Raw genomic sequence first — 48,696 nt, forward strand, 5'->3', positions numbered from 1 at the left:
CCGAATTCCGCAGGCATCGCGTCGGTTTCGTGTTCCAGTTCTTCAATCTGCTACCCACGCTGTCGGCTTGGGAAAACGTCGCCATCCCGAAGTTGCTCGACGGCACCGGCCTACGCAAGGCCAAGCCGCGCGCCCTGGAGCTGCTGGAGCGGGTCGGTCTGGCCGAGCGGGCCGAGCACCGGCCCGCGGAATTGTCCGGCGGCCAGATGCAGCGCGTTGCGGTGGCCAGGTCGCTGATCATGGATCCGCCGCTGATCCTGGCCGACGAGCCCACCGGCAACCTCGATTCCAAGACCGGCGCCTCGATCCTCGAATTGCTCGGTGAGGTGGCCGGATCCGGCAACTCGGTGGTGATGGTGACCCACGATATGGGCGCGGTCCGTTACTGCGACCGGGTGATCACCCTGCGCGACGGCAAGATCGGCTCCGACGAACGCGCCGAGCGGACGGTCAACGCATGATCCGCGCCGCCTGGGACCGGCTACGGCTGTTCAACATCGGCGAACTACTCGCCCACCGTGAGCGCACCATGATGTCGCTGACGGTGATGGGTGTCTCGGCCGGGCTGCTGGTGTCGGTGCTCAGCATCTCCGGCTCGGTCACCGGATCGGTCGACCGGCTCACCCGCGGGCTCGGCGGCGACGCGGTCCTCGAGATCACCGGCGTCACCGACGCCGGCTTCGAGCAGGCGCTGCTGGCGCCGATCGCCACCACACCCGGCGTAGATCGAGCGGTGCCGATGTTGCGTGCCCAGGTCGGGGCAGGCGAGGATCGTGCGCTGCTGATCGGCGCCGATGCCTCCGTCGCCGCCCTCGGCAGTGATCTGGCCGGGCCGATGAGCGCGCAGGCCGGGAAACTGCTGTCGGTGCCCCATGGGGTTCTGGTCGGCGACGGGCTCGGCCGCGCCGAAGGTGAGCAGTTCCAGCTGGGATCGGCCACCGTCACCGTCGCCGGGGTGCTCGACCCCGAGACCTCCGGCAAGCTCAACTCCGGCCATATCGTGGCCGCGCCGTTGCCGCTGGCACAGAAGATCACCGATCGGGCAGGGCGGCTGGATTCGGTGCAGATCCTCGCCGCGCCCGGCACCGATCTCGACACGCTGCGCGCCGCGCTGACCGACGCGGTCGACGGGCGGGCCGTGGTCGCCGATCCGGGATTGCGCACCGCGCAGGCCGGCGGCGCGATCATGATCGTGCGGTATTCGACGCTGATGGCCTCGGCGGCCGCGCTGATCGTGTCGGCCTTCCTGATCTACAACGCGATGAGCATGGCGGTAGCCCAGCGCAGGCCCACCCTGTCGCTGCTGCGCGCGATCGGCGGCAAACGCGGGCCGATGGTCCGGGATCTGCTGGTCGAGGCCGCCCTGCTCGGCTTGTTCGGCGGTGCGGTTGGCGCCGTGGTCGGCATGGTCATGGGCCGGGTCTCGATCGAACAGTTGCCCGCCGCGATCGTGCAATCGGTCGAGGCGCGCACCGAATACATGGTGCCCGGCTACGCGGTGCCGCTGGCGATCGCGGCATGTGTGCTGGCCAGTGTCGCCGCCGCGAGTATCGCCGCACGCCAGGTGTACAAGGTGCAGCCGATCGAGGCACTGGTGCCGATCGGTGTCGGGCGCAGCGACACCGCGAGCCCGGTGCTGCGCTGGGCCGCAGCCGTTCTCGGTATCGGGCTGGCCGCCGCGGCGGTCGTCATCGCACGCACCGACCTCGGGCGCTACTCGCTGGCCGCGATCTCGTTGTCGTTCGCCGCGGCGGTGGCACTGTGTTTCGCGGCGACCGGACCGATCGTGCGGGCGTCGGCTGTGGTGGCGCGCTGGTTCGGCGCACCGGGAGCATTGGGCGCGACCACGCTCGAACGGGCACCGCGGCGGGTGTGGGCGACGATGATGACGGTGATGATCGGCGTCGCGGCCACCGTCGCGATGGGTGGGGCGTCGAGCAATATGGTCGACTCGGCGACGGCCTCGTTCGAGGATCTCGGCGATACCGATCTCTACGTGAGCCCGGTGTCGATGGAGCAGTTCCCCACCGGACCGCTGCTACCGGACGGTCTGGTGGACAAGATCGCCGCGCTCCCCGAGGTGGAGCAGGCGCGCGCGGGACAGATGGCATTCGCGACCCTCGGCACCGGGCGAGTGATGTTGCAGGGGTACCCCTCCGACGTCGTCACCCATGTGCAGGGCTCGATCACCCCGGCCAGTGCCGAGCAGATGGGCACCGGCGCGGGTGTGGTGCTGTCCCGCGATGTGTCGCGCTCGCTCGGCGCCGAGGTGGGCGACGAGTTGACGCTGCCGACCCCGACCGGCGACCACACGGTCCGCGTGGTGCAGGTGATCCCCTACTTCTCGGTGATCTCCGGCATTGTCGTGATGGATATTTCGCGGTTGCACGAGTGGTATCAGCGGCCGGGCGAAACGATCATCGGCATCGACTTGAAACCGGGCGTGGACGTCGCGGCGGCGAAAGCCACGATCCGGGAACTGGCCGGCCCGGAACTGAGCATTCAGACCGGAACCGAAGCGGTGGACGCGATCTCGGCCAGCCTTCGGCAGGGCACGTCGATCAGCAATGCCATTCTGTGGATCGTGGTGCTGGTGGCGACCGTGGCGCTGCTGAACACATTGATGCTGTCGGTGCTGGACCGGCGCCGCGAACTCGGTGTGCTGCGGGCCATGGGTACCGGACGCAAGTTCCTGCTGCGTTCGGTGCTGGCCGAGGCGGCGGGCATCGGCATCACCGGCGCGGCCATCGGTCTGGTGGTGGGCGTGGTGGTGCAGTATCTGTCCACCACCGCCATCGGACATGCCATGACCATCGACATCGCGTGGGAGCCGAGCCCACTGCTGCTGGTCTACGGCACGATCGCCCTGCTGCTGGCCCTGCTCGGCTCGATCCCGCCCGCCTTGCGCGCGGCGCGGATGCCGATCGTGGAGGCACTGGCCGTCGACTGATCCGAACACCGAACGGCCCGGCGCGCGATCACCGCGCACCGGGGCCGTTCGCTGTCGGTAGTGCAGGCCGTCCGCGGACTACAGCGGCGCGTCCGCCCACCACCGCATGACGGCGTTCTCCGAGGACAGGCGGCCGAATTCGTCCGCGATCGGCCCCGAATAGCGCACGGAGATCAAGGCATTCGCGCGGATCGGGTCACTGCCGCCGAAGCCGACCACCAGCTGCGTGGTGGTGAGCGGACCGGGCGGGTCGGGCTCGATCCAGTGATAGGCGGTGTAGGGTGCGCCGCTCTTGACGCCGGTGCTGCGGGAGTTGGGCGGCAGTTCCCCGAGCACGGCACGGGCGTCGTCGGCGTCCTCGTACACCACGATGGTGTAGTCCATATGCGTATCGGATTCGACGCGGCGGCGACACTCCCACACGGTCAGCCATGGGCGCGACGACAGCGCTCGGTCCTCGATGCGCACCTGATCGTCGGGCTCGTAGGCCGTGCACATCGCGCCTTGATACCCCTGGCCGCTGTCCTCGGTCCCCTGCGGCAGCAAGCTGGGAAAGAGGCGGCGGCTGCGATCGACCGGATCTTCCTGCGGCGTGATGTCTTTCGCCGGTGTGAACGTCGACGTCGGCCGCTGCGTAGCGGCGGCTTCGTCGCCGTCGTCGCCGCCCACCACGATCACGACGACCGCGAGCACCAGCAGCACCACGAGCAGCCCGACGATCGTCAGCACCGCGATGAGCGCCGGACTGCTGCCTCGCTTCACCGGAACACGCTGCCCCGGACCGGGACTCGGCACGTACGAAGGCACCGCGCCGAAACCGGGGCCACCGTTGGGCGCGGGTTGCTGATGACCTTGCGGAGCCGCCGATGTGGGTGCGCCGGACGGTCCGGCAGCGCCGTCCGGCGAAGCCGGCTGCGCGGGTTCACCTTTGAGCAGCAGCGAGGACGCGCCCTGAGCCCCGGAGTATGCGGTCACCGTCGTCGGATGGTTGCTGTTGTCGTCGGTGCCGGTGTCAGCGCCGTCGCCGGCACCTTCGGTCTCCCCCGGATGATCGGCATCGCTGCTCGAATCGCTCACGACCGCACCGCCGGAATCCGCCGCCGGGTTACCGGAGCCGGCTCCGGAGGTCGACACACCAGGTGCCTCCTGCCCGTTCGGCCCCGCCTGCTGGGCACCGGGTCCCGGTCCAGGATGAGGCTGCCCGCCCGAGCCCGGACCGGATACCGAACCCGCCTGTGGTGTCACGCTTTCCACAGCCGGACCCATACCGCCCTGGTGCACCGGAGCACCTGTCGGCGCGTACGAACCTCCGCCGTGCTGTCCGGCGGGAGCGGGGAGTCCCGGCGGACCACCCGCCTGAGCTGTCTGATCGACGGCCACACTCTGCTGAGCCGCATAGGAGGGCTGCGCGACAGGCGCACCCGGCGGGGCCGGTGCAGCCGCCGAGCCCGCGCGAGCAACCTGATCGGGCATGGCCTGCTGGGCCGGATACGGGGGCGGCGCACCGGGCGTCACCGGCGCAACCTGCGGGTACTGCGGCATCGGCGCACCGGCCGGTGCATGGGCCATCGGCGGCGCGGCCGGATACCCCGCGACCGGCGGCGGTGGGTAAGCGGCCGCCGGCGCACTGCGCGCCGGCACCGGCTGATACCCCGGATTACTCAACGCGTGCCGGGCGGCCGCGGCGAATTCCACGCAGGTGCCGAAACGCTGGCTCGGATGCTTGGCCATCGCGACCCCGAGCACCGCATCGAGCGACAGCGGCAGCCCGCGCCGTTTGACCGCCAGCGGCGGGGCGGCCAGCTGCAGGTTGCCGTGGATGATGTCGGCCGGGTTCGGCGAATCGAACGGCGCCATGCCCGTGAGCAGCCAATACAGCGTGCACGCCAGCGAATACTGATCCGAGCGGCCGTCGAGTTCGGAGCCGGTCATCTGCTCCGGCGAGGCGAAGGCCAGCGTCGCGGTGAACATGCCCTGCTGGGTGAGCTGGGTGGTCTGCGCGCGCAACCGGGCCAGGCCGAAGTCGGTGAGGAACACCCGCTCGCCGTGACCGGCGCTGGAGCGGGCCAGCAAGATGTTGCCCGGCTTCACATCCCGGTGCAGCACGCCGATGCCGTGCGCGTAATCGAGGGCGTCGGCGACCCCTTCGATGATCTGCACCGCACGCTCCGGGGGCAGCGTCAGCGCGGTCACCGACGACGCGTCGGCGCCGTCGATGTACTGCATGCTGATCCACTGCTGGTCGGCTTCGGTGCCGCGGTCGTAGACCGCGACGATGCTCGGATGGTCGAGCTGAGCGGCCAGGTCGGCCTCACGTTCGAAACGCGCGCGCACCGAGGCGTCGGCGAACAGATCGCGGTTCAGCAATTTGAGCGCGGTCTGCTTGTCCAGCCGGGGATGACGGGCCAGGTACACCGATCCCATGCCCCCTTGGCCGAGCAGTCGCTCGATGGTGAACCCGGCGAAAACGTCACCGCTGTTGAGCAACGCGACCCCCTTCCGGTGACAGACGGCCCCGTGAGCCTACCGGGCCGCGGCGCGTTTGCGGTCAACGCATCAACCAGGGGTGACGAGCCCGGATTCGTAGGCGAGCACCACCGCCTGGGCGCGGTCGCGCAGGTCCAGTTTGGCGAACACTTTCGACACGTGGGTCTTGACGGTCTGCTCGGCCACGAACAGCGCCTCGGCGATCTCGGTATTGGACATGCCCTTGGCGATCAGTTCGAGCACTTCCCGTTCGCGTGGGGTCAGCGCCGCCAAGGCGGGAGCGGGTTTGGCGCGGGCTGCGGCTCGGCGGCTGGTGACGTCGGCGATGAGGCGCCGGGTGACGGTCGGCGCGAGTAGCGCCTGGCCGTCGGCGACCACTCGGACCGCGCGCACCAATTCCTCGGCGGGAGCGTCTTTGAGCAGGAACCCGCTGGCACCGATGCTCAGCGCCTCGTAGACGTAGTCATCGATGTCGAAGGTGGTGAGCATGAGCACCCGGACCGGCGGGTCGAAGCCGGCCGCGAGGATGGCGCGGGCGGCATCGAGACCGTTCATCTCGGGCATGCGCACATCCATCAGCACCACGTCGGGTCGCAGCCGTTTGGCCTCTGCCACCGCGACCTTCCCGTCGGGTGCGTCGCCGATCACGCTGATATCGGGTTGCGCGGCGAGCAGGGCGCCGAAGCCTTGGCGCACCATCGCCTGGTCGTCGGCGATCAGAACCGTTATAGCCACGCGCCCACCCTAATTGCCTCCAGCCGACGGAATCGCCGCGTGTCACCCCCGGGGCCGAGTGATGCACTCCGGCCGAGCCGATTCGCCGGGGAGCGACTACGCGCTGACCGAGCCGGTAACGATCGGCGTTCAGCCCACCGACTCGACGCCGGTGCCATCCAGCACGCCCACCGCCGGGCCGGGGCCGATCGGCAGCCGGGCGTGCACCTCGAAGCCGCCGTCCTCGCGCGGGCTCGCGGTCAATTCACCGCCCGCGGCCAGCGCCCTGGCCCGCATACCGGTGATGCCGTGCCCGCCGTTGCCGACCGGGCGGGCCGCGGTGGCGCCGGGGTCGTTGCTGACCACGATCTCCACATCGGCGGATACGGTGATCCGGACGTGGACGGCGGCCCCCGGCGCGTGCCGGGAGGCGTTCGACAGCGATTCCTGCACGATCCGGTACAGCGCGAGGCCGGTCGTGTCCGACACCGCCGCCAGCGGCCCGTCCACGGTCCAGTCGATCGCCACCCCTGCGCGGCTGGCGCCGAGGAACAGCGTCTCGACGTCGGCGGCGGTGGGCTGCGGCGCGTGTTCGGGCAGCTGGCCGTCGCTGCGCAGCACGCCGAGCATGCCGCGGATCTCGTTGAGCGCTTCGCGAGCCGTGGACCCGATGGATTCGAATTCGGCGCGGGCAGCCGGGGTGACGCCTTCCACTCGATAGGGCGCGGTCTGGGCCTGCACCACCACCAGTGACATGTGGTGGGCCACCACATCGTGCAGATCGCGGGCGATGCGCGCCTTCTCCTCCAGAATCGCGCGCCGCGCCCGTTCCAGCTCGTTGGCCTCCTCCTGCTGGGTGAGCAGCTGGCGCGACTGCACCAGCCACCGGATCAGCAGCGCGAACAACACGATGGCGCCGAAGGACACCGGCCACGCCCACACCGACTCGGAGAACGCGCTGTCACCGGCCATGGTGGTGCCGAGCAGCAGCGATGTCGCGCCCCACACCACCGCGATCATCGGCATCGGTGCGCGCAGTGCCACCGCGAACAGCAGCACATGCAGGGTGATGATGTGCACGACCTGGAACGGGATGTCGTTGCCCGGTGTGCGGGGAATCGCCAATGCGATCACCAGCGCCGACCCCGCCGAGATGGCCCAGCCCAGCGACGGGTTGAGCCGGACCAGCAGGACCGGGAAGGCGGCGAGCGCGGCCAGGAACGGCTGCACGGCGGCGGGCACGTCATGGGTGAGGTGCAGCGTCGGCCAGGCCACGGTGAACAGCACCACCGCGGCCAGCACGGTGAACAGGTCGAACCACATCCTGGCGTTCAGCTGCCGCAGCCGGGCGCGGCGCCGGGCGGCGGGGGTGCTGAGGTCGGTGGTCGCGACAGTCGGGTCCGTCATGACTACGACAGTAGGAACTCCGGCCTGTCCCGGCCTCATACCGGCGGGTGAATTCCGACCCCCTACCCAGGTCCTAGCCCTGGTGGCCGCTCCCCCGCAGGCACGGCCCGTGAACCGCTCCGCGGCGGGACGTCCCGGTAGACCGCCCATTCCTAGCGTCGATGATCATGAGCACACCGACCAGCGCCCGTCGCGGTGTCCGCCCGTCGACGCCGGCCGAGCAAGCCCAACCGGGCCACCCACGCCCGCGCCTCGGCCGCGTCGCCGCCCTGACCGCCGCCACGCTGACGACCATGGCGGCCACGGTCATGCTTGCCCCCGCGGCGCAGGCCGCGAGCACCGCCCCCACCCCGCAGAGCGTCTCGGCCGCCGCCGCGGTCACCGACGTCACCTCCGGTGGCGCCGGTTCGCCCGCCGCTGTCCCCGCTGATTTCGCCGACGTCATGGGCTACCGCCCCGCGCTGGTCGACGGGCTGCTGGTCGCCCCACACGGCGACTGTTCGTCACCGGTGCCGCTGCCCGCCGAGTTCGACACCGCCTGCAAGGCCCACGATCTCGGCTACGACCTGTTGCGCTATGCCGACCGGCAGGGCGCGCCGCTGGGTCCGTGGGCACGCCAGGCGATCGACCGGACGCTGGGCCAGCGGATGGGCCTGGCCTGCGACACCAGGGGTGACGCGCTCGCGCGGGGACGCTGCCAGGTCATGGCGGCGGTCGCGGACACCTTCGTCGATCTGAACTCGCGGCGCCAGGGCTATGGCGTTCCGGTCGCCGAATCGTTCCTCGGCGCCGCGGCCGCGGATACACCCGCGCGGCCCTGGTTGTTCGGCGCGGCTGCGATCGGCGCCACCGCGGTCACCGGTGCCGTGGTCCTCACCCGCGCACGTCGCGGCACCATGCGCACCCGGTCGATCGGTCGGCCGTCGTGGACGGCAGCGCCCGTTCCGGCGGCATGACGAGGACAGCGCCCGTACCGGCACCGTGACGCGGCCGACCACGCAGACCCCCGCACCGAACTACCCCTTCCGCCACCGACGTCATTCCTTTCAGCAAGCAGAGGTTGCCCGATGAGCGATTCCACGCCCCTGATCACCCGAGACTCCAGGACGGCCGCACCCGCGGGGCCCGCGTCCCGCCACATGCCTGCCGCCGCGCGCATGTCGGACAGCGACCCGGACACCGACGCCCGCAGCTGCATGGCGAACCCCGACAGGCAACCGTCGGCGCGAACGGGACAGGTCGACATCCCGACAGTCCGCCCGCTCGGGGAGGTGGTGACCACCGTAGAGAGAACAGCCACCGACCGACACGGCCATGACCCGGCGGTACGGAAAACTCCTACCGGCCTGCATGATTCACGCGACCGCACCGACGCGGTACCGCGACCGCGGCACGAACGGACAGCCGCGCACGCGCCCCACCGCGAACGCCGAGCACGGCCGCTACGGCTCATCCGTCCCGGCCGATCCCTGCGCGCACCGCGCATCGGCACCACTCTCGCCGTCGGAGCCGGCGTCCTGCTGTCGCTCGCGCCCGGCCTGCTGCCGCGCACCCCGATGGCACAGGCGGTGCTGACGGGTCTGCTGGTGGCGATCCTGTTGGGCATCACCGGGATCGGCCGATTCGTCCTGCGCAGATGCGGCGCGCTCCGGGAGCGTCCGAGGTGGCGGATGCCCGTGCTCGGCGCGACGGCGCTGCTGATCGTCGGTGCGGCAGTTCATGCCGGCCACTGGCAGAACCGGCTGCGCGCCGTGATGGGCACCCCGGCGATCGGGCCGGACTATTGGCTGTGGTGCGCGCTCGGAGCGACGATGATCGCGGGCCTGCTCTACGGCCTTGCTCGCGCAATCGGCTGGGTGCTGCGCACTCTCGGACGCACGCGCACGATCGCTGTCGGCGTGGTGGCGGCTGCGGTGCTCGGCCTGGTCGGCGTGCCCTCGATCGTCGAGTGGCGGCGCGGCGCCTACGCCGGCGCGAATGCCGCGATGGACCCCGCGGTGCCGCGCCCGGTCTCGGCGACACGTTCGGGCAGTGCCGAGTCCGTGGTCAGCTGGCCGTCGCTGGGTGCGGAGGGCAGGCGGTTCGTCTCCGGGGCGCCGGTCGGGCCGGTGCGGGTGTATGTCGGCGTGCAATCGGCGCCGGACCTGGATTCCCGTGTCGCGCTGGCGGTTCGAGAGCTGGAACGCTCCGGTGGGCTGACCCGCTCGCATGTGGTGATCGCGGTGCCCACCGGTTCGGGCTGGATCGACGCCAATGCGATCGAGGGTCTCGACGAACGCTTCCTCGGCGACGTCGCGCTGGTCGGCCTGCAGTACTCCTACGCGCCGAGCTGGGCGACGTTCCTGTTCGGGCGCGACGCCGCCGCCGAATCCGCCCGGGCCCTCTTCACCGCCGTCGAACAGCGCATCGCGGCCCTCGAGACGAAGCCGCGGCTGCATGTCTACGGCCAGAGCCTCGGCGCCCTGGGTGGCAGCGCGATCTTCGCCGACGCCGCCGAGCAGGCTCGGCGCACCTGCTCGGTGCTATGGGCCGGGCCGCCCGTCGGGTCCGTGCACCGATCCGGCGCCACCGTGCTGGCCAATACCTCCGATCCGGTGGTGCACTGGTCGCCGTCGCTGTTGTGGCGGGCACCGGATCTGCGTGGCGCGCGGGTGGACGCCCCGGTACCGGGCTGGTTGCCGGTGGCGAGTTTCGTGCAGACCACCGCCGACCTGCTCGCCGCCCTGGACGCGCCGCCCGGGCACGGGCACCGCTACGGCGCGGACCAGGGCACCGCGCTGCCCGACTGCTGAGATCGGGGGTTGACCCCGCGGTGAAACGGGTTCTAGTTTTGGGTGTGTTTGTCGTGGACGGAACAGTCGAGATAGCCGCACCCGCCGATGTCGTGTGGGGTGTGATCACCGGATTCGAGCGGTACGGCGAATGGAACCCCTTCGTCAGCGAATGCCGCTCCACCCTGGAGGTCGGCGCGCCGATCGACATGGTCGTCCACCTGACCGGCTCGAAGCCGCGGCGCCAGCGTGAATTCATCACCAGCCACACTCCCGGCGAGGAGTTCAGCTATTCGATGAAGCCGGTGCCGTTCGGGGCGCTGCACAGCAGGCGCACCCACACCGTCACCGCCCTCGGCCCCGACCGCACCCGCTACGAATCGCATTTCGAGCTCGGCGGCTGGTTGAAGCCGGTCGTGGAACTGGCGCTCGGCAAAGCGCTGCGCCGCGGGTTCACCGGAATGACCGAAGGCGTTGCGCGGCAAGCCGAGAGCTTGCACGCGGCCTGATCATCGAGACCCGCACCGGCGAACGCGCCGGTGCGGATTCTCCGATACTCAGCCGATCGGCCCCCGCGCGGCCTCATACGCCGCACCCACCCGGTACAGCCGGTCGTCGGCCAGCGCCGGCGCCATGATCTGCAGGCCGACGGGCATGCCGTCGTCCTTGCTCAGCCCCGACGGCACCGACATCGCCGGATGCCCGGCCAGGTTGGTGGGCAGGGTGCACAGGTCCGACAGGTACATCGCCAGCGGATCGTCGACCTTCTCGCCCAGCTTCCACGGGGTGAACGGGCTGGTCGGCGAGACCAGCACGTCGACCTGCTCGTAGGCGGCGTCGAAATCGCGGGCGATCAGGGTGCGCACCTTGAGCGCCTGGCCGTAGTACTCGTCGTAGTAACCGGCCGACAGCGCGTAGGTGCCGATCATGATGCGGCGCTTGACCTCGGGACCGAAACCGGCGGCGCGGGTCGCCGCCATCACCTGCTCGGCGCTGTGCGTGCCGTCGTCGTCGACGCGCAGGCCGTAGCGCATGGCGTCGAAGCGAGCCAGGTTCGACGACACCTCACTCGGCATGACCAGGTAGTACGACGACAGCGCGTATTCGAAGTGCGGGCACGACACCTCGATCACCTCGGCGCCGAGTTCCTTCAGCACCGCGACGGCGGCGTCGAAGGATTCGAGCACACCGGGCTGGTAGCTGTCGGAATGCAGTTCCTTGACCACACCGACCTTCACCCCGCGCAGATCACCGCTCGCACCGGCTCGCGCCGCGGCGACGACCGCGGGAACGGGCACGTCGCGGGAGGTGGAGTCGCGCGGATCGTGGCCGGCGATCACCTCGTGCAGCAGCGCGGTGTCGAGCACCGTGCGCCCGCACGGCCCACCCTGATCCAGCGACGACGCACAGGCGACCAGGCCGAAACGCGACACGGTGCCGTAGGTGGGCTTGGTGCCGACGGTCGCGGTCACCGCGGCCGGCTGACGGATCGAGCCACCGGTATCGGTGCCGATCGCCAGGGGCGCCTGATACGAGGCCAGCGCCGCGGCCGAACCACCGCCGGATCCGCCAGGGATGCGGGTGGTGTCCCACGGGTTCTTGGTCGGCCCGTAGGCGGAGTTCTCGGTGGACGACCCCATCGCGAACTCGTCCATGTTGGTCTTGCCGAGAATCGGAATGCCCGCTTCGCGCAGCCGCGTGGTCAGCGTGGCGTCGTACGGTGACACCCAGCCTTCCAGGATCTTCGACGCGCACGTGGTGGGCATATCGGTGGTGGTGAACACGTCCTTGAGCGCCAAGGGAACTCCGGCCAGTGGGGAGACCGGTGCCTGCCCCGCGTCCAGCGCGGTGTCCACGGCCGCGGCGGCGGCCAGCGCCTGCTCGCCCGCGACGTGCAGGAAGGCGTTGTACTCGCCGTCGACCTCGGCGATACGGTCCAGATGCGCCTGGGTGACCTGCGTCGAGGTGACCTCGCGGGAGTGGATCTTGTCGGCCAGTTCCGCCGCCGACAGCTGCGTCAACTCACTCATTCCGCTTCTCCCAGAATCTGCGGCACCATGAACCGCTGCTCTTCGACCGCGGGCGCACCCGAGAGGGCTTCGTTCGGGGTCAGGCCGGGCACCACCACGTCCGGGCGAGTGACATTGGTCGCCGGGTTGGGCGAAGCGGTGGCGGGGACGTCGGCGGCGGCGACCTCGGAGATGGTCCGCACGTGGCTGAGGATCGAATCCAGCTGACCGGCGAACTGATCCAGTTCGTCGTCGGTCAGGGCGAGCCTGGACAGCCGGGCGAGGTGGGCGACCTCGTCGCGGGAGATGGCGGGCACCGCGGACCCCTTTCGAAAGTTGCGCGTGGACGGGCGTGCGTTGCGTATATGTACATCTACTGCGCTATACGCGACGGCACGCATAGCCTAGCGACCTGCCCGCGCCGCATCGCCGCTGCCCGGCACCGAGCCGCGACCGCTCCGCCGCCGGGCCCGCTCGATGCGACCGCCGTTGCGGGCACGCCGGCCCCCGACTCGGTCGGCCCCGCAACCGCCGCGCCGCGGACGGCATCCACAGGTGCGACTACTCGACCGATCCCGCGTCGTTAACGACTGGTTCATGTTCGATACACCTATGAGACATCGAGCCGACATGCTGAAATCACCGGAAGCATCGGCAAACCGAGTGGATCGCGGAAACTTTCGACTCGATAACCGGCGCTCGAGGGTGTAAGGATTGCCAGACCGGGTATACGTTCGCCAGGCTCGGCCGCCAAGGAAAGGACAGCACGTGTCTTACCTGCTCCGCGTGCAACTTCCGGATCGTCCGGGAAGCCTCGGTGCACTCGCACTCGCACTCGGCTCCGTGGGCGCCGACATCCTCTCCCTGGATGTCGTGGAACGCGGGGCAGGCTTCGCGGTCGACGATCTGGTCGTCGAGGTGTCGCCAGGGGCATTGCCCGACACCTTGATCACCGCCGCAGAATCGATCAGCGATGTGCGCGTCGATTCGATCCGGCCGTACTCCGGAGTGCTGGACACCCACCGCGAGCTCGAGCTGATCGACCAGGTCGCCAGCGCCCGCGACGACCGATTACAGGTGCTCGTCGACGGCGCGCCCCGGGTACTGCGCGTCGGCTGGAGCACCATTCTCGATCTCGGCCCGCAGGGCGCCTACCGCGTCGTCGGCAGCCAGAGCGCCCCGGAAACCCAGGCATCCTCAGCGCCGTGGATGCCGTTGAACAAGCCGACCGTGCTCGACCCCGAGGCCGACTGGGTGCCCGAGATCTGGCGCGATATGGACACCAAACTCGCCGCCGCCCCGCTCGGCGATTCCAGCAAGGTACTGCTGCTCGGACGTCCCGGCGGCCCCGACTTCCGGCCCTCGGAGGTCGCGCGCCTGGGCTATCTGGCCGGCATCGTGGCGACGGTCCTCGGCTGATTCGCGACTCGACTGCTGCGGCCGGGCGCTCGGTTCAGGCAAGCGGTAGGCGCAGCACCGTGAGCGGCTGGCCGTCCTCGGTGCGCCAATCCCGTTCGGGCACAGCGACGAAACCGAACCGGTCGTAGATGCGCCGGGCGTCGACCATCGGCGCCATCGTGGTCAGCACTACAGCGTCGAACCCCTGCGCCGAGGCCATCTCGATCACGGTGCGCACCAGCGTTGTCCCCACGCCGAGCCCGCGTGCCCGCTTGCTGACAGCGAGCATCCGGAACTCCAGCTCACCCGCCCGTGCGATCTCCGCGTACGGTGTGCCCGGCCGGGCGACGGTCAACGAGCCGACAACCCGATCCTCGTGCACAGCCACCAGCACCTGCGCCGACGCCGCGCGGTGCTCCACGTCGGCCAGTTCGTGTACATACGGGTTGCCGGCGGGCACGTAGCCCTCGCCCACGTACACCTCGACGGTCAGCTCCGATACCGCCGCGTACTCCGTCGGTAGCGCGTCCCGGACGATCAGCTCGGCGTTCACACCCATGCCCGCATCCTGCCATCGCGGGCGGGACGGATGCCGGGTCAGGCGCCCGGCCCCGCCGCACCCGGGCTGTACAGCTGCCATTTGTCCGGTTTGCCCGGCGGATAGGCGACGGTGAAGGTGTCGCCGATGGACGGCCAGTTGTTCACGTCCCAAGCGAAACGGCCGTAGACGACCGCGCCCTCCACCATCGGGCCGGTCAGATTGCCGGTGATGGTCACGTACTGCTCGCCGGTCAGGTCGTCGGGGCGCGGACTCACTCCGGTGACGTAGAGCGTGCCCACCTCCGGCTCGGACAACCGGACACCGCGACGGCCGCGCAGGTACAGCGCGATCATCCCGGCCAAGGCGCCGATCATGATCACCAGCATCGCGAATTCCAGCATGAGCACAGCCTAGTGGCGGCCGCGGCGGCCGCCGCCCTCAGCGCGGGGTGAGTTCGCTGGTGCCGCGCTCGGTGCGGCGCAGCTGCCAGACCGAGGAGCGGGTCCGGCTCGAACGGCCGTTGCCACGGTCGATCAGGGTGCGGTTGTTGGTGGTGAAGATCAATTGGGCGCCACGGGCATTGGTTTCCGGGTTCTGGAACAGCTGGATCAGCCGGTCGGTCTCCTCGGCGGGAAGCTGCCCGCCGATGTCGTCGACGGCCAGCACCTTGCCCGAGTCGAGCGCGTCGAGCATCGTCGGCAGCAGCCGCAGCAGGGTGAGTGTGGCGGTGGATTCGTCGCCGATGTGGAACGGGACGTCGATGCCCTCGTGCACCAGCCGCAGCCCGACACCGCGCCGGTCCACCATCCGCTCGTAGAGGGCGTCGCGGGCGTTCTTCAGGTTGGTCAGCTCGCGTTCGAGCAGCACCGGGGTGACGCCGTTATCGCTGAGCAGCGTCTCGGCGTAGGCGGGTGAGGACGCCGCGCGCTCGGCCTGCTCGGTGAGCCCGGCGATGTCGACGTCGAGTTCGCGCAGGTAATCGGCGTAGAGCGGATCGTTCTCGGCGATCAGCAGATCGGTGATGCCGAGGTCGACGGTGCGCAGCAGGGTCAGCAACCGGGCCGCGTTCTCGGCGGAGCGGGAGATGTGGCTGCCCACCAGATGTTCGACCCGCGCCGGTTCGGCCGGCCCGCACTGCACCTCGAGCATCGATTCGAACCAGCGATACGCCGGCACCAGCGCCTCGGCGTACATCTGGCCCGCCAGGCTCAGCAGCAGCGAGTTCGGCCGCACCAACGGAGCGAGCGCGGCGATCCCGTAACGCGCCGCCTCGAACATCGGCCCGATCTTGATCTGCTCACCGGTCCGCTCGAATACGATCCGCTTGCGCGAACGCGGGTGCGCGTACAGCCATTCCGCGATGACGTCGGCATTGTCGAGCGCGAAGCCGTAGGTGTACGGGCACCCCTCGGCCACGAACGAGGCCACGAACTCCGTCGGCCGATCGGCGAACCCGAGATGCGGCGAACGCACCGGCCCCGCATACGGATCCCAGCCGGTCACCGAATGCAGCACCGCGTCGCGCATCTGGCCGAGCGCGTCGATCAGGCTGGTCTTGCCCGCTCCCACGGCGCCGTGGACCGCCGTCACCGGCACCGCGACCGGGCCCGACCCGCGACTCAACCGCAACTCCTGCCGGTCGGCCAGCGATTTGTGATTGGTCACCTGAAAACTGCGCAGCATGCGGCCCATCCTTCCGGCTCCGCGCAGTTATCGCGACATCGGCTCGCGGCAGGCGCGGCTACTGGTGAGCGGCCGCCCGGCCCGCGCGGCGGCCGAAGAAGGTGCCGTCGCCGAGGGAGGTTCCGCTGATGTAGCCCCACGAGTGCAGGCCGGAGGTGGCGCGGCCGGCGGCGAACAGGCCGGGGATCGGCTCGCCGTCGAGATCGAGGACATGCCCGTCGACGGTGGTGCGCAGACCGCCGATGGTGAACACCTCCGCGCCACCGCCCGCGGTCCCGCCGTCACCGTATTCGGGTGGGGCCATGCCGCGGCGCACGTCGATCGCGGCGAACGGCGATCGCAGCGGCCGCAGCCAGCGCGCCGACTTGTGGAAGTACGGGTCCTCGCCGCGTTCGGCGTGCCGGTTGTACTCGCCGACGGTGTGCTGCAAGGCGCCGTCGGGCATGCCGATCTCCTGTTCGAGTTCGGCGAGGGTCTCGGCGACGAAATGTGGCCGCACGCCCCAGCGTTCGTCTTCCGGCACTTCCTCGTAGGCCTGCTCGTCGAGAATCACCCACACTCGCAGGTTGTGTTTGAACAGGGCGGCCTGACCGACCAGGCCCGGGTAGACGTCTTCGTTGATGAACCGCTGCCCGACGTCGTTGACAATCATGCCGCGCACCATGATCCCCGGCACCAGCGAGATACCGACCTGTCCGGCCGACATGTGCTTCACCGCCGCGCCGACAGCCTGCGCGATGACGATGCCGCGGCCGTCGTCGCCGCCGTCGCTGTTGACGCCGAGACCCACCAGCTGAGGCGCGTGCTGGGCGAGCATCTCGGCGTTATCGGCGAAACCGCCGGTGGTGAGGACGACGCCGCGGCGCGCCCGATAGGTCACCGTGTCACCGAAATGCCGTGCGACAACGCCGACCACACGATTGCCGTCGACGATCAGCCGCAGCGCGGCCGTATCGGTGTGTACCTGGATCCCGGTGCGGTCCACGGCCTCGCTCAAGACGGCCATGAGTACCTTGCCGCCGAAGCCGTCGGAGGTGACGCGGTGCCCGCGCGGGGCGGGTGTGGCGATCTCGTTGAACGGGTAAGCGTTCTCCCCCATCCACATCAGGCCGTCATCGGTGGGTGGCACCCAGGTCGGCGAATCCCACAGCGAGGGCTTGAACGGCACGCCGTGCCCGGTCAGCCACTGATAGTGCGCGACGCTCTCGCGGCTGTAGAGCCCCACCTTCTCCTGGTCGGCGTCGGGTCCGAGCGCGGCGAGCAGGAATTTCTCCATATCCGCTGCGGTGTCGTCGAATCCACAGGCCTGCTGGATGGGTGTGCCGCCGCCCAGATACATCTCACCGCCCGACAGCGCCGACGATCCGCCGCCACCGCTCTGCCGTTCCAGCAGAATCACCTGGGCTCCGGCGGCCTCGGCATCGAGGGCCGCGGCGGCTCCCGCGCAGCCGTAACCGACCACCAGCACATCTGTTTCGTGGTCGTAGGCCGCGATATCGGCGGCGGCGATCGGGGTGACGGGGACGCGGGCGCTCATCCGGTTCTCCTGTGCTCGGCAACGTCATCGGCGTGGTGCGGGTCACAGTAGGGTCGGCGGATCGGCGGGGGCAGCGAGATGTCCGGTCAGTGGGAGAGGACTCGGTGGCAGGCAGCACACCCTTGGCGCCGTTCCGGCGGCCCGCGATGGCGGGCAGCGAAAGCATCAGCGGAGCTCACCGAACTCGATTCTCTGATCGGCGCACCGGTGCTGGCCGGAGTCGACGATCAGTGCGGCTGGTCGAGCTTGTCCAGGTCGGCCAGGACCTTTTCGTGCCATTCGATTTCGCTGCGGATGCGCATGCGGGCGTGCTCGGCGATGAGGTCGTCGGCGGCGCTCTGATCCGGCCAGCGCCGGTCGAGCAGGTGGTCGATATGGGAGGCACGGGCCTTCAGTGCGGCAATGCGATCGTCGAGATAGCCGCGCAGCAATTCCCGGTCGAGGTCGGCGCTGACGGCGAGGGCGAGATCGACGGGGTCGGGCCGGATATCGATCTCGGTGAAGGCCTCATCGCGCAGCGCGCGCAGTTCGCGCAGGCCCTCGTCGGTGACCTCGTAGACGGTGCGGGCCGGCAGCGCTCCCTGCTGCTCGGTACGCAGCGGCCGGATCAGGCCCTCGCCGGCCATGCGATGCAGCGCGCTGTAGAGCGAGCCGGGCTTGACCCTCGACCACAGGTCGGCGCGGTCGAGCCGGGCATCGCGGCGCAGCTGATGACCATGCATGGGACCGCGCTTGGCCAGAGCGGCCAGGACGAACAGCCGGGTCTCGTTCACCCCATCAGTCTGCCACGAGTACTCGGTTTTGAGTACTCTGCGATGCATGACTGTGCGACCCATTCTCATCGCGGGCGATCCCCGGCTGACCACGCCCGCCACCCCGGTCACCGTGTTCGACGACGAGCTGCGCGCGTTCATCGATGACCTCTTCGAGACCAATACCGCAGCCAACGGTGCCGGTCTGGCGGCGAACCAGGTCGGCGATCCCCGGGCGGTCTTCGTCTACGACCTGGTCGATGAGGGCGTGCATCATCGCGGACACGTGATCAATCCGGTCCTGGAAACCTCCGCTCTCCCCGAGACCATGCCCGACCCCGACGACGACCTCGAAGGCTGCCTGTCGGTCCCCGGCGAATGGTTCCCCACCGGCCGCGCCGCCTACGCGAAGGTCACCGGCGTGGACGTCGCCGGGAACGCGATCGCCGTCGAAGCCACCACCGCCTACCTGGCCCGCTGCCTCCAGCACGAAACCGATCACCTGGCGGGCCACCTCTACCTGGATCGCCTGATCGGGCGTAACCAGCGCGCCGCCCGCCGGATGATCAAGGCCAACGACTGGACCCGCCCCGGGCGTTCGTGGTTGCCATCGGAACAGAACGACTGAATCCTCCGTCTGCCCAGACTCTTCCGCCTCGTGCGCGGACCGACAGCGGCTGACCAGCACGCCGCGGCTACCACCTGGGCTACGCCGGGTGGCCGCCCTGGACGGCGCGCGCGTTGGGTGGACCCCGTCGTCGCGGCCGCGACCGCACCCGCGCTCTTCGCCCGGGAGGTCGGCAGCGGCGGACACGGGCCACATCGCGGCGACGGGCCGACTCCGCCCGGTCCCGTCGGCGGTGAGCGCAGCGGCTCGGTTGCCGGACATCGACCTGACCGGCACTCATCGCGGAGAGGCGGTATCGAGGCAGGACTCACCCAGCCGAGCCGCGTGCCGCACAGTCGGGGGCGGACCACACCCGACCCCAGGGCAACAGCAGTGAACTCGCGACGACGATGGTCGCGGCGACGCCGATCGCGAACCGGAGCCCGCCAGCGGCTGCCAGCAACCCACCGACGGCGATGAACACCGGCTGGGCGCATTTGGAGCTGACCGACCAGGCCGTGCCGACCCGCGCCATGTGCCCGTCGACGGTGTTGTTCATGCGGAATGTGACGAACACCGGGTTGAACACACCCGCGCAGAACAGCAGCAGGGTTTCGGTGGCGACGATGACGACCAGGCCGAGCAGGTTCGGTCCCGCGAGCAGGAGCGGCGCGAGCCAGCAGGTGCGCAGAACGCCGAACCCGAGCAGCACGGCACGCTCCCCGAACACGCCCACCAGTTTCGGTGCGCACATCGACCCGATCAACCCGCCCGCACACGGCAACCCGAGCGACAGCGCGTATTGCCATGGCGCGAAACCCAGTTCACGCAGCATCAGCAGCGCCATCAACGGTGTGGTCATCAGGATCGATCCGCCGAAGACCATCGCGTTCCAGAACAGGCGATGCAGGGCTGGATGGCCGAAGATATAGGCCCAGCCCGCGCGCAGCTCGGCGCGGCGTGCCCGTTCCGGGCGAGGCCCGGGGGGATCCGGTTCGGGGGTACGGATGCTGCGGATTCCGAGCGCCGCGAGCAGATAGCTGACGGCGTCGATGAGCACGGTGAGCGTGAGACCGAAGATCGCGATGAGCGCGCCGCCGGCCGGCGCGCCGAGGGTGGAGGCGATCCAGAACGTCGTCTCGAACCGGCTGTTGGCGTTGATCCGCTGCTGCTGCGGCACAAGCGATTTCACGTAGGCGCCATTGGCGGCGTTGTACACGATGGCGCACACCGTCTGGATGGTGACCACCGCGCACACGTGCGCGTAGGTGAGCACACCCAGCCATGCCGCCACCGGCACACTGGCCAGCGCGCCGAAGACGAGCGCGTCGGCGCCCACCATGATCGGTCGCTCGCGGTGGAATTCGATGAACGGTCCCATCGGCAGTGCGATGGCCGCGCTCGCGACTGCTGCCAGGGCCGCCATCAACGACACCTGTAGGTTCGACGCGTCGAGCACCAGGATCGCCACCATCGGTAGCGCACCGGCACCGAGCGCGCTACCGATCTGGCTGACGGTGAAGGCGCCCCACAGCCGGTAGAAGTCCGGTGCGAGCCGGTCGGCCGGTGCTGCGACAGCGCCGGCCGACCGGCCTCGCTGATCGAGTTGTCCCCCCATTCCGCACGCTATTCGGCGGGCGTCTCGAGTTCCGCCGGTGCGGGGCGAACCGCGTCCGGGCCCGATTCCAGCAGGGTGCGGAAACCGTCCTCGTCGAGGATCGGCACACCCAGCTCCTCGGCCTTGGCGGCCTTGGAACCTGGTGAATCACCGACCACGACGAATGCCGTCTTCTTCGACACCGACCCGGCGGCCTTACCGCCGCGCACCATGATCGCTTCTTTGGCGCCGTCGCGGGAAAACCCTTCCAGCGAACCGGTGACGACGATGGACAGGCCCTCGAGGTTGCGTTCGATCGATTCGTCGCGTTCGTCTTCCATCCGCACGCCGGCGGCCCGCCATTTGTCGACGATGGCGCGATGCCAGTCGACGGTGAACCATTGCGCGACCGCGACGGCGATGGTGGGGCCGACGCCGTCGGTGGCCGACAACTCCTCGACCGAGGCCTGGCTGATCCGCTCCAGGCTGCCGAATTCGGCGGCGAGCGCACGGGCAGCGGTGGGGCCGACGTGGCGGATGGACAGCCCGACGAGCACCCGCCACAGCGGGCGGTCCTTCGCGGCGGCGAGATTGTCGAGCAACCGGCGCCCGTTGGTGGACAGCGTGCCGTTCTTGTTGACGAACAGCGAGGTGGTGAGCAGGCGCTCCTCGGTGAGGTCGAACAGATCGCCCTCGTCGGTGATGGCCCCGGATTTGAGCAGGTCGACCGCCGCTTCGTAGCCGAGCGCCTCGATGTCGAAGGCGCCGCGCCCGGCCATGTGGAAGACCCGCTCACGCAGCTGAGCGGGGCAGAACCGCTGGTTGGGGCAGCGGATATCGGCGTCGCCCTCCTTCTCCGGCGCCAGCTCGGTACCGCATTCGGGACAGTGGGTCGGCATCACGAAGGCGCGTTCGTCGCCGGTGCGAGCGTCCACGACCGGCCCGAGCACCTCGGGAATCACATCGCCGGCCTTGCGGATGGTGACGGTGTCGCCGATCAGTACACCCTTGCGCTGCACCTCCGAGGCGTTGTGCAGGGTCGCCATCGCGACGGTCGACCCCGCGATGGTCACCGGGGCCATCACCGCGAACGGGGTGACCCGGCCGGTGCGGCCGACATTGACCTGGATATCGAGCAGCTTGGTGGTGGCTTCCTCGGGCGGGTATTTGTACGCGATCGCCCAGCGCGGGGCCCGCGACGTGGAGCCGAGGCGGCGCTGCAACGCCATCTCGTCGACCTTGACCACGAGGCCGTCGATCTCGTGCTCGATATCGTGGCGGTGTTCGCCCCAGTACGCCACTCGTTCCAGCACCGCGTCGACGCCTTGCACCAGCTTCGTGTGGCTGGACACCGGGAGCCCCCACGCGGCCAGCGCGTTGTAGGCCTCGTGCTGGGAGCTGGGCGTGTATCCCTCGATGCGGCCGAAACCGTGGCAGATCATCCGCAGCCGCCGCCGCGCGGTGACCGACGGATCCTTCTGACGCAGTGAACCGGCGGCGGTATTGCGCGGATTCGCGTACGGCGGTTTGCCTTCGGCGACGATCGCGGCGTTCAGCGTCTCGAAATCCTCGAGCCGGAAGTACACCTCACCGCGGACCTCGAGCAGATCCGGGATCGGGTGATCGGGATGCGCGGTGAGCTCGCCGGGGATGTCGTCGATGGTGCGGGCATTGAGGGTGACGTCCTCACCGGTGCGTCCGTCCCCGCGAGTGGCGCCTCGTACGAGCTTGCCCTTCTCGTAGACCAGGTTCAGCGCGACACCGTCGATCTTCACCTCGCACAGGTAGTGCAGGCCCGGCCCGGTCTCGGCCTCCACGCGCGCCGCCCAGGAGCGCAGCTCGTCGAAATCGAAGGCATTGTCCAGCGACAGCATGCGCTCGAGATGGTCGACCGCGGTGAAATCGGTGGCGAAACCGCCGCCGACCAGCTGCGTCGGTGAATCGGGCGTGCGCAGGTCCGGATGCGCCTGCTCCATCGCCAGCAGCCGCTGGAACAGTGCGTCGAACTCGCCGTCGGAGATGATCGGCGCGTCCCGCACGTAATAGCGGAACTGGTGCTCGCGCACCTCGTCGGCCAGCTGCTGCCACTCCTGGCGCTGCTGCGAGCTCGCGGACTCGGCAGCCGGCGCGGCGGCATCCATGGCAGGCACGGTCTCCTCGGGCGCTGAGGTGGCGGGGCTTCCGGTGTCACTCACGACTCGAACACTAGCCGAGCCCACCGACAATTCCCGCGACGTTCGCGCACGTCCACGCGCTGCCGACGCCGTGAATCGGGCGGGTTCGCGGCCCTGCGACCGGCGCCGGCGCGCCCCCGGCCTAACCCTCGAACGTCAGCGACTCCGGTTCGTCGGCGTAGGCGGTGGCGACCTCGTGGGCGAGGGCCACCGCGCGCCTGGCCCAGTCCAGCGGCGCGGTTGCCAGCCCGCAGGCGGGCGAGACCAGGATCTGGTCGGCCAGCGTGCGCCGCGGGAAGCCGAGCCGGTCGATCAGCCGCACGCCCGGTTCGGCGATTTCGCGCCAGCCGGGCGGCGTGGTCGGCGCGAGGGTCGGGACCAGGCCGAGAACGAGCTGTGTTCCGCTGTCGATGATCTCACCGACGGCGTCGAGTTCGGCGGTGCCGATAGTGGAAAGATCGAAGCCGATGGCGGCCGCGGCGGATCGGCGCAGCAATGACAGGGCGGGCTGGGCGGCGCAGGTGTGGATCAGTACCGGGGCGTCCTGCCCGGCGATGACGGCATCGAGCAGCGCGAGCGCTTCCGGCTCGGGCAGCGCGCGCACCGTATTGAGCACGCTGGCCCCACTGAGCGAGCCGTTCAGCACCGCGGTCAGAGCGGGTTCGTCCAGTTGCAGCACGACCTCGGCATCGAGGCGTTTTCCCACCTCCGCCACATGCTGAGCCAAGCCCTCGGCCAGCGAGGCGGACAGATCGCGCAGCGCGCCCGGATCGGTGAGCGCCCGATGCCCGGAGCGCAGTTCGACCTCGGCGGCCAGCGTCAGCGGGCCGACGGCCTGCACTTTCACCGTTCGACCCGAACCACGCAAGCCCGCGGTTTCCCAGGCCTCGTCGAGCGCGTCGACATCGGTGCGCAGCAGATCCGAGGCGCGACGCGAGGTCGCACCCGGACGGTCCGCGAGCCGATAGCCGCGCGGTGTGGTGTCGAACCGCAGATCCACCAGCAGCGCCGAGGCTCGGCCGATCATGTCGGCGCCCACCCCACGGGCAGGCAACTCGACCAGATGCGGCAGACCCGGCAGTTCACCGACCGCGATGGCCGCGGCCTCGCGCGGGTCCGTGCCCGGCCACGAGCCGATCGCGGTGGCGATCCCGGACGGCAGGCCGCCACGCGTCTCAGTGCTCACAGTTCACCCTCATCGACGACGTCGCAGCGCACGACAAGCAGAGCCGGCCACCGGGCGAAGACCGTCGCGATCACCGATGCGCGCCGGACGCGGCCGTGCGCGCCGTCGCGGCGATCGTGCCGCTACCGATCACCCGATCGCCCTCCGCATCCGGCAGATACAGCACCACGGCCTGGCCGCGGGCCACCCCGGTCAGCGGCTCGCGCAGCCGCACCGTGAGTCCCGAACCGGTGGCCTCGGCGACCGCGGGCGCGGTGCCGCCGTGCGCGCGCACCTGCACCACACATTCGACCGGCCCGTCCGGCGCCGAACCCGAGGTCCAGATCGCGCGATCGGCCTCGATCGTCCAGACCTGGAGTTCCTCGGCCGACCCGACCCGCACGGTGCCCGAGTCGGGATCGATCTCGGTGACGTAGCGCGGCTTGCCGTCGGCGGCGGGGCCGGGCAGCCCGAGGCCCTTGCGCTGGCCGATGGTGAAGCCGTGCACGCCGTCATGGGTGGCCAGCTCGGTGCCGTCGGAGTCGACGACGGCGCCCGGCCGGATACCGATCTTGGCGCCGAGGAACGCGCGGGTATCACCGGAGGGAATGAAGCAGATGTCGTGGCTGTCCGGCTTGTTCGCGACGGCCAGACCGCGTTCGGCGGCCTCCTCGCGGATCTGCGGCTTGGGGGTGTCGCCCACCGGGAACATGGCACGCGAGAGCTGCTCGGCGGTCAGCACCGCCAGCACGTAGGACTGATCCTTGTCGGCGTCCACCGCGCGGCGCAGCACGCCGTCGGACAGGCGTGCGTAGTGGCCGGTGACGACGGCGTCGAAACCGAGGGCGATCGCGCGATCGGCCAGCGCGGAGAACTTGATCTTCTCGTTGCAGCGCAGGCACGGATTCGGGGTCTCCCCCGCCGCGTAGGCCGCCACGAAATCGTCGATGACGTCTTCTTTGAAGCGGTCGGCGAAATCCCAGACATAGAAGGGGATCCCGAGCACATCGGCGGCCCGGCGGGCATCACCGGCGTCTTCCTTCGAGCAGCAGCCCCTGGAACCGGTGCGCAACGTGCCCGGTGTGGCCGACAGCGCCAGATGAACGCCGACCACGTCGTGGCCGGCGTCGACGGCGCGCGCGGCGGCCACCGCCGAATCCACACCACCGCTCATCGCGGCGAGTACTCGCATCAGAGGCCTCCCTTCGCACCGGCCAGGCCGGCGGCCCTGGCTCGTTCGACGACTTGCGGCAGCACCTCCAGCAGCGCCTGCACATCCGCGCCGGTACTGGTGTGCCCCAGCGAAAACCGCAGTGACCCACGCGCCTGCCACGGTTCGACACCCATCGCGATCAGCACATGGCTGGGCGAGGCGACCCCGGCATTACAGGCCGAGCCGGTGGAGCATTCGATGCCCGCGGCGTCGAGCAGCATCAGCAGCGAATCACCCTCGCAGCCGGCGAAGGTGAAATGCGCGTTGCCCGCGAGCCTGCGCTCGTCGTGTGGGCCGTTCAGCACGGCGTCGGGAATCAGCCGCCGCACGCCCTCGATCAATTCATCACGCAGGAGCGTCAACTCGACGGTGCGCGTGGGCAATTCGGTGACAGCCTGGTGCACCGCGGCGGCAAGTCCGACGGCACCGGCCACATCGACCGTGCCCGATCGCAGATCCCGCTCGTGCCCGCCACCGTGCAACAGTGGCACACACGGCACCTGCCTGCCGAGCAGCAGCACGCCGACCCCGTGCGGACCGCCGACCTTGTGGCCGGCGAAACTCGCCGCCGACAGCCCGCTGGCGCCGAAGTCGATCGGCACCTGCCCCGCCGCCTGCACCGCGTCGCTGTGCATGGGCACCCCGAATTCGGCCGCGACCGCGGCGAGTTCGGCGATCGGCTCGATGGTGCCGACCTCGTTGTTCGCCCACATGACACTCACCAGCGCGACCTCGTCGGCGTGCGCGGCCAGCTCGGCCCGCAGCGCACTCACCGACACCACACCGTCGGCATCGACGGGCAGCCACGTCACCCGGGCACCCTCATGCTGTTCCAGCCACTCGACGGTATCGACCACGGCGTGATGCTCGACCGCGCTGGCGATGACGCGGGTGCGACGCGGATCCTCATCCCGGCGCGCCCAGTAGATCCCCTTGACCGCGAGGTTGTCGCTTTCGGTGCCGCCGGCGGTGAAGATCACCTCCGACGGCCGTGCGCCCAGGTCGGCGGCGATCGATTCGCGCGCCTCCTCCACCCGCCGCCGCGCCGCGCGTCCGGAGCCGTGCAGCGACGAAGCGTTCCCGACCAGGCCGAGCGCAGCCGTCATCGCCTCGATGGCGGCAGGCACCATGGGTGTGGTCGCCGCATGATCGAGGTAGACCGTCTTGGGCGCAGCGTTGACCGGACCCGGGAAACCCGACTTCATGACCGATCCAGCCTATCCGACCGCTGACCTGCACATTATTGGGGTCTAACCTCCGTTTTTACGATTTCCCTACGATTCACCCACGACATGCAAGCCATTCCGGGCCCGCCGGTATTCCCGCAGCCCCCTGAGCAAGGCCTCCCCCAGCGTGAGCGCCTCCGAGCGCTGTCCGTCCACCAGATGGGTATAGACATCCAGGGTGGTGGTGTTGTTCTTGTGCCGCATCCGACGCGTCACATCGGCCAGGCTGTAGGCGCCGTCGGCCAGCAGCGACCCGTACAGGTGCCGCAGCGAGTGGAAGCCCATCCGCTGGCGCACCTTGCCGTCCGGACCCCACGGCACCAACTCCGCCGTGGGTCCGCCGACGGCTGATACAGCCGCGGCGACCCGGTTGCGCATGGCCTTCTGAGACATGCGCCCACCGGAACGGCTGGCCGAGAATGTCAAGAACTTTCCCGACGTGCGACCATCGAGCATGCCCTCGATCCAGTCCGCCACCCAGGGATCGACCGGGAACTCCATGCCCGATGCCTCGGTCTTCAATGGGCCGTCATGACTGCCGACCGTCGTGCCACCCACTCGGCGCTTGGACTTGTACTGGGTGCCCGGCCGGTAGGTGCGCGTTGCGAAGTTCATATCGCTGATGTCAGCCCCGAGTGCCTCGCTCAATCGCAGCCCCAACCCGACACCCAACGCGACCACGATGCGGGTCTCTTCCGGCATCTCGTGAAAGAAGGTCCAGAACTCCATCATGGTCGGGCAGTAGGTGGGAATCTTGGGCCGCTCGCGGTTCGGCTTGGCGTAAGTCTGTGTGGAACACGGCATGACGACCGTCAGCTCCGCTCGCTTGGCCGCAGCCATGATGCGGGTGAGGAGCCGGTGAGTGTCCACCCGGTAGTCGTATGTGTAGCCGGTCCGGTGCAGTCCGGTCATCAGCTTGAGAACGTGTGGTTCACGAACCTCGGAAACGGCGTACATCTCGAGGTACCGGAGAATCAGCCTGATCTTGCTGCGATAGCCGTTGTAGGTGCCGCGATCGATCGCTTGCAGCTCGAGCCACTCCCAGCACCATTGAGACATCATCACCCGCGACGCTTCTTTGGTGATGTGCCGCCCCGACTTGATCGCCGCTACCTGCTCCTGCGCCCACGTCTCAGCTTCGCGTGACGTATCGAATCCTCGGGTATGCGGCGCGTGCCGGATCCCATCCTGATAAGCACCGCGCCACTGACGGTTACGCCCGTAGCTTGCCGACCGGATTTTCCGGCCGTTCTCGTCCTTTTCCTTGAGGTGCCAGGTGTCATATGGCTTGAGCGCACGCAGCGGGGGTACAGGTTTCTGTCGAGTCACCATTCCTACCTCGTCGAGCGATTCGGCGGCACTCCTCCGGGAACGTTACAGCCCAGCGGCGCAATAGATTTCCGGAGTCAGCTCGCTTCCCGCCATCCATCGGAGACTCGCGCCGAGTCGCCACCGGTGGTGAGCGATTGTTCCCACGCGAGTAAGTCAGACCACCGATAACGGCGGAATCTACCGATTCGAACGTAGCGTGGACCCTTGCCTAGCGACGCCCAATTAGCGAGTGTTTTTGGAGGTATTTTCAACCTATTCGATACCTCGACGGTGGTCAGCCAGAAATCATCTTCACCTTGCATTCCGCCACCTTCAGACATGCGTTTTACCCACTCTTTCGATATTCAGCAAAGAACTCTCATACCCGGTCACCTCCGCCGGGGCGCGGTCAGTGGATATCGGTCAGCGGCGCCCCGCGGCCCCCTCCTTTCGCCAAGCCATAACCTCGGGCAAGTAGTGCACATACGGACACCATCAGAAGGGCGCCGTTTCAACGCACCGATCGAAACTCTCAGCTGCCCCGACCACCGACTACGGCAGAGCTGAACGAGCTGGGATGTGTCCGGGCAGGTGTTGGCCTCAAGACGCATCGGGGATCGACGCGCAGAATTTCAAAACGCGCGCCCAACCGGTCAACCTCGGGTTCGTTGACCACACGCGGAGTTGGGCGCAATCCGGGTCTTCTAGCGTTGACCAGCAGGTATCGGATTCGCACGCGAAATCTGGTCCATTCAGCTTGACATTCCGCGCCGTATCGAGCGTCCATGAATGCGGGAACCCCACCGGCACCTGCCGGAATCGCGGGTAACCGTCCCGGCCGGGACATGACCATCCATCCCTACTCGAATGGCCGAGGAGCCGTCATGTCCACACCAACGATCGATACCGCAACGACCAGCGCGCCACCGGAACTGCGTACCGACACCGAGAAAGCGCTCTGGGCCGCCCTGAACAGCAACCCCGGTTCGACCGCTGCCGAACTGGCGAGAACCGCCGAAATCGGCGCATCGACCGCGCGAAAAACACTGGCACGCTGGGTCGCCGACCACCACGTCCACCGCGAACCGAAGTCCGACCCCCGCAGCGCCGACACCTGGTCCGCCACATCATGCCCAGCCGACTCCGACACACGCATAGACCAGCCCGAACCCACCACCGAGACCGTGGACCCGGGAAACGAGGGCGAAACCCGCACCGAGCAAGCCGCTGCCGACACCGCCGGTGCCGCACAGAAACCCGAGGGCTCAGAGCCGACCGTCGTCGACAACGGGGAAGCGAAGCCGGACAAGCTGCCGCCGGGCGGGCTGCGTGGACAGGTCGAGGACTATCTGCGTGATCACCCCGGGGAATCGTTCACCCCGCACCAGATCGGCAAAGCCCTCGAACGCTCCTGCGGCGCGGTGCACAATGCCCTGGTCAAACTCGCCGCCACCGGCGTCGCCGACCAAACCAACGACGCCCCCAAGAAGTTCGCACTCAAACCGTAGCGCCGAACACCGGATCCGACGAGACACGGCCTGACCGCCGAAGTCCCATGGATTCCTCCAGGTCCGGTCGAGACATCCATCCCAGCCCTGGCCCGAGTTTTCGGGACCGAGAGTCGGGCACCACAACAATTTCGTGAACTCGAGAGGATTGATCATGTTCGATAGTTCGATGGCAGCGCATGAGATCGCGGCAACCGAGGCGCACCCGTACCGCGTCATCACCGAACCTGTGCCCTACTGGGATGACCTGCTGCTGACCGTCTACGCCATCACCACAACCGGCGAACGGATCCGCGTCGGCGCGATCCGCTCCGAGAACGGCACGCGGTGGCGCTGGCTCGACAAGGCCAGCGAACTGCCCGTCGGCACCGAATTCCCCTCGGCCACTGACGCCGCCGACGCCATGGCTGCCGACTTCTACACGGCATGGAACGGTGTACCCGCGCACCGCGCCATCCCGGCCGTCTAACAACCCACCACTCCGAAACGGACGTAACCCCGCCACCGGTATCCCCGGTGGCGGGTCGCCTTCGTGTGTCAGCGATCGTCGCACCGTTCGGCAGCATGCCGCCGCCCCTCGCCCCGCGAAACGGACACACGCAGGGACGTGAAACTCGTCTCCCGGAGCAGCTCGAGCACCGCCACTCGGCTCGCATCCACCGACACAGGCGGTTACATCGCCGCCCAGAGCGAAGACCTACGCGCCAACACCAGGCTCAACGCAATCAGTCCCTCCACTCGACTACAAACATAGTTGTCGACTATGTTTGTAGTCATGAGTGAGCGTGTGCGGGTCCTGGCCGATGCCGCAATCCGAGTGATCGCAGCATCCGGGCTGCGCGGATTGACCTACCGGGCGGTCGACGTCGAGGCAGGGTTGCCAGCCGGCTCCACATCGAACCGGTTTCGAACGCGCGACGACCTGATCGCTGGGGTAATCGAGCGCATGGCCGATCTCGAGCTCGCAGACCTCGACGCCGCCGAAGGATCTGCTACCAGTGCATTCGACAAATGGGCCGCAGGAGGACTGAGTCAGACGCTGACTCGCTTCGAGTTGATGATTGAAGGTGTCCGGTCTCCACGGGTAGCCAAAGCACTCGAGGAGCAGCGAGCCCGATTCGCAGCCTTGGCCGAGAGTTCGGCTGTCGCCATCCCTTTCGGCCTGACCAGCCCCGAATTGGTGGCAGTGTTCGCCGGTCTTCAGTTCGCTGAGATCACCACCGGGGAGAAAGTCCTGGAAAAGGCACTTACGTGGATCGCCACTCGAGATGATGCAACAACCCAAGCCGATCGTGAACGTTGAAGTGTTGGTTTGAGCGAGGGGGAAGAAATGAGTGTAACCACTAGGTCGGCGCCTGAGGCGCCGTCCGTGAACCGGCCGTCACGTGCCACGGACCGACAGACGGCGAAAGCCTTTCTCGTCGTGGCTGCCACGATTGTTATCCCATATGCGCTCTGGCCCGTGATCATCATCTGGGCGGTGTTGTACTTCGGCGCCCGCGGATTCAAGCGCCTCTTCCTCTGCAGTAGTTGAGTCGGACACAGCTAACGACGGCGGCGGCATCGCCGAACAAGCACAGCAGGTACGGGTTCAGCTCTGTCTAACCAGGCGATAGACCTGACCGTCCGACAGACGCATCCCACGCCCGGCCAACTTCGGGGCAGCCACGCCGGGCATACGGACGACTGCAACATTCTGCGTGATCAGGGTGGCGTCCTCCACGAACAAGATGGGCTTTCCGGGGCCGGGCGACGGCCCGCTTACGGGACCGCTGGTGAGCCGCTGCACGGGGCCGGGGTGAGTGGCGCATCGGCATGTCCGGCGGCGGTCAACGCTTCCAGCACATAACCGACTTAACCAGATGAACAGCCCAGCAGGTGGGCGATTCACGCGCCCGCATTCGGTAACGGAATTGTCGGCGAGCACCTTGGCGACAATGGCCGCGAAACTCGATCTTCGCCAAATCTCAGCTCGCCACGCGCCTCAAACAGACTTTCTCACCAAAATTTCGGGCAATTTCCACCGGCCACGGCGCGTTCGCGCAAGCGACGGACGATACAAGAACGAATCAGCGGCCGGCGCTGCTTTAGCTCAGGAATTACAGGGGGTGGATTGAATAGAAATGAACCCGGGCACGGGAATGGCAGCTGGGTCGATTAGTACATTCACCAGCAAGCCCAGCAATGCCAGCCGACTGAGACCGGCCGCGGGCCGCGCCGCCCCCGCCGACCATGTGCTTCTTTGTCCCCGTACGGGGAGCCTGGGAGACGGTTACGCCGAAAAGTGGCCCGTGAGCTGGGCTTATCGGCGGCGCGCATGGGGCGTCTTAATGGCCCCACCGACCACCCCACCGAACGCCCCACGGAACGCCCCACCGAAAAGCCACCGTCCACAACCCGACCGGGAATCAATATTCGGAACCGATTCAAGAAGTCGCACAGAATCGAATTAAGGGAATTGCACACTCAACTCGAAAAATTGCATGCCAGTCACCTTGGGACCTGCATTATGGCAGTGAAGCGGCGCCCGGAAATCGCGACTCCCTGCGGCCAATATAGCGAATTTGCCGCCACATATCGATGCCTATCTAATTGCTCGATTCCGCTCACGCAGAGTGCGACTGCCGTCTTTCGTTTCGAGGCGGAGCCCGAGGGTGCTCAGATTCCACCTCCACCTCCGGTATCGCCCTGGTCGCCGTTTTTTCCTCTCCGCTCGAACTTTCTTTTCTATCTCTGGTCGGTGCGCCTTTCGAGCAGGTCCAGCGTTTCCGCGGGTGGCGGTCGACGAGCGTGCCCGCCAGCGAGCCCCAGCGCGATGGCGGCATCATGGCGCACGGCCTCGCGCAGCGGCAGCACCCACTCGCCGGCCGCGTCCGCGGCGAGCGTGCCGCGCCAGGAGACGTCGAGCACGCGGCGCGCGGCACGGTCGGAGTCCGAGTCGCCGATGGGTAGCCAGTAGTTCCCGGCTCCGCCGCTGCAACGAAGCGCGACATCCCTTTCCCGGCGGAGTACGCAGGAGCAGGAACAGGTGCAGGCCGGTGCGCAGCCCCACAGCTCCGGCGGGCGCTGCGCGTAGAGGTTCGCTCACCCGTGACCTTGCTCAACGAATCGGCCAGGGCGAGTGACCGAACGGCGTTCACGCGGCATCGTCGAGACCAGACACGGGCCGGGCACATATGCCTGTTCACGGCCGAAACCAGTACCTGACTATCGAGGCCCGACTGAAGGCATTTGAGGCGGCGGTCGCCGAAATTCGACGGCACCTCGGCCTAGGCGAAGAAGCAGCCGGGTGGGCCGGTCTCGGGTATCAGCATCCTGGCCGCAACAGGTGAAACGGCGGCGACCCGTCATACAGGGCGGGTCGCCGTGGTGCTGTAGACCGAACTTTCAGGGCCGGTCGAACTCACCGGCGTGGACTCCGGCGAGGAACGCTTCCCATTCGCTGGGCGTGAAGATCAGCGCTGGTCCGGCTGTGTTCTTGCTGTCACGTACTCCGATATTGCCCCCGTCGAAAAACGCGACCTCGACACAGTTGCCGCCGTTCCCGCTGTAGCTGGACTTGCGCCAGGTCGGGCTGCTGTGGTCGGTGGTCATTGTGAGCCTTCCTCGATTGCTGATGCGATGAGCTTCTTGGAATCAGTGGTGCTGAGGGCGGCCTTCTTCAGGTCGCGCCACACCAGTTCGTAGGCCGAGACTTCCTCGGGTTTTTGGAGGTACAGGGCGCCGGTCAGCGTGTCCATGTAGGCCAGCGACGGCTCGAGCGGCTCGCCATGCTGGTCTTTTGGGAAGTCGAGCAGTGTGAACGCTCCGGAGACCATCCCTGCGTGCATGCCTGCCGTCCACGGCACGATGCGGATCGAGATGCCTTTGCGGTCGGCTGCGTCGAGCAGGGCCTGGAGCTGGCGCCGGAAGACTTCGGGCTCACCGAACGGCCGGCGTATGACGGCTTCGTTGAGAATGACTTCGAGGCGCGGCGCCTCGGGTCTCGATAGCAGGGCTTGACGGTCCATTCGGACACGCACGCGTGCGGCGATGCGATCGTCGCTGACGAAACCGACGGGGGTCCGTCCGAGGCCGGCGGCGTACTCCTCGATCTGTAGCAGGCCAGGCACCAGTTCAGATTCGTATTGGCGTATTGAGGCTGCGGAGTCTTCGAGCATCACATAGAGCCCGAACCAGTCGGGGATCTCGGTTTCGGTCCGGTCGTGCCACCAAGCTTTCTTGCGGCCGTTGCGCGTTTCGGCGGTCAGTGCAAGCAGCAGGTCGCGGTCGGCGTCGGGGGCGCCGTACAACTCGAGCAGCGCCCGCACGATCGGCTCCTGGAACTTCACGCCTTCCGCGCCCTCTTCCATGCGGATGAGCGTCGATCGCCCCAGTCCTACGTGCTGCGCGGCTTCACCCTGCGACAGCCGCCGCGGCTTGCCTTTGCCGTCGACCGCCGGCGCGCTTTCGCGCAGGCGGGTGAGCTGGCGTCCGATGTGGCGCCGCAGAACCGCAGTGCTGACCGACTCCAGTGCCACGTGAGCTCCTCATCGCGTCGGTTGGTGTTTCACCCAAATTAAACATCTCCGCCACGGAGACGGACAAGGACGGTTGCATTCGATCAACAAGCATACTGAACGGTATGAAATACGACTTACTATTTTGATACTGTTTCAATTCAACCATTGCCATATTACGCTGACCGGAGCACACTGTTTCACTAGTGGTTCGGGCCACAGCTCACACCGAGATGTCAAGCGCTGGGCCCTGATTGCGCATAGATGACGACCTGGATTCCTGACATTCAGGAACCTCCGACTGCCAGGGGTGGAGCATGAAGCTCACGAGTCGAGAACTCCTCATCACGCTGGATGGCGGCGAGACCGCACGAGACCGCTGTCGGCGCTATCGGCGCGAACTGTTGCTTCCAGCGGTCGTCCCACCAGGCACGGACAAGATCATCGTCCCGTTGCTGGACGGCGTCATGAACTCGGTGACCGCGCCGTCGAGCTTGGCGATCGGCGCTGTCGAGATACTGGCAATTCGCGGAGAGCTGGGACCGGTCGTGAAAAATGGGCGCCGGATGACGTTCCTGACAACGCCGTCGGTCTACGACAACGACGCGCTGGTCTATCTCAACATCACCGTGGGCGGACAAATCGCGTCCCTGCCATCACCTGCCGATGAAGCCGCTGGGCGACGGCAATGGGTCGTCCAGACGATCGCAGAGGGTGGCCTCCCATCCACGCGGACCGTACTGCGTGCGCTGACTGGGGTGGCACGGCGATGAGACCAACGTTGTTCGGATACCTACGCACCGAGCTCGTCGGCAGCTACATCGTCGAGGTGCATGAGATGATGCGCGAGTTCGCCGAGGGCGAGGGCTTGGTCCTGGGGATTGTCCGGCACGAAACCGGCGCGAATACCAGCGAGCTGTGGCAGTTGCGGCAGGATCTGCTGCGCGCTGAATCGAGGCATGTCATCACGCCGACGCCGACCCACATGGAGGAGGGCCGCGGCCCTGAGCGGATCAGGCAGGTGCGCCAGCTCACGCGCATCCCTGGGGTGCAGGTGTGGTACCTCAGCCCGAGCGAGAATGTGGCTATGGTGCGCCACCTGCGCCGCAATCGCGATATCCCCGCCCCGCAGGTACGCCAGGTGGGCGATTCGCGCAGCGTGGTTGGGCATTTCACGCTCGGCGTGAATTTGGCCGCGCGCGGAATCGTGCAGCTCGAGGTTCACGAGAAGCTCACTCGCGCAGGCCTGCGCCATCTGTGTGCTCCGGCCGAACAGGTCATCCAGGCGGTACTCGAGGAGGTTGCCGCTGCGGCCCAGCCACAGATCTATGCGCGAGTGGCCGCTGGCTACCCGGATCTGGCCCCGCTCGAGCTGGAGGTGTGGCTGCTGCGTGGCCAGGCATGGCTCGAGGTACAGGTGCATGAGCACGGCGATCGGACAGCGGATCCGGTGAGTACCGGTGTGGCTGCGGTCGGTGAGCACGGGCGGTGCAAGTCAGCGGTCGGAGGCATGCTCACCTGGGCGCGGCTGCCGTTGACCGTCACACCATCGGTCTTGCCGAGTACTGCGACCACCATGCGGGGCGTGGTCTAATGCGCGCCGTAGGCTTTGTCCGCGAAGACCTCTCCGACGATGTTCCCGAGACAATGCGTGAGCTCCGCGCTGTGGCAGCAAGCCACCATCTGTTGGAGCTTCGTGTCTGGGTCATCGCTGATCCGGCTGTCGCCTTCGCCCTCGCCGCGGATGCCGATGTGGTGCTGGTGCCGACAGAGGCGCATATCCGCGGCTGGATGGACGCCGTGCGGGTTTCCGCCGATGTGTACACCGTCGACCCACCACGTTGTTGGCCGCGCGGCGGTGGACCCGCCCGGCGCCTCGTCAGTGCGCGCAAGCCGAGCTCGGCGGCTCGATGATGGCCGCGCCGACTGTTCATCTGACCGTGCGGTTTCCGGGCACCAACACCGTGTTGCACTACGCGGCCACCTCTGACGCTGCTGAGGCGTTTGCGTCGGCTGCTGCCGCCCAACGCCTCGCTGACGTGCAGATCGACGAATTCGTGACCGACGAGCTTCCCGCACTGCCGTGCCCGGGCCTGTGGCCATAGGCCGGTCATTCCACCGCTCCACCCAACTCTCAGCATGAACGGCTTTCTCAACCCAGATGTCAAGCGGAGATGTCCGGGTAGCCGTTGGCGTCGCTGGCCCCGGCTTACCCGCTGTACTGACAACGATCCGATAGCAGCGGGCCCGGAATCTCCTCTGGTTCCGGGCCCGCTGCCGTTTCGTGGTCGTCTACACCGTGGTGTTCTCCAGTGAGCCGAAGAAGGTTTCGAGGATGGCGTTGTCGGCGTAGGCGAGTTGGGTGTTGGCGGCGTCGGCCTGGCTGAACCAGCGCAGTTCCTGGCCCTCGGTCAGTACGACGTCGTCGATGTCGAAATCGACTGCGGCGGTGAAGGTGTGCTCGATGCCGAAATCGAGGTCGCGGGTGCAGAGGAATTGGACGGTGTCCGGGTCGAGCTGGACGCCGATCTCTTCTTCGATCTCGCGGACGACGCATTCGGCCGGTGTCTCGCCGGCTTCGATCATCCCGCCCAACAGGCTCCACATGTTCGGGTAGAGGATGTCGGGTTTGTCGTCACGCAGGTACATCAGCACCTCGTGATGCGGGTTGACCAGGATGATCTGGGTGCCTTCCTTCTTCGCCATTTCGGGTTGGGTTCCTTTCAGCGTTGGTAGGCGATGGCGATCTTGGTGACTGCGGCGGCGACGTCGTCGACGTCGGTGGCGGTCATCGCGGGGTAGAGCGGCAAGCTGAGGATCCGGTCGGAGACCTCGCGGGCGACCGGGGCGGTGTCGCCGGTCAAGCCGTGTTCGCGCTGATAGTACGGCTGCCGGTTGAGTGCGATGAAGTGAATGCCGGTATTGATGCCCTCCTCACGCAGCGCGGCCACGACCTTGTCCCGGTCGATGGTCAGGGCATCGATGTCGATGTCGACGATGTAGAGGTGATGGGCGTGGCGGACGCCGGGCCGGCGGTGGAGTGGGCGGATTGCGGGCAGGTCGGCCAGCAGCCGGTCGTAGCGGTCGGCGAGTGCTGTGCGGGCGGCGATGAAGCCGTCGAGCTTGGGCAGTTGGTGGATGCCGAGCGCGGCCGCGGTGTCGGGCATGTGGAATTTGTGCCCGGCCAGGTACTGCTGCCAGTGCGGGGATCCGCCGACGGCGTGCCGTTTCCAAGCGTCGCGGGAGATGCCGTGCATGACCAGCATCCGCGCCTTCTCGGCGAGGCCGTCGTCGTCGGTGACGAGCATGCCGCCTTCACCGCAGCTGACGTTCTTGGTCGCGTAGAACGAGAAGCAGGTCATCGTCGACCAGGACCCGATCCTGCGGCCGTCCTGCTCGGCGCCGATCGCGTGGGCCGCGTCCTCGATGACGGTCAGCCCGTACTCGGCCGCGAGCGCGCCGATGGCGGCGATGTCGGCGGGTTGGCCGGCCATGTGCACCGGCATGATCGCTCGGGTGCGTGGGGTAATGACCTTCGCGATCGTCTCCGGTGTGATCATCAGTGTGTGCGGGTCGACATCGGCGAAGACCGGTGTGGCGCGGTTGTGGATGATGGCGTTGCCGGTGGCAGGCCAGGTGATCGGTGAGGTGATCACCTCGTCCCCTGCGCCGATCCCTGCGGCGGCGATGGCGGCCTGCAACGCACCGGAGCAGGAGTTGGTGGCGATCGCGTGTTTGGCGCCGACGTAGTCGGCGACCATCGCTTCGAACTTCTTCGTGCGCGGGCCGGTCGACAACCAGCCCGACCGCAAGGTCGCGATCACCTCGTTCTCTTCCTCCGGGCCGAAGGACGGCAGCGCGAACGGCAGCGGCTGGGTGCGGATCGGGCGGCCGCCGTCGACGGCCGGGACGACGAGCTGGCGGCGCAGGCTGGCCTCGGTGGATAACGCCGGCTCGGCGGCCGCGGCGTCGAGCCGGGCCGGATCCTCGCGGAACCAGTCGCGAACTTCCCGGACCCCGTCCCGGATCGAATGCGTCGGGGTGAACCCGGTGGCGGCGGTGAACGCGCCGCCGGAGAGCCGGTAGTCGCGGGAATCGCGCGGCCCGCCGGTGAATTCGATTGCGGTGTTGCCGAGCTCGCCGGCGACGGTGCGGGCCAGCGTGCGGATGCGGATGTTCTCGCCGACCACGTTCCAGATCGGGGCCGTCGGCAACTGGTCGGCGGGGATGTGAAGGCAGCGCAGGTAGGCTGCGGCCGCGTCCCGCACGTGCAGCATGGGCCGCCACTGGGTGCCGTCGCCGTCGACGCGGACCTCGGCGCGGGTCATCGCCCGGTAGACCATGGCGTGCACGGCCAGATCGATCCGCATCCTCGGCGACACCCCGAACAGCGTGCCCAGCCGCAGCGAGATCGGGGTGAAGGTGTCGGTCGCGAGCTCGGTCAACGACTGCTCGGCGGCGCGTTTACTGCGCGCGTACTCCGAACGCGGCAACAACGGTGAATCCTCGTGCAGCAACGCATCCGATGCCCCGTAGACCGCGGCGGTGGAGGCGTGGAGGAAGCGGCGCACTCCGCGCTCGCGGGCAGCGAGGGCCAGGCGGTGGAGGCTGTCATGGTTGACCGAGGTGGTCCAGGTGGCGTTCAGTTCGCCAGCAGGGTCGTTCGACACAGCGGCCAGGGCGATGACGGCGTCGGCGCCGTCGAGCAGTTCGGTGCCGAGGCTGCGCACGTCGACGGTCTCGATGCGCAGGTTCGGGTGCGGATCCAGGCATGGGCCGTGCGGGAAGGCGTCGGCGGCGACCACGGTGTGGCCGTGGTCGAGCAACATGGGCACCAGGACCGATCCGAGGTATCCGGCGGCACCGGTCACCAAAATGGTGGCGTTCACGGTGGGCTCCTTTGTGAGGCGGGACCATTACGCCTTTCAGGGGATCGGTGACCACGTGAGTGATCGAGGTGATCACATGAGCCTTCACAAACTCTCACCAGCCCGGGTGTGGCAGGCATATCGTGGTCGGACAACCACATTCGGCAGCCAGGTGGGGTCGGGATGCACGAGACACAATCGACGTTGGGTTCGATGCTGGGGAAAGCCCGCCTCGATGCGGGGATGACCCAACAGGCGGTCGCCAGTCAGTGCCGTGTTTCCCGCTCCTACATCGCCCATATCGAAGCCGGGCGAGCAACGCCGCCGGATCGCCGGTTCTGGATGGCCGCCGATGCGGCCGTGCGCGCCGGCGGAACGCTCGTCAGCGCATACGACGCGCACACCGGGCGACGGTTCACCGTGGACCCCAACCCGGCGGACCTGCACCTGTCCCTCGACCTGAAGGCGTGGATCGACATGAACCGACGAGAGCTGTTGAGTTTCCTCGCCGCCGCCGGGACACTTCCGGCGGCCGCGGTGCTGGCCGGGCTCGACGAGCCCGAACGCGCCCGGCTCGGGTACGCGCTCGGCGGCCGAGTCGACGAAGCCGCGATCCGCCAGCTCGAGGCGGTCTGCGATGTGACCGCCCAGCAATACGAGGCATTCGGCCCGCGAGCGGTCGCCGCGATCCGGCGCGGGCAGGCCGAGCTCGTCGAAACGCTGCTGCCCGACTGCCCTTCCAAGCTCAAACCGCGCCTGCACGCCGTGCGGGCCTCGCTGGCCCGGGTGATCGGCTGGCAAGCCTACGACGCCGGCGACATCCGCACTGCGACCACGCATTACGAGGTCGCCCGCAAAGCCGCCGACGACGCCGGAGACCCGGCACTGACCGCACTAGTGCTCTGCAACGCCTCCCTCGCCGCCACCCGCGACGGACGCCCCGGCCTCGGAGTCGACCACGCCACCGCCGCACACTGGTGGGCCACCCGCGCCGGCGACCGCCTACTCGCCGCCTACGCCCTCGACATGGCCGCCGAAGCCCACGCCGAACGCGGCGACGCACGCGAAACCCGCTCCGCCCTCGCCGAAGCCGACGACCTCGTCCACACGGCCGAATCCGACATGCCGAGCTGGGTATTCGATCGCGCGATCCACGCCGGATTCGCCTCCGAATGCCTGGTCAAACTCGGTGACCGCCAGCCCGCGGTCGACGCCGCCCGCGACTGCGTCGACCTGATCGACCCCGCCTACGCCCTCTCGCGCGGCTTCGCCGACATCGGCCTGGCCGCAGCGCTGTGCCACGCAGGCGACATCGACGAAGCAGCCGCACTCACCCGCACCACCAGCACCGTCGCCACCGCCTACGGCTCACCCCGCCTCGCCACCGAGGTCCACGCCACCCACACAGCCCTGCGCGCTGCCGCACCCAACTCCACTGCCGTCCGCGAACTCGACGCCGCCCTCGCGGTCTGACGTCCGCGGGCGCGGCCCGCGGACGTCGCATGGTGGCCTCGATGCGGCCGGCACAGGGCGGCTTCGCCTGTTGGTGTCCACCGGCGGGCGTCTTCGGGGGCCGAGATGTTGGACAACTGTCATGCCCCGTTCAAGGTGGCGCTCGCCTATCGCGGCTTGTGATGTCCGGTTGCGTGCAGGTAAGCCAGTGTGCCCCAGTACTTGTTGCCGCCCCGTCAGACTTCACGGGGCTTAGGCACACATATTCGACGTTCCCTATCGGGGCAGAATTCGCTTCCTATCACCAGCTGACCAGGACAGCTCCCAGGTCACGCGCGTTCCCATCTCCCACGTGCCCCGCCAGAGCGCAACCAGCGCTACGTATGCGCAGGTCAGAACGATATGAGAGAAGGTGAAGCTGGACCAGGCCAGAAACCAGGTCACGGGTCGCAGATTCGTGCCCTAGGGTGCTCGCTCCAGCTAACGACACCCAAGATCGATACAGCGCCGACAAGCAGCCGTGTCCGCTGCTTTTGCACGGAGCCGGTCGCGTGCTTCACGCAACCTGGTCGGTGGTTGAAACCTGGGCCGAATCACCGCGCGACTCGCCCTTCTGCTGCGGCCTGTCGTGCGCGTAGCCCATACGGCGTGAGGCCACGAGGCTTGAAGACCGCCAGGATCATCGCACCAGCCAGAACCATAGCAGCGGCTGCGCAGTGGACAACGAAAGTCGGCGCCCGTAACTCAGTCAGTGTTGAGGATGGGCGCGCCGCGACGGCGGCATAGTGGTCGACCGTGCGGGTGTAAAGGATCAGGATAGCCGTCGCCACCACGTTGAGCATGAGTTTGAACAGCACCCAGTAATGACGGACCAGACCCCATGGTGTGCCAAGGGATTGAACGATGCCCGTCAATAGCGAACCGACCGATAGCGGCACCAGCACCCACCACGCGAGTGGTCGGACGACGAGATCGATCGCACGCACCACCTGCACGTCGGAACTAGTGATCCCGACGATGGCCAAGGTCAAGAACGTGAGAACCGCGCCGAGCCACCCGACCGAGCTGCTGACGTGAACCGTGAGGGCAAGTTTTCGCCCGCGCGGGCTCAGCACCGCACGAGCTCGTCAGTGGTTGGCGCCGCGGCCAACTGAGCGTGTCGCCCCGGCCCGTGCTGACCACCGCTGACGAGCAGTCCGACAACGAGCAGCGCCACTAGGAGCGCGACGACGACTCCGGTCACTTTCACCCAGCGGGGCGTTCTCAGGCCGTGGGCACGTTGCGGTGAGCTGTTGGTCATCAGGAGCCCTTTCGGTTCGAGCGTCATTTCCTTCAAGACAATATGTCGCTATAATAAACAGTCTGTCTACAACGATGGCAGGATGTAACCTGGGCGGGTGCCGAAGTTGTGGAGCGAGACGATTGATTCGCACCGTCGCACGGTGCGTGAATCGATCCTCGACGCTGCCGCACGGTTGGCGATCGAGCACGGAGTGGCGTCGGTGACGATGTCGCGGATCGCCGAGCAGGCCGGGATCGGGCGGGCAACGCTGTACAAGTACTTCCCCGACGTAGGCTCGATTCTTGCCGCCTGGCATGAGCGCCAGGTCGGTCACCACTTGGAGCAGCTGGCGGTGGTGAGCGAGGCCGAGGCCGACCCGACGCAACGACTGGATGTCCTGTTGGGCACCTATGCGCAAATTCTTCGCGAATCCAGGCACCGTCACGACAGCGATCTAGGCGCGATGGTGCACCACAGCGGCCCGCACGTCGACCACGCCGAACAACGACTACGCCAGTTGATGACAGATGCGGTGGCCGCTGCGGCGGCGGCGGGCACGGTGAGGACGGATGCACCCGCGGGTGAGCTGGCAAACTACTGCTTGCATGCGTTGGATGCTGCGGTCTCGGCATCGTCGGACGCCGCGGTAGCCCGACTGATCACAGTGATCCGGGCCGGTTTGGAACCCGCCTGATCAGACATTGATTTCGGAACCGGGCGGGGCGGAATATTTCCAGCAATCGGAGGTAGTCGGTCTGCGTGGGGGTTTGCGCGAGGAGGTGAACGTGATGCTCGGGATGTGTATGCAGATGATGAATATGCTCCGCGACATGTGGAACATGATGTTCCCGTCCATGCCGATGTGAACCGGGCGCCAGCGATAGGCTGTGCTGTGCAGCGCCGTCAGCCGGGTGCCGGCCGATATTCTCCGCGGGCCAGGTCTTGGTCCGCGGTCGGCTGTCTGTCTTTCGACATGCAAGGTCATGTCCCGACTCCCGAGGAGTTCACATGTCTCGACGTTCCATCATCGCTCGAAGGCTCATTCCGTGTGTTGGATTGGTAGCCCTGGTCGTGGCCGGCTGCGGGAATGACGACGATGCCACACCGGTCCATCATTCCTCCACGACTTCGGCCGACTCTGCGACTGCGGCAACCGGCATCGCCCCTGCGGGCACCTTCAACGATGCCGATGTGACGTTCTTGCAGATGATGTATCCGCACCATGACCAGGCCGTGGAGATGGCCGAGCTGGTGCCAACGCGATCCCAGGATCAGCAGGTCATCGACCTCGCAGCCGGGATCAAAGCAGCTCAGCAGCCTGAGATGACCCAGATTCAATCCCTGCTGGCCAGTGCCGGAAAGCCGGACCCCGCCGACGGCACGATGAACCACGACATGCCCGGCATGATGTCGCCGGAGCAGATGTCCTCGCTCGGGGCGATGTCGGGGCCCGAGTTCGACAAGATGTGGTTGCAGATGATGATCGACCATCACCGCGGAGCGGTGGAGATGGCCCAAACCGAGATCGCCTCCGGAACCAACCCCCAGGCAAAACAAATGGCTGAAACCATCGTCGCCACACAGCAGCAAGAGATCGCCCAGATGGAAACACTTCTGGGACAAAAGTGAGCCCGTCCGGCCCGCTCGCGAAGCCCTGGCAGCCTCCCTTGCTATACGGGGCGTGGGACATGCGGGGTCGGAGCGCCGCTGGGTGGTCGGCGCAGTTCGTCGCTTTGCAGCTCGGCCGAGCGACTTGGTCGGCAGAACTCACCACCGGGACGGCCGTGCTGTCGGCCTAGTTATCACAGTGCTCGGCGCTGCATTCGGATGCCCGATAGGCATGACGGAAACGACTGGCCACCGCCGCCGGATCAACGAGCCGCCTACGTTGCTCTCCGGTGTTCGTAATCGGCGTGGGCGAAGGTCAATCCCCACATATCCAGCCCCGAGGTGTCGTGCCGGATATGCGGGATCGGCCGCCCGGGTTCGCCGAGTCGGTGATCAGCCGAGGGCCGCTATCAGCTCCCGGCACGCCGCTTCACAGCGCCGGCATGCCTGCGCGCAGACACGGCAGTGTTCGTGAGCGGTATGGCGTTCGCATTCATCGGCGCAACTCGCGCACGCGGTCGCGCACGCCTCGAGAAACGCCCGGGTCAAGTTCGCGTCGTAACCGGTGTGACGAGACACAACCCTTCCCGTCGTGTCGCAGATGTCGGCGCAGTCGAGATCTGACCTGATGCACTTGACCAGCTCGGCCACGCCCGGCTCGCTCAAACAGGCATCAGCGCACGCGGTACACGCCTGTGCGCATTCGAAACATCGCTCGATGCACGTAGCGAGCACGTTCCGGTCGACCCGGCCGAGATCGGCCGGATACGAGTCGAGCAGTTCAGCGACGGTACCCATGAATTTCCTCCTCGACGACAAGTCCAGCTGGTCGTCAGTGCATTACCCGGCTGCCCGGGCATAAAACCGGCCCGCCGCGGCGGATCGGCTGAGTCAACCGGTCCCGCACATCGGCCCCCACGCAGGCTCATGACTGGCGTCGAGTCAGTACATGGCGGGCGCCACACTTCGGAACGGTTGCCTTACCCCTGACTCATATCTACAGCCTTACTACGTAGATACCGTGCCCCATTCGAACACGCCGAGATCTGGCAAAGACCGTCGTCAACGCCGCCCGCGGTGGCCTGATCGACGAGCAGGCCCTGGCCGACGCCATCAAATCCGGCCACGGCCGTGCCGCCGGGCCGGGCGTGCTGGAGACCGCCCCATGCACCGACAGCCCGCTATTCGAGCTGCCCGAGGTCGTCGCGACCCCGCACCTGGGCGCTCCAACCGCCAAGGCCCAGGAGCGCGTGGGCACCACTGTCGCCAAGTCGGATCGCTCACTGGAATTGGGGACGCCTTGGCCTTTTGCCGCACGCAGGAGGTGTGGGGATTGTCACGTCAAGTAGATACCCTACGGGGGTAAGGTGTCTAGCTATGAGCGGATTCGATCGAGTAGTAGTGGTAGGGGCCTCCTTGGCTGGACTGCGCGCCGTCCAAGCGCTGCGGGACGTCGGCTTCCCTGGGGAGATCACGGTTATCGGCGCGGAAGCACACCTGCCGTATAACCGTCCACCCCTGTCGAAAAGCGCGCTGGACGGCGACGACGATGTCTCACTACCGGGAGCAGAGAGTCTCGGCGACGGATGGTTGCGCGGTCGGCGCGCCACAGCGCTACGCCAACAAGACAAAACGGTCGTCCTCGACGACGGCTCTGAAGTCCCGTATGACGGGCTCGTCATAGCGACCGGCGCACGGCCACGACAGCTCGGCGAACATCCCTCGTGGGTACATACTTTGCGCACGCTCGACGACGCGCTGACACTGCGGGCGGCGCTCGCCAACTGGCCTGATCGAGTGACAATCGTCGGCGGCGGGTTCATCGGCAGCGAAGTCGCTTCCACCGCCCGACGACAGGGCTTGTCGGTAACCCTTGTCGATGCCGGTCCATACCCGATGCTCGCCACCCTCGGCCGCCACGCGGCACGCTGGCTTGCCGGCCACCACACCCGCCACGGCGTCGAACTCGTAACAGGCTCACGAGTAAGGGCGTTCGACGAAGACGGCCTTCCAGCAGTTCGACTGGAGGACGGCCGGTCCATCCAAGCAGAGTTGGTCGTGGCCGGAATGGGCGTGGTGGCGGACACCGCCTGGCTGGAGGGAAGCGGTCTGAAACTCGATAGCGGAGTGATCGCAACGAACACGCTCTTCGCGGAAGGAACCGACACTATAGTCGCGGCAGGCGATGTCGCACGCTGGTCCCACGACCTCTTCGCCGGGGCACTCGTTCGAGTCGAGCACTGGGCCAACGCCAATGAGCAAGGCGCGCTCGCCGCCCGCAACCTCCTTGCCGGACCATCTGCAGCGCAGCCGTACTCGGCTGTCCCTTCGTTCGCCACTCACATACATGGCGCCCGAATCCAGACCGCCGGCCTGCCCTACCTCGCCGATGAGGAGCGTATCGTCTTCGGTGCTGTCGAGGACGATCAGTTTGCTACCGCGTTCTTGGCGAACGGCGTTCTGGTGGGTGCGGTCGCAGTGAATGCCCACAAAGAGTTGAACCGGTTCCGGCGCGCTATCGCCGCGCGGGCGTCCTTGGGGGACATCGCTGTGTGACAGTCCAGTGCGGCGGTCGACCGCAATCACATTCTCGGATGCGCTGGTGGGCCGGTGGCCCGCCGATTCTCGGGCGACTCGCCGTCGGCTGTCAGCGCAGAAGACTACCTGGAGTTGCGGCATATCGACCGGACGCGGAGCGCCCGCCGGACCACTGGCATGCAGCTTCCCGCCAGCATGCGGATGAAAACCGCACGAGACGACCAACCGAGGTCGGCCGATTCATGGATTCGATCCGGCCGACCTCGACTGGAATCGCTACATCATCGGGCAGGTCGAGCCCATCATCCGACAGAGCATGCCGCAGATCATTTGGACGGGGTTCATCTCACCTCCTCCTATCACAGCTCCCACCGGAAGCCGAACGAATACGACGGCCATGAGGCGATTACCACGGCTATAGAGCCTGGCCACCCAACCCCAGCGAACTACTATATACGTACGTAACTAGTAGAGTAAGTGCGGCAGAGAACCTGGATCTATCTGGACGCGAGCTTTCGAGCGCTTCTACAGCAGCCACCCAAACCTGTCAACAACGAGCAGGTTGGCCATCCCCCACACAACGCGACACACGTAGGAGATGCCCACCGGCACTGCCAAGCTCGCCGACCGGTTACGATTTATGTACACAGATAGTATCCAGGTGGGTGGAGTCCCTACCTGTCATCGGCCGCGCTCACAACCACCACAACGGTGGAGTTGAGCGAGGATCAGTTCGAGGAGGAGACCGATTGGCACATCGTTTCGGCGATCTGGAGGCGGTCGTCATGGACCGGATCTGGTCAGCCGACGATACGACAACGGTGCGTGAGGTGTTCGAGGACCTACTCCAAGTCCGGGAGATGGCCTATACCACCGTGATGACCACGATGGATAACCTGCACCGAAAGGGCTGGCTGGAGCGAGAGCGGCGAGGTCGAGCTTACGTCTACTGGCCTTCGTTGAGCCGCGAACAATACAGCGCCAAACTTATGCGCGACGCCCTCGGCGGCGGCCGTTCAGACCTGATTCTCGCGCACTTCGTCGAACAGATCAGCGACGATGAATCGGCGGCTCTGCGGACGGTGTTGCGGGGCGTCGCCGCCCGGCGGGGGAAGAAGGAGTGAGCCTCGCCATCTGCCTGCTTGTCTACGCCACAGTCGTGTGCGTGGTCTCGCCACGGCTACTGCCCCGCCTGACAGGTCTCGGAAGCACCCCAACCGCCGCGGTCGCGGCATGGCTGGTTGCACTGGCGAGCGTTGTTGCCTCATGGGTCGGCGCAGCTATCGCACTCACCGCAGAGCTCGTGCGAACGTGGGACCGGCCGGCCTCGTCGATACTCGGCGCATGTCTCGCAGCGGTACGTACGGCCGGCAGCGGGCACTACGGCTTCGCCGCCCAAATCGGCGTGGCAACATTTGCCGTCGCGCTGTCGGGCTTCTTGATGGCAGTGGCGGTTCGCATTGCCCGAGCGCTCGCACGTGCCCGGAAGATCAGCGCGGAGCATGCCCGGTCGGCACATATCGTAGGGCGCCGTGTGCCGGGCGTGGACGGGGTCGTCATCGACGCGCCAGAGAAGGCCGCGTATTGCGTTGCTGGACGGCCGGGGACTGTCGTGGTCACCAGCGCCGCGGTGGCCGCACTCGATGTCGACCATTTGGAAGCTGTCCTCGCCCATGAACGAGCGCACCTCGATGGGCGACACCACCTTGTGCTCGCGGTAACTCGTGCTCTCGCGAACGTATTGCCGCGCCTCCAGCTGTTCGGCGTCGCTCGGAACGAGGTTGCCCAACTGCTGGAAATGTGCGCCGACGATCGAGCGGCCCGCAGGCACGGGCGGACCACCGTTCTGTCCGCGATTGTTCGCCTGTCCGACGCTCCCGTTCCCCGGCGAGCACTTGGTGCCAGTTCAGTCGGCATCAGCGCACGGATCAGACGACTGGATGGCCCAGTCTCTGCCGTCGAATTGATGCGTTCCCGCCTGCTGCTTTCCGTATTCGCTGCTGTGGTCGGTGCTTCGCCATTTCTCGCAGCCTCCGGCGCCGTCTACGGGTTGGCCATATGCATGCCGCTGACCAGCTGAGCCATAGCCCTTCCCGCGAAACGCAAAGTCATGACGCTCGGAAGGCGGATCTGCCGAGGCGATCACCACCCGACCGAGTTTCGGCCCCGGAAGTCGAGGAGTCGAATGAGGGGTCAGTGGCAGCGCTGCGACGCCGCCTGCTTTCGGTCAGGTCCTGTGCACTGTCCGTGCACTCGTGATGAGCTGCTGGATTGCAGTGGCGGCGCAGGCGACCGCGCAGCGGGCGACGGTCTGGGTGATCTCGTGACCGGCGATTCGTGCCACTGCTATTGACAGATTCCGCACTCTGTACTCCCTTCACCAGGACGGGCGGGCCGATAAGCCGTCTCGCCCGTTCTTTGTTGTGCTGTTACTGCGCGGTGGAGCGGAAGTTGCGCAACCGCAGGCTGTTGCTGACCACGAATACCGAGGAGAACGCCATCGCGGCGCCGGCCAGCATCGGGTTCAGCAGGCCCGCCATGGCCAGCGGGATCGCGGCCACGTTGTAGGCGAAGGCCCAGAACAGGTTGCCCTTGATGGTGGCAAGGGTGCGGCGCGACAGCCGGATCGCATCCGCGGCCGCGCGCAGATCACCCCGCACCAGCGTCAGGTCACTGGCCTCGATGGCGACATCGGTGCCGGTGCCCATCGCCAGACCCAGATCGGCCTGGGCCAGCGCGGCCGCATCGTTGACGCCGTCGCCGACCATCGCGACCACCTTGCCCTCGGCCTGCAACCGCTTGACGGTCTCGACCTTGTCCTGCGGCAGCACCTCCGCGATCACCTCGTCGATGCCGACCTGATCGCCGATCGCGCGGGCGGCGGCAGCGTTGTCGCCGGTCAGCATGATCGGAGTCAGGCCGAGCGCACGCAACTGGGTGATCGCCTGCGCGGAGGTCGGCTTCACCGCATCCGCCACCACGAGCACCCCGCGCGCCTTACCGTCCCAGCCGATCGCGACGGCGGTCTTGCCCTCGGCCTCGGCGGCCGCCATCGCGCGTTCGAGGTCGGCGTCGAGCTGCTGCGACCAGTCGGCCAGCAGCCGGGCCCGGCCGACGATCACCGCGTGACCGTCCACCACACCCTGCACCCCGAGGCCCTCGATATTGGCGAATTCCTCCACCAGCTTCAGCTCGCCCAGCTTCTCCCGGGCGCCCTTGGCGATGGCCTGGGCGATCGGGTGCTCGGAGGAATCCTCCAGCGCGCCGGCCAGCGCCAGCACCTCATCGGCGGCTTCACCATCGGCGGCGACGACGTCGAGCAGGGTCATCTTGCCGGTGGTGACGGTGCCGGTCTTGTCCAGCACCACCGTGTCGACCCGGCGGGTCGATTCGAGCACC

44 protein-coding genes and 1 pseudogene are annotated in these 48,696 nt (G+C 67.6%); 20 read left to right on the forward strand and 25 right to left on the reverse strand.

The annotated features are described in order from the left end of the window. Together RJ05_RS17425 and RJ05_RS17430 are read left to right on the forward strand one after the other, a co-directional pair. The coding region (locus RJ05_RS17425) for an ABC transporter ATP-binding protein (RefSeq protein WP_036538537.1) at positions 1–461 on the forward strand (461 nt) is incomplete at its 5' end. Then, a complete protein-coding gene (locus RJ05_RS17430; RefSeq protein WP_036538538.1) occupies positions 458–2,950 on the forward strand; it encodes an FtsX-like permease family protein in 2,493 nt (830 codons plus the stop codon). The genes RJ05_RS17425 and RJ05_RS17430, both read left to right, overlap by 4 nt. Positions 2,951–3,028: 78 nt before the next feature. Here RJ05_RS17430 and RJ05_RS29410 read toward each other — a convergent pair whose 3' ends face one another. From RJ05_RS29410 to RJ05_RS17445, 3 genes are all read right to left on the reverse strand, one after another. Further along, positions 3,029–5,437 (reverse strand): serine/threonine-protein kinase, encoded by a 2,409-nt coding sequence (locus RJ05_RS29410; protein ID WP_051016664.1) that lies wholly within the window; start codon positions 5,435–5,437, stop codon positions 3,029–3,031. Positions 5,438–5,506: 69 nt separating this feature from the next. Next, positions 5,507–6,172 (reverse strand): response regulator, encoded by a 666-nt coding sequence (locus RJ05_RS17440; protein ID WP_036538541.1) that lies wholly within the window; start codon positions 6,170–6,172, stop codon positions 5,507–5,509. Between the two features lie 129 nt (positions 6,173–6,301). Then, entirely contained in the window at positions 6,302–7,558 is a 1,257-nt protein-coding gene (locus tag RJ05_RS17445; protein WP_036538542.1) for a sensor histidine kinase, read from the reverse strand. Positions 7,559–7,725: 167 nt separating this feature from the next. On the opposite strand from RJ05_RS17445, the gene RJ05_RS17450 reads away from it, so the two are divergent. The 3 genes from RJ05_RS17450 to RJ05_RS17460 all read left to right on the forward strand — a co-directional run bounded on the left by RJ05_RS17450 (position 7,726) and on the right by RJ05_RS17460 (position 10,838). Next, positions 7,726–8,514, forward strand: coding sequence for a hypothetical protein (locus RJ05_RS17450; RefSeq protein WP_174343943.1), 789 nt, complete (start codon positions 7,726–7,728; stop codon positions 8,512–8,514). Between the two features lie 111 nt (positions 8,515–8,625). Then, the gene (locus RJ05_RS17455; protein ID WP_232052158.1) at positions 8,626–10,350 is read left to right on the forward strand and encodes an alpha/beta-hydrolase family protein; all 1,725 of its coding nucleotides are present in this window, start codon (positions 8,626–8,628) and stop codon (positions 10,348–10,350) included. 53 nt (positions 10,351–10,403) lie between these two features. Then, positions 10,404–10,838, forward strand: coding sequence for an SRPBCC domain-containing protein (locus RJ05_RS17460; protein ID WP_232052159.1), 435 nt, complete (start codon positions 10,404–10,406; stop codon positions 10,836–10,838). A gap of 48 nt (positions 10,839–10,886) precedes the next feature. On the opposite strand, the gene gatA is transcribed toward RJ05_RS17460, so the two are convergent. After that, a complete protein-coding gene (gene gatA / locus RJ05_RS17465) occupies positions 10,887–12,359 on the reverse strand; it encodes an Asp-tRNA(Asn)/Glu-tRNA(Gln) amidotransferase subunit GatA (protein WP_036538547.1) in 1,473 nt (490 codons plus the stop codon). Continuing rightward, positions 12,356–12,655, reverse strand: coding sequence for an Asp-tRNA(Asn)/Glu-tRNA(Gln) amidotransferase subunit GatC (gene gatC, locus RJ05_RS17470; RefSeq protein ID WP_014352202.1), 300 nt, complete (start codon positions 12,653–12,655; stop codon positions 12,356–12,358). Before gatC ends, gatA begins: the two co-directional genes overlap by 4 nt. A gap of 451 nt (positions 12,656–13,106) precedes the next feature. Here gatC and RJ05_RS17475 point away from each other — a divergent pair, with 451 nt between their 5' ends. Next, a complete protein-coding gene (locus tag RJ05_RS17475; protein WP_036538548.1) occupies positions 13,107–13,757 on the forward strand; it encodes an ACT domain-containing protein in 651 nt (216 codons plus the stop codon). A 34-nt stretch (positions 13,758–13,791) separates the two neighbouring features. Here RJ05_RS17475 and RJ05_RS17480 read toward each other — a convergent pair whose 3' ends face one another. From RJ05_RS17480 to RJ05_RS17500, 5 genes are all read right to left on the reverse strand, one after another. Further along, the gene (locus RJ05_RS17480) at positions 13,792–14,295 is read right to left on the reverse strand and encodes a GNAT family N-acetyltransferase (RefSeq protein WP_036538550.1); all 504 of its coding nucleotides are present in this window, start codon (positions 14,293–14,295) and stop codon (positions 13,792–13,794) included. Between the two features lie 38 nt (positions 14,296–14,333). Next, complete coding sequence (locus tag RJ05_RS17485) at positions 14,334–14,678, reverse strand: hypothetical protein (protein ID WP_081597389.1); 345 nt, start codon at positions 14,676–14,678, stop codon at positions 14,334–14,336. 37 nt (positions 14,679–14,715) lie between these two features. Beyond that, positions 14,716–15,960: an AAA family ATPase gene (locus RJ05_RS17490; protein WP_036538577.1), complete on the reverse strand. Its 1,245-nt coding sequence runs from the start codon at positions 15,958–15,960 to the stop codon at positions 14,716–14,718. A 58-nt stretch (positions 15,961–16,018) separates the two neighbouring features. After that, the gene (locus RJ05_RS17495; RefSeq protein ID WP_051016665.1) at positions 16,019–17,497 is read right to left on the reverse strand and encodes an FAD-dependent oxidoreductase; all 1,479 of its coding nucleotides are present in this window, start codon (positions 17,495–17,497) and stop codon (positions 16,019–16,021) included. Between the two features lie 227 nt (positions 17,498–17,724). Continuing rightward, positions 17,725–18,270: a PadR family transcriptional regulator gene (locus RJ05_RS17500; protein ID WP_036538551.1), complete on the reverse strand. Its 546-nt coding sequence runs from the start codon at positions 18,268–18,270 to the stop codon at positions 17,725–17,727. Positions 18,271–18,316: 46 nt separating this feature from the next. Between RJ05_RS17500 and RJ05_RS17505 the strand changes: the two genes are divergently transcribed. Further along, positions 18,317–18,877: a peptide deformylase gene (locus RJ05_RS17505; protein WP_036538552.1), complete on the forward strand. Its 561-nt coding sequence runs from the start codon at positions 18,317–18,319 to the stop codon at positions 18,875–18,877. A gap of 307 nt (positions 18,878–19,184) precedes the next feature. On the opposite strand, the gene RJ05_RS17510 is transcribed toward RJ05_RS17505, so the two are convergent. The 7 genes from RJ05_RS17510 to RJ05_RS30035 form a co-directional block, all read right to left on the reverse strand. Then, positions 19,185–20,474, reverse strand: coding sequence for an MFS transporter (locus RJ05_RS17510; protein WP_051016666.1), 1,290 nt, complete (start codon positions 20,472–20,474; stop codon positions 19,185–19,187). An 8-nt stretch (positions 20,475–20,482) separates the two neighbouring features. Further along, entirely contained in the window at positions 20,483–22,594 is a 2,112-nt protein-coding gene (gene ligA / locus RJ05_RS17515; RefSeq protein ID WP_036538553.1) for an NAD-dependent DNA ligase LigA, read from the reverse strand. A 175-nt stretch (positions 22,595–22,769) separates the two neighbouring features. Next, positions 22,770–23,813 (reverse strand): methionine synthase, encoded by a 1,044-nt coding sequence (locus RJ05_RS17520; protein WP_036538555.1) that lies wholly within the window; start codon positions 23,811–23,813, stop codon positions 22,770–22,772. Between the two features lie 70 nt (positions 23,814–23,883). After that, a complete protein-coding gene (gene mnmA / locus RJ05_RS17525) occupies positions 23,884–24,984 on the reverse strand; it encodes a tRNA 2-thiouridine(34) synthase MnmA (protein ID WP_036538556.1) in 1,101 nt (366 codons plus the stop codon). Further along, a complete protein-coding gene (locus RJ05_RS17530; protein ID WP_036538557.1) occupies positions 24,984–26,210 on the reverse strand; it encodes a cysteine desulfurase family protein in 1,227 nt (408 codons plus the stop codon). Before RJ05_RS17530 ends, mnmA begins: the two co-directional genes overlap by 1 nt. Before the next feature lie 69 nt (positions 26,211–26,279). Next, the gene (locus RJ05_RS17535) at positions 26,280–27,560 is read right to left on the reverse strand and encodes a tyrosine-type recombinase/integrase (protein WP_165448882.1); all 1,281 of its coding nucleotides are present in this window, start codon (positions 27,558–27,560) and stop codon (positions 26,280–26,282) included. Positions 27,561–27,637: 77 nt separating this feature from the next. Next, positions 27,638–27,883: a helix-turn-helix transcriptional regulator gene (locus tag RJ05_RS30035; protein WP_306306395.1), complete on the reverse strand. Its 246-nt coding sequence runs from the start codon at positions 27,881–27,883 to the stop codon at positions 27,638–27,640. A 543-nt stretch (positions 27,884–28,426) separates the two neighbouring features. Between RJ05_RS30035 and RJ05_RS17540 the strand changes: the two genes are divergently transcribed. The 3 genes from RJ05_RS17540 (at position 28,427) to RJ05_RS31770 (ending at position 30,353) form a co-directional block, all read left to right on the forward strand. Then, positions 28,427–29,050, forward strand: a complete 624-nt coding sequence (locus RJ05_RS17540; RefSeq protein ID WP_014352216.1) for a hypothetical protein — start codon at positions 28,427–28,429, stop codon at positions 29,048–29,050. A 154-nt stretch (positions 29,051–29,204) separates the two neighbouring features. Beyond that, positions 29,205–29,519, forward strand: coding sequence for a hypothetical protein (locus tag RJ05_RS17545; protein ID WP_014352217.1), 315 nt, complete (start codon positions 29,205–29,207; stop codon positions 29,517–29,519). 306 nt (positions 29,520–29,825) lie between these two features. Continuing rightward, a complete protein-coding gene (locus RJ05_RS31770) occupies positions 29,826–30,353 on the forward strand; it encodes a TetR/AcrR family transcriptional regulator (RefSeq protein WP_174343944.1) in 528 nt (175 codons plus the stop codon). Positions 30,354–31,777: 1,424 nt separating this feature from the next. Here the strand turns inward: RJ05_RS31770 and RJ05_RS17560 are convergent. From RJ05_RS17560 to RJ05_RS17570, 3 genes are all read right to left on the reverse strand, one after another. Then, on the reverse strand, positions 31,778–31,960 hold the full coding sequence (locus RJ05_RS17560) for a hypothetical protein (RefSeq protein WP_014352220.1): 183 nt from the start codon (positions 31,958–31,960) through the stop codon (positions 31,778–31,780). 477 nt (positions 31,961–32,437) lie between these two features. Further along, entirely contained in the window at positions 32,438–32,644 is a 207-nt protein-coding gene (locus tag RJ05_RS17565; RefSeq protein ID WP_014352221.1) for a DUF397 domain-containing protein, read from the reverse strand. Then, entirely contained in the window at positions 32,641–33,570 is a 930-nt protein-coding gene (locus tag RJ05_RS17570) for a helix-turn-helix domain-containing protein (RefSeq protein WP_014352222.1), read from the reverse strand. Before RJ05_RS17570 ends, RJ05_RS17565 begins: the two co-directional genes overlap by 4 nt. Positions 33,571–33,866: 296 nt before the next feature. On the opposite strand from RJ05_RS17570, the gene RJ05_RS17575 reads away from it, so the two are divergent. The 3 genes from RJ05_RS17575 (at position 33,867) to RJ05_RS30965 (ending at position 35,463) form a co-directional block, all read left to right on the forward strand. After that, on the forward strand, positions 33,867–34,322 hold the full coding sequence (locus RJ05_RS17575; RefSeq protein WP_048833555.1) for a hypothetical protein: 456 nt from the start codon (positions 33,867–33,869) through the stop codon (positions 34,320–34,322). Then, positions 34,319–35,143 carry a hypothetical protein gene (locus RJ05_RS17580; protein ID WP_036538561.1) on the forward strand — a complete coding sequence of 275 codons (825 nt, stop codon included), beginning with the start codon at positions 34,319–34,321 and terminating at the stop codon, positions 35,141–35,143. The genes RJ05_RS17575 and RJ05_RS17580 overlap by 4 nt, the downstream gene beginning before the upstream one ends. 71 nt (positions 35,144–35,214) lie before the next feature. Beyond that, positions 35,215–35,463, forward strand: a complete 249-nt coding sequence (locus RJ05_RS30965; protein ID WP_130917365.1) for a hypothetical protein — start codon at positions 35,215–35,217, stop codon at positions 35,461–35,463. A 378-nt stretch (positions 35,464–35,841) separates the two neighbouring features. On the opposite strand, the gene RJ05_RS17595 is transcribed toward RJ05_RS30965, so the two are convergent. Continuing rightward, a complete protein-coding gene (locus RJ05_RS17595) occupies positions 35,842–36,255 on the reverse strand; it encodes an NUDIX hydrolase (protein ID WP_014352226.1) in 414 nt (137 codons plus the stop codon). A 17-nt stretch (positions 36,256–36,272) separates the two neighbouring features. Then, complete coding sequence (locus RJ05_RS29420) at positions 36,273–38,438, reverse strand: bifunctional SDR family oxidoreductase/aminotransferase class I/II-fold pyridoxal phosphate-dependent enzyme (RefSeq protein ID WP_051016668.1); 2,166 nt, start codon at positions 38,436–38,438, stop codon at positions 36,273–36,275. A gap of 162 nt (positions 38,439–38,600) precedes the next feature. On the opposite strand from RJ05_RS29420, the gene RJ05_RS17605 reads away from it, so the two are divergent. Beyond that, positions 38,601–39,890, forward strand: coding sequence for a helix-turn-helix domain-containing protein (locus RJ05_RS17605; protein ID WP_081505456.1), 1,290 nt, complete (start codon positions 38,601–38,603; stop codon positions 39,888–39,890). A 572-nt stretch (positions 39,891–40,462) separates the two neighbouring features. Here the strand turns inward: RJ05_RS17605 and RJ05_RS17610 are convergent. Then, positions 40,463–40,984 carry a DUF2269 domain-containing protein gene (locus RJ05_RS17610; protein ID WP_171050273.1) on the reverse strand — a complete coding sequence of 174 codons (522 nt, stop codon included), beginning with the start codon at positions 40,982–40,984 and terminating at the stop codon, positions 40,463–40,465. Between the two features lie 282 nt (positions 40,985–41,266). Between RJ05_RS17610 and RJ05_RS17615 the strand changes: the two genes are divergently transcribed. Beyond that, entirely contained in the window at positions 41,267–41,845 is a 579-nt protein-coding gene (locus RJ05_RS17615; RefSeq protein WP_014352232.1) for a TetR/AcrR family transcriptional regulator, read from the forward strand. 314 nt (positions 41,846–42,159) lie between these two features. Further along, on the forward strand, positions 42,160–42,780 hold the full coding sequence (locus RJ05_RS17620; protein ID WP_228792679.1) for a DUF305 domain-containing protein: 621 nt from the start codon (positions 42,160–42,162) through the stop codon (positions 42,778–42,780). Between the two features lie 372 nt (positions 42,781–43,152). Here the strand turns inward: RJ05_RS17620 and RJ05_RS17625 are convergent, their stop codons facing one another. Next, on the reverse strand, positions 43,153–43,557 hold the full coding sequence (locus RJ05_RS17625; RefSeq protein WP_036538568.1) for a four-helix bundle copper-binding protein: 405 nt from the start codon (positions 43,555–43,557) through the stop codon (positions 43,153–43,155). A gap of 245 nt (positions 43,558–43,802) precedes the next feature. On the opposite strand from RJ05_RS17625, the pseudogene RJ05_RS30045 reads away from it, so the two are divergent. From RJ05_RS30045 to RJ05_RS30050, 4 genes and pseudogenes are all read left to right on the forward strand, one after another. After that, positions 43,803–44,033: pseudogene (locus tag RJ05_RS30045) on the forward strand (NAD(P)-dependent oxidoreductase); the annotation flags it as partial. Positions 44,034–44,136: 103 nt separating this feature from the next. Then, on the forward strand, positions 44,137–45,315 hold the full coding sequence (locus tag RJ05_RS17630) for an NAD(P)/FAD-dependent oxidoreductase (protein WP_014352235.1): 1,179 nt from the start codon (positions 44,137–44,139) through the stop codon (positions 45,313–45,315). Positions 45,316–46,046: 731 nt separating this feature from the next. After that, positions 46,047–46,421, forward strand: a complete 375-nt coding sequence (locus tag RJ05_RS17635) for a BlaI/MecI/CopY family transcriptional regulator (protein ID WP_014352236.1) — start codon at positions 46,047–46,049, stop codon at positions 46,419–46,421. Beyond that, positions 46,418–47,377, forward strand: a complete 960-nt coding sequence (locus RJ05_RS30050; protein WP_130917366.1) for a M56 family metallopeptidase — start codon at positions 46,418–46,420, stop codon at positions 47,375–47,377. Before RJ05_RS17635 ends, RJ05_RS30050 begins: the two co-directional genes overlap by 4 nt. 349 nt (positions 47,378–47,726) lie before the next feature. On the opposite strand, the gene RJ05_RS17645 is transcribed toward RJ05_RS30050, so the two are convergent. Next, positions 47,727–48,696, reverse strand: a 970-nt coding sequence (locus RJ05_RS17645; RefSeq protein ID WP_036538571.1) for a heavy metal translocating P-type ATPase, incomplete at its 5' end; no start/stop codon positions are given.

Source organism: Nocardia cyriacigeorgica NBRC 100375 (assembly GCF_000308555.1).
GTDB classification, from domain to species: domain Bacteria; phylum Actinomycetota; class Actinomycetes; order Mycobacteriales; family Mycobacteriaceae; genus Nocardia; species Nocardia cyriacigeorgica.

Bases quoted from the DNA above. Each gene is read 5' to 3' on its own strand.
- RJ05_RS17625 (WP_036538568.1), bottom strand. From the start codon at position 43,557: ATGGGTACCGTCGCTGAACTGCTCGACTCGTATCCGGCCGATCTCGGC.
- RJ05_RS17450 (WP_174343943.1), top strand. From the start codon at position 7,726: ATGAGCACACCGACCAGCGCCCGTCGCGGTGTCCGCCCGTCGACGCCG.
- RJ05_RS17540 (WP_014352216.1), top strand. From the start codon at position 28,427: ATGTCCACACCAACGATCGATACCGCAACGACCAGCGCGCCACCGGAA.
- RJ05_RS17485 (WP_081597389.1), bottom strand. From the start codon at position 14,678: ATGCTGGAATTCGCGATGCTGGTGATCATGATCGGCGCCTTGGCCGGG.
- mnmA (WP_036538556.1), bottom strand. From the start codon at position 24,984: ATGCGAGTACTCGCCGCGATGAGCGGTGGTGTGGATTCGGCGGTGGCC.
- RJ05_RS17620 (WP_228792679.1), top strand. From the start codon at position 42,160: ATGTCTCGACGTTCCATCATCGCTCGAAGGCTCATTCCGTGTGTTGGA.
- RJ05_RS31770 (WP_174343944.1), top strand. From the start codon at position 29,826: ATGAGTGAGCGTGTGCGGGTCCTGGCCGATGCCGCAATCCGAGTGATC.
- RJ05_RS17565 (WP_014352221.1), bottom strand. From the start codon at position 32,644: ATGACCACCGACCACAGCAGCCCGACCTGGCGCAAGTCCAGCTACAGC.
- RJ05_RS17490 (WP_036538577.1), bottom strand. From the start codon at position 15,960: ATGCTGCGCAGTTTTCAGGTGACCAATCACAAATCGCTGGCCGACCGG.
- RJ05_RS17480 (WP_036538550.1), bottom strand. From the start codon at position 14,295: ATGGGTGTGAACGCCGAGCTGATCGTCCGGGACGCGCTACCGACGGAG.
- ligA (WP_036538553.1), bottom strand. From the start codon at position 22,594: ATGGATGCCGCCGCGCCGGCTGCCGAGTCCGCGAGCTCGCAGCAGCGC.
- RJ05_RS30035 (WP_306306395.1), bottom strand. From the start codon at position 27,883: ATGTCTGAAGGTGGCGGAATGCAAGGTGAAGATGATTTCTGGCTGACC.
- RJ05_RS17630 (WP_014352235.1), top strand. From the start codon at position 44,137: ATGAGCGGATTCGATCGAGTAGTAGTGGTAGGGGCCTCCTTGGCTGGA.
- RJ05_RS17530 (WP_036538557.1), bottom strand. From the start codon at position 26,210: ATGAAGTCGGGTTTCCCGGGTCCGGTCAACGCTGCGCCCAAGACGGTC.
- RJ05_RS17505 (WP_036538552.1), top strand. From the start codon at position 18,317: ATGACTGTGCGACCCATTCTCATCGCGGGCGATCCCCGGCTGACCACG.
- RJ05_RS17580 (WP_036538561.1), top strand. From the start codon at position 34,319: ATGAGACCAACGTTGTTCGGATACCTACGCACCGAGCTCGTCGGCAGC.
- RJ05_RS17605 (WP_081505456.1), top strand. From the start codon at position 38,601: ATGCACGAGACACAATCGACGTTGGGTTCGATGCTGGGGAAAGCCCGC.
- RJ05_RS17595 (WP_014352226.1), bottom strand. From the start codon at position 36,255: ATGGCGAAGAAGGAAGGCACCCAGATCATCCTGGTCAACCCGCATCAC.
- RJ05_RS17430 (WP_036538538.1), top strand. From the start codon at position 458: ATGATCCGCGCCGCCTGGGACCGGCTACGGCTGTTCAACATCGGCGAA.
- RJ05_RS17455 (WP_232052158.1), top strand. From the start codon at position 8,626: ATGAGCGATTCCACGCCCCTGATCACCCGAGACTCCAGGACGGCCGCA.
- gatA (WP_036538547.1), bottom strand. From the start codon at position 12,359: ATGAGTGAGTTGACGCAGCTGTCGGCGGCGGAACTGGCCGACAAGATC.
- RJ05_RS17545 (WP_014352217.1), top strand. From the start codon at position 29,205: ATGTTCGATAGTTCGATGGCAGCGCATGAGATCGCGGCAACCGAGGCG.
- RJ05_RS17510 (WP_051016666.1), bottom strand. From the start codon at position 20,474: ATGGGGGGACAACTCGATCAGCGAGGCCGGTCGGCCGGCGCTGTCGCA.
- RJ05_RS17575 (WP_048833555.1), top strand. From the start codon at position 33,867: ATGAAGCTCACGAGTCGAGAACTCCTCATCACGCTGGATGGCGGCGAG.
- RJ05_RS17495 (WP_051016665.1), bottom strand. From the start codon at position 17,497: ATGAGCGCCCGCGTCCCCGTCACCCCGATCGCCGCCGCCGATATCGCG.
- RJ05_RS17445 (WP_036538542.1), bottom strand. From the start codon at position 7,558: ATGACGGACCCGACTGTCGCGACCACCGACCTCAGCACCCCCGCCGCC.